Below are 56545 nucleotides of genomic sequence, written 5' to 3'. Positions count from 1 at the left end.
CCGCGCCGCCGTTTCCGGCCTCGCCGACCCGATTGCGCCCGCCGCGGCGACCGCATCCGCCGCGACTCCCGGCTCCGCGGCGTCCCATTCTGCGGAAGCCCCCTAGTGGACTACTGACAACGGCTCTAATGTGCCACTGAACAAGTGGCTCGTTCGCCTATCACCGAATGATCCACTTCAGGCGACGGACGCGGACGCGTGGAGGCGACGGTGGCACTGCCCGAGGCGGACTGGATCTGGATGGACGGCGCGCTCGTGCCGTGGCAGGACGCGAAGGTCCATGTGCTGACGCACGGACTGCACTACGGCACGGGGGTCCTGGAAGGCACGCGGACCTACCCGACCCCGCGCGGGCCCGCGGTGTTCCGGCTCGACGAACACCTGACGCGGCTGGCCGCGAGCGCCCGGATCCTCGGGATGCGGATCCCGTACGACACCGCCGAGCTGCGCACCGCGACGCTGGACCTCGTGCGCGCGAACGGCCTCGACTCCTGCTACCTGCGCCACCTGGCACACCTCGGGTACGGCGACATGGGACCGCTGATCCGCCCCGACTCCCCCGTCACCGTCTCGATCGCGGCGTGGCGGTGGGGTGCGTACCTCGGCGAGGAGGCCGCGGCGCGCGGCATCCGGCTCAAGACGTGCTCGTGGCGCCGCAACGACCCCAACGCCCTGCCGCCCGCGGCGAAGGCGACCGCCGGATACCTGAACGCGACCCTCGCCAAGACCGAGGCCGTCACCGCCGGGTACGACGAGGCCGTGCTGCTCTCGTCCGACGGCTACGTCAGCGAGTGCAGCGCCGCGAACGTCTTCGCGGTGAAGGACGGGGTGCTGTACACGCCGCCCGCGTCCGCCGGGGCCCTGCGTGGACTGACCATGGACACCGTGCTGACCCTCGCGGCGGACCTCGGTCTGGCGACGCGCGTGGAGAACCTGCTGCGCAGCGACCTCTACACCGCCGACGAGCTGTTCCTGTGCGGCACGGCGTCGGAGGTCGTGCCGGTGCGGGAGATGGACGACCGCGAGATCGGCGTCGGACCGGTCGTGGGGAAGATCCAGGCGGCATACCAGGCGGCGGTGACGGGGACGGACGAGCGGTACGCCCACTGGCTCACGCCGGTCGGCGGCTGACGATCCCGGCGCGGGCGGGCGCCCGTTGCCGGCCCCCGCCGCGGACCCCCTACCGGGGTAGGGGGTCCGCCGGCGTACCCGGGTGTGACGCCGGGCCGGGCCGCGGCCCTTAGCGTGGGACGATGCACGTCCGGGAGATCAGAGACAGCGTCAGGAGCCAGGTCGCGCGCGTGTTGCGCCCCCTGGTCGCGGCGCTGTGGCGCGGCACGGCCGATCCCTGGGAGCCGCGCGGCTGGCCGCCCGGGCTGCGCGGCAAGTGGCCGTTCCGCCGGATCTCCTCGCGCACCGCCGCGCTCGGCGTCGACGTGCTGGCCTCGCTGATCATCCTCGCGACCACGTCGACCTACCTGATCGACAACGTGCCGCACTACTCGCCGAACTTCCTGATCCTGACGGCGGCGGCGCTGTCGGTCCCGCTGATACTGCGGCACTGGCACCCGTTGGGTGCGTGGCGCATGTCCATCCTGGCGACGCTGTGGACCGCGGACCGAAACTGGCAGGGGGACCAGTACGTCGCGGGCGGCGTGATCGTGCTGCTGGTGATCCTGTACACGGTCGCGGTCCGCTGCGAGCGGCACATCACCATCGGTGTGGCGGTGCTGACCGTGGCCCCGCCCTGGGTCATCGACCAGCAGTCGGGATTCGTGGCCGCGATCCTCGTGCTGGTTGCGCTGCTCGCCGGCTACAACGTGCGGCTGCGCCGAGTCGGCGCGCGCGAGCTCGAACAGCGCGAGGAGATGCACCGCGAGGAGCGGGCGGTGCTGGCCGAGCGGCAGCGCATCGCGCGGGAGATGCACGACGTCGTCGCGCACCACATGTCGGTGATCGCGATCCAGGCGGAGGCGGCGCCGTACCGGGTGCCGGATCCGGACCCCGTGCTGGCCAAGAGCTTCGCGGACATCCGGACCAACGCGCTCGCCGGCCTGGCCGACCTGCGGAGCATCCTCGGCGTGCTCCGGGAGGAGTCCGCGGCGCCGCTCACCGCCCCGCAGCCGGACCTCGACCGCATCGCCGAACTGGTCGAGAACGCCCGCGGCACCGGAACGCAGGTGACCGCCGAGGTGGCCGCCCCGGCGGACGAACTCCCGCCCGCCGTCGGTCTGGCCGCGTACCGGATCGTGCAGGAGGCGGTGAGCAACGCCCTCAAGCACGCGCCGGGGGCGGCCGTCCACGTGTCGGTCACCGCCGACCGGGACGAGTTGCGGCTCGCGGTACGCAACGAGCGGCCGCGCGCCACGGCACCGGCGTCGGACGCGCCGGGCAGCGGCGGCGGACACGGACTGCCCGGCATGCGCGAGCGCGCCACATCACTGCGCGGCACCTTCACCGCCGCACCCGAACCCGACGGCGGCTTCGCGGTGCACGCGACGCTGCCCCTCACGGAGGACGAATGATCACCGTTCTGCTCGCCGACGACCAGGCCATGGTGCGGGAGGGGTTCGGCGTACTCCTGGGCGCGCAACCCGACATCGAGGTCGTGGGCACCGCGGAGAACGGCGAGGTGGCGGTGCGGCAGGCGGCCGAGTTGGGGCCGGATGTCGTGCTGATGGACGTACGCATGCCCGTCCTCGACGGCCTGGCGGCCACCCGCCGCATCACCGAGGCGTCGGGCGCGACGAAGGTGCTGGTGCTCACGACCTTCGACCTCGACGACTACGTGTACGAGGCACTGCGGGCCGGCGCCAGCGGGTTCCTGCTGAAGGACGCGTCCGCGGGCGAACTGGCCGAGGCGGTCCGGGTCGTCGCGGCCGGCGACGCGCTGATCTCGCCGGGCATCACGCGCCGCCTGATCGCCGAGTTCGCCCGCCTGGGCGGGCCCCGGGCACCGCAGCGCGAACGCGTCGAGGGACTGACCGACCGCGAGACCGAGGTGCTGACGCTCGTCGCGCGCGGCCGGTCCAACTCCGAGATCGCGCGGGACCTGATCGTCGCCGAGCAGACGGTGAAGACGCACGTCAGCCGCATCCTGATGAAGCTGGGCGTACGGGACCGGGCGCAGGCGGTCGTCTACGCCTACGAGACGGGCCTCGTCCGCCCCGGGGAGTGACGCGGAGTCGCGCGTGCCGCTGCCGGCCACGCGACGTCGTCGACGGTCAGGAACGGCTCTTCGACGACGGCCGCCGGGGTCGCCCCGGTGAAGGTCACGACGTCGCGGTGCAGGTGGGACTGGTCGAAGTAGCCGCCGTCCGCGGCGACCCGGGCCGCGGACTCGCCGGCGACCAGGCGGTGCGCGGCGCGGTCGAAGCGGACCAGCTTCGCTGCGCGCTTGGGCGGCATTCCGATCTGCGCGTTGAACCGGGACCACAACCGCTTGCGGCTCCAGCCCAGTTCGCACGCCAGGTCCTCGACCCGGACGAGGCCGGCCTCGGCGTTGATGCGGCGCCAGGACCACGCCACTTCAGGGTCCACCCAGGTCCGCGCCGCGGCCCGCCGGGCGAGCAGCATCTCCGTCAGCGCGAATCGCTCCGCCCACGACGTGCACTCGCTCAGCCGCTCCCGGATACGCGACGCCTCCCGGCCCCAGAGGTCGTCGAGCGGCAGCACGGTGGCGCCGGTCAGCTCGGCCGGGGAGATGCCGAGGAGGGTGCAGGCGACCACCGGCGACAGGCGTACCTGCACGCATGCGACGTCCTCGCCCCAGGCCCGTACGTTGCCGCCGAGACCCAGGCCAGGCCCGGCGACGGCGCTGCCCCGATGGCGGCGTCCGGAACCGTCGTCCAGGACGTACCCGCCCGCCCCGAACTCCACGATCAGCGTCACGGCCGGGTGCGGGATCATCCGAAGGCCGTCCACGGGCGCGTGGGGCACGTGGAAACCGGCCATGTCGACACCGGCGAGCCGACTGGGCCGCGGCGGACGGGCGACCTCCCACGTCGCCGAATCGTCGTGTGCACTGGCGGTGGACCGCATGATCCGATGCTACGCGGGGCCCGCCGAGGGAACATTTGTCCAATCCACGGGCGGCGGCCGGCAGCGACGTTTGGACCATGACTCTTTCTGACAACCCGCACCTCGCGGCCACCGAGTGCTCGGTCCTGCCCCTGGACGCCGGCGACATCCACATCTGCCAGGACGGCCCGCGCGACGCCCCGGCGCTGCTGCTCGTCCACGGTTCCGCGGCCTCGTCCACGTCGTGGGAGCTCCTGGTTCCGCTCCTGGCCGCGTCGCATCACGTGATCCGGATCGACCTGCTGGGGCACGGGCTCTCCGCCAAGCCGCTCGGCGGTCCCGGGTACGACGTCGCCGAGCAGGGGCGTACCGTCGGCCAGGCGCTCGACCGGCTCGGGGTGCGGCAGGCGATCGTCGTCGGGCACTCCAGCGGCGGCTACTCGGCGACGGCGCTCGTCGAGAGCCGTCCCGAACTCGTGAGCGCACTGGCCCTGGTGAACACCGGGCCCGGCATGGACGCGTACACGGCGCCGGACTCCTTCGCGATCGACCCGGCGCACTGGCCGCCGACGGACGAGCAGATCCGGCTGCTCGCGAGCAGCGGGTTCCGCGAGGGCTACGAGATCCCCCAGAACCTGGTCGACGAGGTACGCGAGCTTCCGTTGCACGCATTTGGCGCCACGTTGCAGGCGTCGACCGCGTACCTGACCGAACGAACGCTCCCCGAGCGGCTGAAGGGCCTGGGCAAGCCGCTCCAGGTCATCTTCGGCGACCAGGACCGCCGATGGCGCCCCGCGTCGGCCGCGGACTACGAGGTCGTACCGGGCGCCAGGATCGCCATGCTGCCAGGCGCCGGGCACACCCCGATCCTGGAGGAACCGCGGCGGACGGCCGAACTCCTCCTGGAATTCACCGGGCTGCACACCACCCGCTGACCCGCGACGGGTGACGGGGTACCGGGGAGACGGTGTACCGGGGAGACGGTGTACCGGGGTGACGGACCACAAGGCCCGTCACCCCGTCGACCATGCCGGCGTCCGGGTCCGGCACGCCGCTGTTTGTGAGCCTCAGGTCGGCTGGGGGCCGATGGGGATTCGTCGCCCGTTTTCGGGGGCGAGCCAAGGGCGTTGCCCTTGGGCGTCGACGGTCAGGCCGAACTGGTGGGACGCGGGTCTGCCGTGGGCGAGCCAGCGATGCCAGGCAGCTTCGAGTTCGTCCCACAGCGACCGCGGACCTGACTGGGCGGCTTGGGACACCATGCCGTCGGCGAACCCCGCCGCGGCCATGGAGTTGTCCGTGAGCGAGTACAGCCAGACGGTGACCGCGTCGTCCGTGGCGGCGTAGTGCTGTGTACAGTCCGGGACTTGCAGGCCGATGGCGAGGGCGGCGTCCCCGATGGCGGTCGACCGGGCCTCGGCGCCGGTCAGTTCCGTCTCGCGGCGGCGCGCGCGGTCGAGCCATCCGGGCGGTGCGTACGCGTCGTGGTCGGGGTGCGCGCGGCGTTGGGCGCGCATCTTCATGAAGGACAGGCCCATGCCGAAGCGGCCGGAGGCGCTTCCGTCCGCGGCCACTTCGAGGGTCAGCAGCCAGTCGTGGGGCGTGAAGTCCGTGCCCCACGGGGCGACGATGCGCGCGCCCGGAACGCACTGGGTGACCCACGCCGACGGGATCCGACGTACGCCGCACGTGACGTGCACTCCGTCGTAGGGCGCTCCCTCCGGCCGGCCGTGCCAGGCGTCCGTGTGGATCACCTTCACGTTGCGGACGCCCGCCCGCTCCAGGTTGGCGCGAGCGCCGGCGGCGAGCTTGGCGTCGATCTCGAGTGAGGTGACCGACCCTTCCGGGCCGACCGCGCGGGCGAGCCGGGCGGCGGTCTCGCCCGTGCCCGTTCCGACTTCGAGGTAGTGGCCGCCGGGACGGGGATCCAGGGCCCGCAGCATCGCGCGTACGACCGTGGGCATCGACGCGGACGAGGACGGTACGCGGCCCGGCTCCGCACCGCCGTCATGCCCGCCGTCGTCCCACTGCGTGACGAGTTGTACGTCGGCGCCGACCAGTTCGGTCCACCGCCGCGGGTCGGCCGCCCGGTCGACGACCGACCCGTATGTCTGACTCCCCGGATCGAACGGCCACACCCGATCCGGGACGAACTGCGAGCGTTCCAACGTCACTTGCCGTGTCCCGGGTCGGTCGGTGGCTGCCTGCTGTCCGAGGGCGGTGGCGGCGGCGGTGTCGGCATGGGCTGGATCGGTGCGGGCGGTCCCCGGTGCTTCCCGTCGGCCATGTGGCCTCCTTCCAGCGGTACTCCCCCCATGGTGCCCGACCATCCCGTTGGTGCGGAAGTCCGTTGGTCTCGGTCGCCTGCTTCCGGTCGCCTGCTCGGGTTCCTCGCGCCGACCCTCACCCCTGTCATACCTCGGTACTACGCGCACAGACCGCTCTTCGGCGCGATTCGGGCTACAACGCCGCCTTCATAGCTTCCTGATCAACCGGCAACACCCGGATGACCAGGAGGGATTCGTATGGCTTCGGCACGTCGTCGTATCCGGTCCGCACTGGCCGCGACCCTGGCGGCCGCGGCTGTGGCGTTGACGACGGCCGCGGCTCCGTCGGGCGATCCGTACGCGGCGCCCACGGCGGCCGTCCCCCTCGGCACGAGCGTCGGCACGAACCCCGGTGCGAGCCTCGACGCACGCTACGGCGCCGTACGCCACGACATCGCCCGCGCCTGGGAGACCGCCACCCGCGTCCATGACAGCGCCATGCGGCGGTCTCTGGCGGATCTGCTCGCCCCCGGACGGCAGTTTCTGTCCTTCGACGCGCGGGGGTCGGGCCGGGTGGTCGAGGTATTCGGGGATCTCGCGAGTGCGGAACGCATCGCGGTGGTGGTGCCCGGTGCGGACGGGCGCGTCACGAACTTCGACTCCCGCAAGTTCGCCGGTGGAGGCGCCCGGGCGCTGGCCGGGCAGATCCGCGCCGAGGCACCGGACACCGACGTCGCCGTCGTGGCCTGGCTCGGCTACGCCGCACCCGCCTCGCTGAGCCCGGCAATCCTCACCGACGGCCGCGCCATCGGCGGCTCGCACCGCCTCGAAGGCCTGGTGGCGGAGCTCCGCACGCTGAACCCCGCCGCCTCCGTCGCCCTGTTGTGCCACAGCTACGGCAGCGTCGTCTGCGCGAAAGCCGCGGACGGCCCGTCAGTCGACGACATCGCCTTCTTCGGGAGCCCCGGGACCGGCGTCGACGAAGCCGAGGACCTCCACACCGACGCCCGGGTCTGGGCCGGACGCGGATCCCACGACTGGATCCAACTCGTTCCGCACGCAAGCCTGTTGGGGTTCGGCTTCGGTGCCGATCCGGTCTCCCGGGGCTACCACGCGCGCGTGTTCGACGCCGGATCGGTGGGCCACAGCGACTACTTCAAGCCGGGCACCGCCTCGCTGCGGAACCTCGCCCGCATCGCCCTCGGACGCGAATCGGAGGTTGGCCGTGCCGACTACCGTTGAGAAGCACCGGACGACACGCGGGAGTTGGACCGCCGCCGCGTACCGGATCGACGCCGCAACTCCCCCGCACCGCGACCGTGCCGCGGACGCACTGCGCGCGATCGCCATCGCCGGCGTCGTCCTCGGCCACTGGCTGGTGACCGCATTCGTCGACACCGGGGACGGCCTGGGCGTACGCAGCCCGCTCGCCGGCATGCCCGCCTTCACCCCGGTCAGCTGGGTGCTGCAGACGCTCGCGGTGTTCTTCCTGGTCGGCGGATACTCCGGAGCGCTGAGCCTGCGTGGCGGCGAAGTCCCCTACGGCACCTGGGTACGCGCCCGCATGGGCCGCCTGTTCCGCCCCGCGCTCGTGCTGCTCGGCGCCTGGGCGGCCGCGATCAGCGTCCTGACCTGGGCCGGCCTGGACCTCGGCACCCTGCGCAGCATGGTCAAACTGGTCTTCAGCCCGCTGTGGTTCCTGGTCGTGTACGCCGCACTGACCGCACTCACACCGGCCGTGGCCGCGTTGTGGCGGCGCACCCGCTGGTCCGGCCTCGCGCTGCTCGTCGGCCTCGTCGCGACCGTGGACGCGGGCCGCTTCGCGGGGGACGGCCCGGCGTGGCTGGGCTGGACCAACATCCTGGCCGGCTGGCTGGTCCCGTACTTCCTCGGCGTGGCCTGGGCACACGGCGCGTTCAAGGGTCGGCGGACGGCGTACGCGCTGCTCGTGGGCGGGGTGTCCGCGACCGTCGCGCTGGTCCTGGCCGCGGGCTACCCGGCGAGCATGGTCGGCGTGCCCGGCGCCGCGGTGTCGAACCTGAACCCGCCCACCCTCGCGGCCGTGGCCTTCGGTCTCGCCCAGGTCGGACTGGCCCTGCTGATACGCGAGCCGCTGGGCCGGGTCATGCGGCGCCCCGGCCTGTGGGCGGCGGTCGCGTTCGCGAACCTGTCGGCGATGACGGTGTTCCTGTGGCACCAGACGGCGATGATGACCGTCACGGTGTCGCTCCGCTCGGCCGGTGCCCTGCCCGGGCTGCACACCGCGCCCGACCATCCCCTCTGGGTACTCGAACGGCTCGCGTGGCTACCGGCCTTCGCGCTACTTCTGGCTCTCCTCCATGCCGTGTTCCACCGATTCGAGCACAGGGTCGGCACCGCCGGGCGTACGACTTCAGGGCCGTGACGGCGAAACACAGTGTCCGCCCCGCGAGGAGTAGTGGCCCGGACGCGCGCCGCAATCGGTCATCCGTACCGGCAGCAACTACCGTGCGAGCGCCGGTTCTCGCCGAACAATGGGAGTCATGGATGGCGCACACCGCTGCAGTTCTCGACGGGCTGAAGACCGCCGACCTGATCGACTCTCCTGCCATCCCGACCGGCTCGCCTCTCGGCATTGTGCTGCGGACCCAGATTTAGACCGACAGCCCGAGCGGCTTCTCCAGCTACGTGGAGAACGACACGAAGCGCTGAGCGCGTCAGCTCTGACGCGCACCTGCCGGCCCGCCGTACAGAGGCGTCATTCAACGCCCGTGTACGGCGGGCTTCAGGTGGTTCGGTGAGCGCCTCAACCAGGCGAAATCAGGGTGGCAAGCCCTCTTTCACGTACGAGGACGTGCTCCTGGATCTGGCCGACTTCGACCGCATCGGGGCGGCACTGACGGACCACCTGCCCATCGACGAAGGCTTCGTCGGAGGCGCGCGCGCCAGACTCGTACCGCTGATCCCCGCGGTCGCCTTCGCCGCCGACTGGATGGCACGCCACCGGACGGACGGTATGCCTGCCGTGGCTTAGGTCGCGGTCGACAGTCCCCGGACACGTCACACGACGGGACGAAGCAAGGCTCGGCACCACCTTGAGGCTCGGTTGCCCGGTTGCCCGGTTGCCCGGCTGCCCGGCTGCCCGGCTGCCCGCGCGGCTGTCGGCCGACCGGCACCGATGAACCGACGCATGGCGGCTGCGCATCCGCCGGAACGCGCGGGAAGATCGGGGCGGCCCGAGGCTCCCCCTCTGCCTCGGGCCGCCCGTACCCTCCCGGCAGGCTCCCCTCCCGGCGAGCTTCCCTCCCAGCAGTCGAGGTGACACATGGCTTACGCCCTGGACCCCGAGGTCGCCGCAGCTGTGGCGATGATGCCCGGCACCCCGCTCACCGACCTGGTCGCGATGCGCGGCATGGAGTCGAGGCTCGCGGAGTTCTTCGGCGAGCCCGACACCTCCGGCGTCGACGTCCTGGACACGACGGTTCCCGGGCCGGAGGGCGCGCCCGACGTCCAGGTGCGGCTCTACACCCCGCAGGGCGTCGAGGGAGGGCCGGTCCCGCTGGTGTTCAACGTGCACGGCGGCGGATTCGTCATCGGCTCGATCGAGCTCGACCACCCCGGCTGCCTGGAGATATGCCGCGAGCTGGGCGTGGTGGTCGCGTCGGTCGAGTACCGGCTCGCACCCGAGAACCCCTACCCCGCGGGGCTCGAGGACTGCTATGCCGCGCTGACCGCCGTCGTCGCGGCGAGCGGCAAGCTGGGCATCGACCCGGACCGGGTCGCCCTGCACGGGGCCAGCGCGGGCGGCGGTCTCGCCGCCGCTCTGGCACTGCTGTGCCGCGACCGCGGCGGGCCGCGGCTGTGCTTCCAGTACCTGGGCATCCCGGAGCTGGACGACCGCCTGGGCACCCCGAGCATGGTCGCGTTCACCGACACCCCGGGCTGGAACCGGCCGAACGCGGAGATCAGTTGGGACGCGTACCTCGGCCCGGGCCGACGCGGCGGAGACGACGTCCCGGTGTACGCGGCACCGGCACGCGCCACCGACCTGACCGGCCTGCCGCCCGCGTACATATCGGTGATGCAGTTCGACCCGCTGCGCGACGAGGGCATCGCGTACGCGCAGGCCCTGCTGGCCGCTGGGGTGAACGTCGAACTCCACCTGTTCCCGGGCACGTTCCACGCCTCGCGGCTCGCCCGGCACGCCGAGGTGTCGCGGCGCGAGGGCGCCGAGGAGATCGCCGTGCTGCGCAGGGCGCTGCTCGGCTGACCCGGAATCTGACAGGCACCACCCGGCGCCCGTCCAGGCGGCACCCGTCAGTCGGTGCCCGTCAGTCGGTGCCCGTCAGTCGGTGCCCGTCAGTCGGCACCAGTCAGTCGGCACCAGTCAGTCGGTGCCCGTCAGGAGCGGGCGAGGCGGCGCAGGGTGAGGGCCAAGGTGGCGCGGAAGCGGTCTGCCGGGTCGGCCAGGTCCCATCCCAGCGCCTCCCCCGCACGGGCCACCCGGTCGGCGACCGAACTGTGGTGCAGGTGCAGGCGGGTCGCCGCACCGCGCAGTGAGCCGCAGCGGCAGAAGGCGGCGAGGGCGGTCAGATCGGCCTCGCCGCCGGGGCGTTGCGCGAACGCCTCCACAGCCGCCAGTTCGGGGCGGTTGCGCAGCGTCTCGGCCGGCAGGTCGGCGAGCATGGCCAGGCTGCCCAGAGCGTCGTACTCGACGACCGGAGCCGTGGCCGCGTCCGCGAACCGCAGGGCGACGCGGGCCTGCTCCCAGGAGCGCCGGGCGTGCTCGGCGCCCACCGCGCCGCCGATCCCGACAGTCATGCCCTCCGCCGGTGTGGGGCCGGTGTACGTGTCCCGGTCCGCTGGCGGCTGGATCAAAACCGCCGCCACGCCGTCGACCACGGTGCGCGGTGCCCCGCACCCGTCGGAGGCGGCGCGTTGTCGCGGCGCGGGCGCGGGCGGCGTTCCGCGTACTGCCGCGACCCGCAGCGGCCGCCCCGGCGCCAGCCCGAGCAGGCGCAGCGCCCGAATGCGGACCTCCGGCTCGACCTGGGCGGACAGCACGAGTTCGACCAGCGCGGGGTCGCCCGGTTCGCGGCGCCGGGCCCCGCCGTGTGACACGGCCGCGGCGGCGACGGCCATCCTCTCCAGCACGAGGGCGTCCAGGGGTGCGGGCGTGCCGGGCCGTTCCAGCCAGACCGTTCCGCAGTCGGAGACGGCGCTCGCGGGCAGCGGGGACGGAGCGGCGGCGAGCGGTCCGAGGGCGGTGCCGTCCGGGGCGTACCGCATCGAGGTCCCGTCGTCCCGGGACCATCCGGCCGGGCACTCGGCCAGCGCGGCGGCGGCCCGGACCAGCGCGTGGGCGGAGGCGCCGTGGGTGACCAGCGCGTCGAAGTAGGCGATCACCCGGACTGCGGCTTCCGCATCAGGGTCGAGCGCCGACAGCCTCAGCAACAGCCCTTCCACACCGGCCGACTCTACGCGCCCCGCCCGGCGGGGAGGAGGCCGCAGGGGCCTCTCGTGCCGCATGGTCGCCTCGGACCGATTTGCCCGATCCTTTGGCATTCATCATGAAATGGGACATGAGGCATTTCTGCCTCGCTGACACCGTCGGGGCCAAGCCGTCCGGCCCGACCACGGTCCGGCGTGGGAGACACCGCGCCGAGGGAGGGAGCACGCACGTGGACGAAGGTGAGTCGAACGCCGGCAGACGGCTGTCATGGCCGTTCGGCGAGGAACTGATGTTCCGCGGCGTCGGCGTACAGGTGTTCCGCAGGGGCGGGTTCGGCGAGGGCAAGGTGGACCTGTACTCATCGCTCGTCTTCGGCTTCGCCCATGCGAGCAACGCGATCGGCCACGGCGCGCAGGCGATCCGCCAGGCGGTGATCGTCTCGACGTCCGCCTACTTCTTCTACCTGTGCCTGCGCGTCGGCGGGACGATCCTGCTGCCGGAACGTGCGAACGTACGTTCCGCGACAGGCGGTTGATGCGACGGGCCCGACGACCGCGCGGGCCCGTCGCGCATGTTCACCGGCGGGCGTCAGAGCCGTTCGATGATGGTGACGTTCGCCATGCCGCCGCCCTCGCACATGGCCTGGAGGCCGTAGCGGCCGCCCACGCGCTCCAGTTCGTTCAGGAGCGTCGCGAACAACTTGGTGCCGCTGGCGCCCAGCGGGTGCCCCAGCGCGATCGCGCCGCCGTTGACGTTGACCTTGTCGAGGTCCGCGCCGGTCTCGCGCTGCCAGGCCAGGACCACGGACGCGAACGCCTCGTTGATCTCGATCCGGTCGAAGTCGTCGATCGTGAGACCGGTGCGCTCCAGGGCGCGGGCGGTCGCCGGAATCGGCCCGGTGAGCATGAAGACCGGGTCGTCGCCGAGCACCGTGAGGTGGTGGATGCGGGCGCGCGGCGTCAGTCCGTGGACGCGCAGGGCGCGCTCGGAGACCACCAGGGTCGCCGAGGCGCCGTCCGAGATCTGGCTCGCGAGCGCGGCGGTGATACGGCCGTCGGGGCGCAGCGTTGGGAGCGAGCGGATCTTGTCCCAGTCGGGGGCGCGGGGGCCCTCGTCGCGTACGACGTCGCCGTACGGCACCAGTTCGCGCGCGAACCGGCCTTCCTTCTCGGCGCGGATCGCGCGCTCGTGCGAGGCGACCGCGAACTCCTCCATCTCCTCGCGGCTGACACCCCACTTCTCGGCGATGAGTTCGGCCGCGCGGAACTGGCTGATCTCCTGGTCGCCGTAGTGCTTCTGCCAGCCGAGCGCGCCGGAGTACGGGCTGTCGAACCCGAACTCGCGTCCCGCCCGCAGCGACGCGGAGATCGGGATCATGCTCATGTTCTGCACGCCGCCCGCGACCACGATGTCCGCGGTGCCGCTCATGACGGCCTGTGCCGCGAAGTGCACGGCCTGCTGCGACGAACCGCACTGGCGGTCGATGGTCGTGCCGGGGACGGACGCGGGCAGTCCGGCGGAGAGCCAGGACGTGCGCGCGATGTTCCCGGCCTGCGGGCCGATCACGTCGAGACACCCGAACACCACGTCGTCGACGGCGGCCGGGTCGACACCGGTCCGCTCCACGAGGTTGGTGAGGATGTGCGCGCCGAGATCGGCGGGGTGCGCGGACGCGAGTCCGCCGTTTCGCCTGCCGACGGGGGTGCGGATGGCGTCGACGATGTACGCCTCGGTCATGGTGTGCCGCCTTCCGGACGGTGATGACGCCCCTGATCCACGGCCGGACCTCCATAGTTGGAAAATCCAACTCGCAGTACGACCGAAAGTAGCGCCAGTGAGTTGGAAATGGCAACCTTGTGCGCATGGAGACTTCGCGCATCGCCCGCCCGCGGACGGTCGGCCGGCCCTGCTCGGTGGCGTCCGCGCTCGCCCTGGTCGGCGAGAAGTGGGCGCTTCTCGCGGTACGCGAGATCCTGCTCCGCAACCACCGCTTCGACGCGATCGCCCGCAACACCGGGGCGCCGCGCGACATCCTGACCACCCGCCTGCGCGCGCTGGAAGAGGCCGGGATCCTGGAGCGGCGCCGGTACCAGGACCGACCGCCGCGCTTCGAGTACCACCTGACGCAGCCCGGCCGCGACCTGCAACCGGTGTTGCAGGTGCTCGCCGCGTGGGGCGACCGCTGGGTGGGCGAGCAGCCGCCGGTGGTGTTCCGGCACGGGGACCACGACCTGGCGGCCGTGCTGATCTGCCGGCACTGCGGCGAGGAGGTGCGGGCCGGCAGCGTGCTCCCGCACGAGCACGCCCCGGGCTGGGACAGCTCGGGGCCCGTCGCGGGCTGAGCCCGGCGCGGCGTTTCCCAGGGCGGCCCCGCGGGTGCCGAGCCGTGGATACCGGGCGACGGGTGCCGGGCGACGGGTGCCGGGCGACAGGTGCCGGGTCACGGATACCGGGTCACGGATACCGGGACTCGTGATGCCGAGTCGCAGGTCAGGGCCATACGTCGGCCCACGTGCCTACCCTGGGGCCATGTGCCGGAACATCACCACACTCAGGGGCCTTGAGCCCGCCGCGACGCCCGAGGAGATCGAGGCCGCGGCCCGCCAGTTCGTCCGCAAGATCAGCGGCGTGCAGTCCGTCAGCGCGAGCACCGAGGAGGCGTTCGAGCGAGCCGTGCGCACGGTCACCGAGGCCGCCACCGCGCTCCTGGCGGAGCTTCCGCCGCGCAAGCAGCCACCCAAGACCGAGCCGCCGCTCCGCCGCATCGCCGCCGCGCGCACGTAGCCCGCGGCGCCGCCACGGCCCTTGCTACCAGGGGTTCCCCGCCCCGGGCAGAACCGGCGCGGACCGCCCCGCGGCCACGGCCGCGACGAGCGAGCCGACGGCAGCCCGCAGCCCCTCGCGTACGCCGGGATCCGCGACCGTGCCGGCCTCCGCGTCGATCGCGGCCCGCGACACCGTCAGGCGTACGCACGCCTCCTCGACGATGCGCGCACCGGTGTAGCCGAGCACCGTGCGCAGTGCGGCATGCGCGCCTTCCGCCCGTCCCGGTGCGCCGGAATTCAGCCATGCCGTCGGCTTGTCCACGATCTCGTTGCCGCCGACGGTCCAGTCCAGCAGGTTCTTGAACGAGCCCGGCAGATCGCCCGCGTACTCCGGGGTGCTCAGCAACAGCGCGTCGGCGCCCTCGATCACGGCGCGCAACTCCGCGACCGCCGGGTGCAGTGGCTCGAAGTCGTCGTCCGGATTGAAGTGCGGCAGCGCCGCCATGCCGAAGTACATGCGGGCCGCGACGACCTCGGGCTCGAAGACCTCCGCAACGGTCTGGAGCAGCGCGGTGCTCCCCGAACCCGCCCGCAGACTCCCGCTGATCATGGCGATACGCACTGTTTCCGACATGCCCTGATGGTACGTGCCGAAGATTGCCGATCTTCGAACCACCTTGCGGCCCCAACTGGTTGACTGTGCGCCCCACACCGCATGACCTCGTCGGAGACCTCACCCGAAGGAGCGCAGATTGCCCGCGCCCAGAACCGCCCTCGCCCTGCCCACCGCCGCGGTCGTCCTTGCCCTCGCCCTCGTCTCCGGCTGCTCGTCGGGCGGCGGGGACACGTCACGCGACACGGCTGCCTCGGGCGCGTCATCCGCCGACAGCACCACCGGTACAGCGACCACCGGCATACCGGCGACCGGCGCGGCCATGACCCCGTCCGCTTCCGGAACTCCCGCGGCCCAGGCCTCCGCGTCCAGGACCACGGCCGTACCCTCCGCAAGCCCGAGCCCGAGCCCGTCTCCGACCTGGCCGGACCTCCCGGCCGAGCTTCAGGCGTGGAACACCGAGCCGAAGGGCCGGATGGCGCCGGACGCGGAGAGCATCCACCTGCAATCCCGCGCGCTGATCGGCGACATGGAGGACATGTACGGCTCGGCCCGAGGCGCCAAGTGCTGGCCCGAGCGGCCGACGATGTGGACCGACATGTGCGCGCTGGGCGCCACCAAGGCCAACGAGACCGTGCAGAAGTCGCTGGCCTTGATCAGCCACGAACCGGCGGCCTACTTCACGACGTTGCGGGCCAACGCCGCCAAGATCACCAAGGCGGTGTCGACGTATCGCACCAACGGGTGTGCGAAGGACCCGGCTTCGGCGAAGACGCGGCAGACGTGCCAGAACGCCGCGTACACGATCGCGCAGGCGTACAACAGCTTGCGGGACGGGTTCAACGCGGCTCTGAACGGCCACTGACGCAACGGCCGAGGGCCGGGGGCGGGGTGCGCCTCCGGCCCTGCGATGCTCCTGCGACTTCCTGCGACTTCCTGAGACCTTGCGCTCAGTGCCGGTTCGCGCCGACGGGGGTGCGGGCCTCCTTGCGTACGGGTCCCTCCGTCACCGATGCGGACCCGGCACTCTCGTCCACGGCAACTGCCGGACGCAGCAGGCGGAAGACGGCCACCGCGGCGACGGCCACGAGGACGGCGACGGCCACCAGGATGACCTGCCACGCATCGGTCAGTGCGTCCGCGAGGTGTGCGCCTTCGGGCCCGGCGGGGATGGCGCCGGTGGCCACCCGGGCGGCCGACGGCGCGGAGCCCAGGCTGCCTTCGAGGAGCGTGATCAGCGCGGACCCGAACAGCGCCATCGTCAGCGCCTGGGTGCTGCCGCGCACGGTGTTGAGCAACCCCGCTGCCATGCCCGCGCGTTCCGGCTCCACCGCGCTCATCGCCTGCGCGTCGATCACGCCCGCGACCAGGCCCTGCCCCGAGCCGATCATCACCAGCGGGCCGGCCAGCGCGGCGGCGCCGATGCCCGGGTGCAGCACTGTCAGCCACACGTTCCCGGCGGCCATCAGCAGCAGGGCGAAGGTGATCAGTGCGCGGGGCGGGACGCCCTTGGTGACCAGCCGCCCGCCGATCGCCGGCAGGACCAGGATCGGCAGCGTGGGCATCAGCATGACCAGTCCCGCGTCACCGGACGACAGCCCGTTGGCTCCTTGCAGGTACGTCGGCAGGTTGGCCAGCATGCCGCCGAACGCGACGCCGCCGGCCATCGCGGCGAGCAGCCAGCCGCTGAAGCGACGGTTGCCGAGCAACGACAGGTCGAGCAGCGGCCGTTCGGCACGACGTGCGACACCGCGTTCGACGGCGACGAAGGCGCCGAGCAGGGCAAGTCCCATGACCCCCGGACCCAGCACCCGCACGCTGCCCCAACCGGCCTGCGCGCCCTGCGTGATCGCGAACATGGTCAGTGCCAGGCCCGAGATGAACAGCACGATCCCGGCGCGGTCCAGGCGCGGCTTTGCGGTGGCGCGTGACTCGGTGAGTGCCCAGGCACCGACGAACAGGGCGATGCCGGCGGCCCCGAACAGGCCGAACATCACGCGCCAGCCGATCGATCCGACCAGCCATCCGGCCGCCGTCGGGCCGATCGCGAGGCCGACGCCGGACAAGCTGCCCATCGCCGCGAAGGCTTTCGTCCGTGCGGCGCCGGTGAAAGTGGTGGCGAGGATCGCGCCGCCGCCCGCCATGACGCCGGCGGCGCCGACGCCCGTCAGCGTGCGTGCGGCGTCCAGCAGAAGGATGTTCGGGGCGAACGCGGCGGCGAGGCTGCCGGCCCCGTACACGACCGCGCCCAGCCGGTAGACGCGGCGGCGGCCGAAGAGGTCTCCCAGCGAGCCGGTCACCAGCATGAAGGACGATGCGGCGAGGAAGTAGCCGGTGACGACCCATTGCAGGGACGCGCCCGACGCGTCGAGGTCGTCGCCGATGCGGCGGACCGCGACGGTCGCGCCGGACATGGACATCGGGAGCACGAGGTAGCCGAACAGGACGACGGCGAGCGTCGCGGCGTACGTGGCACGGCTGGTGGTCGAGACAGAAGCGGGGGCGGGGGCGGGCAAAGGTTTCGCGGAGCTGGTGGCGCGGCTCATGGGGGGACTCCTCGGCGGCGGCAGGCAAGCGTGGGGGCGCACGGGGCACGGAGGCAGGTGGGTTCGCGTCGGTCCGGCAGGCTCAGACGTCGTACGGACGCGCCATGCGGGCCTCGGACAGCGTCCGGCTCCACCACTCCAGCTGCGTGAGCATCCCCTTGGCCGCCGATGCGCATCCCTCGGCGTCGACCGGCTGCCCCTCCTCGTCGAACCGCTCCCAGGCCCCGTGGAAGCTGATGCTGTCGCGCATGCTGACGGTGTGGAGCTCGGCGAAGACGAGGCGCAGCTGCTCGACGGCGCGCAGGCCGCCGCCCATACCGCCGTACGACACGAACCCGACCGGCTTGGCGCGCCATTCGTCGCGGAAGAGATCGATCATGTGCTTGAGCGCGGCCGGGAAGCTGTGGTTGTACTCGGGGGTGACCACGACGAACGCGTCGGCAGCCGCGAGCCGTGCGCCCAGTGCCGCGACCTCGGGCGACTCGGACATGCCCGGCACCTCGATGGCGGCCGGGAGGACGGTGGTGGCGACGTCGATCACGTCGACGTCCCATTCGCCGTGTCCGCGGGCCTGGTCCACGGCCCAGTCCGCGACGACCGGCGCGAAGCGTCCGTCGCGGTTGCTGCCGACGATCACGGCGAGGCGCATCGGGGTGCGGGCGAGCGGCGCGGCGGCGGCGGAAGCAGTGGTGACCGACATTTTTGTCTCCTTTGTCAGTTTTGCCAGTGGACGACGAGAAAGATCTGATTTCCGGTCCGGATTCGCTCCCCCGAGCGGCCCGACTCAGGTAAAGTACAACGTGTATTGCAAGAAGTACAACAGCCATTGCACTTTTCTTCGAGGAGCGGACGCATGACCGGGATCGACGAGGCGGCGGTGCGTCCGCGGCGCGGGCTGATGGAGAAGCGCCAGGCGGTCGTACGCGGGGCGCTGACGGTCTTCGCGCGGGACGGCTACACGCGCGGCAGCATCGGCGAGATCGCCAAGGAGGCCGGGGTCTCGACGCGCACCATCTACAACCACTTCACGGACAAGGACGAGCTGTTCCGCACGGTCATCGCGGAGAGTGCCTCCCGCGTCCGCGACGCCCACATCGCGCAGATCGACCGGCACTTCGCCAAGATCACCGACCTCGCGGCGGACCTGCGCACCTTCGCGCGCGAGTACGCGACCTCCGGCGCCGAGTTCCCCGAGCACTTCGCGCTGGTGCGCCAGATCCAGGCGGAAGTGGGCCACCTCCCGCCCGAGGTCCTGGAGGCCTGGCAGGAGGCCGGGCCGCGCCCGGTCAACGCGGCGCTGGCCCGCAGGCTCGCCGAACTCGGCGACCGGGGGCTCCTGGAGATCACCGACCCGCGGCGCGCGGCCATGCACTTCGTGCTGCTGACCGGCACGGAAGTGTCCAGCCGGACGTACCTGGGTGCGCTGCCGATGCCGGACGCCGACATCGACCGGATCGTCGACGCCGGCCTGGAGGTGTTCCTGCGGGCGTACCTGCCACGCACGTGACGGGCGGTCGCCCCGCACTCACAGCGCCGTCGGCTCCCCCGGCCGCACCAGCCCCGATTCATAGGCGGCGACGACCAGTTGCGGCCTGTCGCGAATGCCCATCTTGCCCAGGATCCGACTGACATGCGTCTTCACCGTCAGGGGGCTCAGGCCCAGCACACCGCCGATCTCGGCGTTGTTCATGCCACGCCCCACGAGCGCCAGCACCTCGCGCTCACGCGCCGACAACTCGGCGACCAGTGCGGCACCCGCCGCCACCGGCGCGGCGACGGCCTCCGGCAGCCGGACCACGCGCGCCACCAGGCGCGCCGTGGGCCCCGGTGACAGCAGGGCGTCGCCGGCCGCCACCACCCGGATCGCGTCCAGGAGTTCGGCAGGCCGGGTGTCCTTCACGAGGAACCCCGCGGCACCCGCGCGCAACGCCGCGAGCACGCTCTCGTCGTCGTCGAACGTGGTCAGCACCAGCACCCGGACGTCCCCGAGGTCGGGGTCGTCCGCGATGCGCCGGGTGGCCTCGATGCCGTCGAGGCCCGGCATGCGGATGTCCATGACGACCACGTCGGGCCGCAGTTCGCGGGTGAGTTCGAGGGCCCGGTGGCCGTCCTCGGCCTGGCCCGCGACGGCCATGTCCGGCGCCGAGTCGACGAGCATCGAGAACGCCGCACGGACCAGGTGCTGGTCGTCGGCGAGCAGGACGCGCAGGGTGGTCACGATGCCTCCGATGTCGAGGGTGCGGGCACGATCGGCGCGGGAAGCGGCAGAACCGCGCGTACGGTGAATCCGCCGGTCTTCCCCGGCTCCGCGGTCAGCGTGCCGCCCACACTGCGCGCCCGCTCCGCCATGCCCAGGATGCCGAACCCGCCCGGCCCGTCCGCCGGTTCGGGCGACCCGGCGACCGCGCCGCGGCCGTCGTCGGCGACCGTCAGACGCAGTACGCCGCCCTCGCGCACCGCGTCCACGGTCACGCGCGACGCCTGTGCGTGCCGCACGACGTTGGTCAGTGCTTCCTGCACGATCCGGTACGCCGCCACGCCCACCGCGGGTGCCGCCTCGTCGGCGTCCGCGTCCAGCGCCACGTCCACGAGGACGTCGACCCCGGCACCGCGCACGGACTCGGCGAGGTCCCCCACCCCCGCGAGCCCCGGCACCGCGCCCTGGTCCGGCCCCTCGCCCGGGTCGCGCAGCACCGTGAGCGTCGAGCGCACCTCCGCCCGCGCCGCCCGGCAGCCGTCCGCGATGGTCTCCAGCGCCGCGGCCAGCACCTCGCGGTCCGGTTCCGGCTGCCGTGCCAGGTGGGCCGCGACCCCGGCCTGCACGCCGATGAGGGTGATGCTGTGCGCGAGCAGGTCGTGCAGGTCCCGGGCGATGCGTACGCGCTCCTCGGCGACCCGGCGGCGGGCCTCCTCCTCCCGGGTGCGTTCGGCGCGTTCCGCCCGGTCGATGATGGACGCGACGTAGGCCGCGTGCCAGCGCCACGCCTGGCCCGCGACGGCCGAGAAGAACACCCAGCCGATGGCGCCCAGGTGGTCGCCGCTGATCTCGCCCTCTTTGAGCACGCCCATGATGCTCAGCACGATCACGACCACGAGCAGGCCGATGACCAGCGCCTTGACCCGGGCCACGCTCGCCGAGAAGGTCGCCAGCGCGACCAGGGCGATCGGCGAGGCGGCCTCGTGCCGGTAGTCCAGCATGTGGAACGGGACGGTGAGCACGAGCACGAGCAGCAGGACCGCCCCGGGCCGCTGCCTGCGCCACGGCAGGGTCGCGCTCGCGGCCAGCAGCAGCACGATGGCCAGCGGGTCCGTCGGGCGCGTACCGGGCGCGGCGATCGCGACCGCCGCGCCCAGCACCGCGACGGCCACGGCGAGCAGGGTGTCCGTCCGGCTGGGGACGGACACCCCGCTCGCCGTGCCCACCTTGTGGAGATGCCGGTTCATCAGGCCATCATCGGCGATGGGTCTTCCCGGCCGCCCGGTGCGGTGTGGTCGGGGTCGTCCGGACCGTCCGGACCCTTCGCCCCGGCGTCCGCCTTCGCCAGCGCACCCGGCCACCAGACCCGTCGGCCGAGGACCGAACTCGCCGCGGTCACCAGGAACGTCCGTACCACGAAGGTGTCCAGCAGCACGCCCACCGCGACCACGAAGCCCAGTTCCACCAGCATCACCAGCGGCAGCACGGTGAGCACCGAGAACGTCGCGGCCAGCACGAACCCGGCGGACGCGATCACGCCGCCCGTCGCGGTCAGCGCGGGCACCACGGTCTTGTCCGACGGCGTGCCCGACAGCGCCTCCTCGCGCATGCGGTGCAGCAGGAAGATGCCGTAGTCGACGCCCAGCGCGACCAGGAACACGAAGCTCAGCAGCGGCAGTCCCGGATCCGCGCCCTCGAAGCCGAACACCGGCTCGAAGACCAGCGCACCGATCCCCAGCGACGCGGCCCAGACCAGCGCGACGGCCCCGACCAGCATCAGCGGCGCGACCAGGCCGCGCAGCAGGATGACGAGGATCAGCAGAACCGCCGCGAGCACCAGCGGTACCACCACCTTCTGGTCCCGCGCGGTCGCGCTGTGCTTGTCCATGCCCTCGGCCGTCGAGCCGCCGACCGCCGCCTGCGCACCGCCGACGTCCCCGAGTGCGCCGCGCAGCCTCTTGATCGTCGCCTCCTCGCCGGACGACTCCGGCCGGTCCGTGGCGAAGACCGCGAACTCCGTCCAGCCGTCCGCGGAACGCCCGCGCGCGACGTCGGCCACGCCCTGGGTGTCCTCGGCGACCCGCTGCGCCTCGTCCGCGCGTTCGGTGCGGGCGACCACCGCGATCGGCTGGCTGGCGCGCTCGGGGAACGCCTGGGCGAGCGTCTGCGCGGCGACGACCGAGTCCGGCTTCTCCGTGAAGCTGTCGGCCATGTGCAGGTCGCCGGGCAGCTTGACGGTGCCGATCGCCAGCGCGCCGAGCAACACGGTGCCGAGGGCGAGGATGCCGACCGGACGGCGCACGACGTAGGCGCCGATGCGGGCGTACGCGCTGCGCTTGACGCGAGGCGTGCTGCCGAGCGCCGGGATCAGCGGCCAGAACACCCGGCGTCCGAGCAGCACCAGCAGGGCGGGCAGCAGCGTCGTCATGACCGCCAGCGCGCACACGACCGCCACGGCGCCGACCGGGCCGAGACCCCGCAGGTTGTTCATGTCCGCCGCGAGCAGGCACAGCAGGCCGGCCACCACCGTCCCGGCGGAGGCGAGCAGCGCCGGCCCGCAGCCGCGCAGCGACTTCGCCATTGCGTCGAACGGCCGCTCGGTGCGCCGCAGTTCCTCGCGGTAGCGGGCGATCAGGAGCAGCGCGTAGTCGGTGCCCGCGCCGAAGACCAGCACCGTCATGATGCCGCCGCTCTGCCCGGTCACGGTCAGGTCGCCGACCTCGACCAGCAGATAGACCACCGCGCGCGTGGCGACCTCCGCGACGCCGACGCAGACGAGCGGCACCAGCCACAGGAACGGGCTGCGGTACGTGACGATCAGCAGGATGGTCACGACCAGCAGCGTCGCGAGCATCAGCGTGCCGTCGATCGAGGAGAAGACCTCGTCCATGTCGGCGTCGGTGCCGCCCGGACCGCCCACCAGCACGTCCAGGCCCGGCGCATGACGGTCCGTCACCTCGCGGACGTCCTTGACCACGTCGCCCGGCTCGCCGGCCGACTCGGCGATCTGGAAGTTGAAGACGAGCGTCTGCCCGTCGGCCGACGCCGCGGGCGTGCCGAGGCCGCCCACCGTCTCGAACCGCCCGGCAATCTCGCGCGCCTGCGCCCCCGCCGCCGCCTGGTCGTCGGCGGTCAGACCGCCGTCGCGGTGGTAGACGACGGAGATGTCGGTGGTGTCGCCGCCGGGCATGTCCGCCACCACGCGGGCCACATCCGTGGACTGCGCGCTCGCCGGAAGGTACGAGACGACCTCGTCCTCCTGCACGTCCGCGAGCTTGCCGGCGAGCGGCACGAGCGCGGCCGCGAGCACCACCCACAGCGTGAGCACGCCCCACACCCAGGGCCGTGGCCCCTTGCGCCGCCCGCCCGCGCCCGGGGGCGCGCCCGTCCTCGTGCCGGCGCCGGTTCCGCCGCCCGTACCGGTGCCTGTCCCTGCGTCCATGCCGCCCCGCCTCCCGCGAATGCCGTCGGACTCCTGGTAGTCCAGGCTTCCGGCGGACGGCCCGCGGAACGTCGGGCCGACGACGGAGAAGCGCCTTACTGCCGGGGGCGCCTCCGAGCAGGCGTTACTCCCGCGGGAGTAACGCCCGGACGCGCCCGTTCGTCCGCAGGGAGGCGAGACCCGGGACACGGGGTTACGGTCGATGAAGGCGCAAGTCCGGATCCACGGACGACGGCCGACGGCCTGCCGACAGGCTGCCGCCGGACCACCGGCAAAGGCCGACGGGCGGCCGGGGCACACGTACCCCGGCCCGGAGCCCGGCGCCGAGAGCACCTGGAACCACCATGACGAGCCCGCACCCCGCACCCGCGCATGCGGCATCCGCCCCCGAGGGCGGCGGCCGCAAGGGCATCGCGCTGCTCGTCATCGCGTCGTGCCAGCTGATGGTGGTCCTCGACATCACCATCGTGAACATCGCGCTGCCGCACATCCAGACGTCGCTGGACTTCTCGACCACCGGTCTGGCGTGGGTCATCAACGCCTACACGCTGACGTTCGGCGGCCTGCTGCTGCTCGGCGGGCGCGCGGGCGACATCCTCGGACGCCGCCGGGTCTTCATCTTCGGCGTCCTGCTCTTCGTGCTGGCGTCCCTGCTCGGCGGACTCGCCCAGGAGTCGTGGCAACTGCTCGCCGCCCGGGCCCTGCAAGGCATCGGCGGCGCGATCGCGTCCCCCACGTCGCTGGCGCTGATCACCACGACGTTCACCGAAGGCCCCGAGCGCAACCGCGCGTTCGGGGTCTTCGCCGCGGTGTCCGCGGGCGGCGGCGCGATCGGCCTGCTGGCGGGCGGCATGCTCGTCGAATGGCTCGACTGGCGCTGGATCTTCTTCGTCAACGTGCCGATCGGCCTCGCGATCGCGCTGGCCACCCCGCGGGCGATCCGGGAATCCGCGCGACATCCGGGGCAGTTCGACCTGGCCGGCGCGCTCGCGTCGACCCTGGGCGTCGGGCTGCTCGTGTACGGCTTCATCCGGGCCGCCCAGGACGGCTGGCGGGACACCCTGACCATGGCGTCGTTCGCGGGCGCCGTCGTCATGCTGGCGGTGTTCCTCACGATCGAGCGCAAGACGCGCCAACCCATCACGCCCCTGCGCATGTTCGCCGACCGCAACCGGTCCGGCTCGTACGCGATCATGCTGTGCCTCGCCGCGGCGATCTTCGGCATGTTCTTCTTCCTGACGCTGTGGGTGCAGGACGTCCTGGGCTTCAGCCCCCTCCGCGCCGGACTCGCCTTCCTCCCGGTGAGCGCCGTGATCGCGGTCGGCGCGGGCCTCGCCTCGCAACTGCTGCCCAAGTACGGTCCCAAGCCGTTCATGGTGACCGGCGCCCTGCTCGCCGCGGGCGGCCTCGCCTGGCTGACGCAGATCGACGTCAACAGCACGTACCTCGGCAGCGTGCTCGGGCCGATCGTGGTCTTCGGCCTCGGCATGGGCATGCAGTTCGTGTCGCTGACGCTCATGGCCGTCTCGAACGTCGCGGAGCAGGACACCGGTGCGGCCTCCGGCCTGCTCAACGCGACGCAACAGGTGGGCGGTTCGCTCGGTTTGTCGATACTTGTCACGGTGTACGGCACCGCAAGCCGGAACGCGGCCGACGACCAAGTGGCGGCGTTCATGCGGGAGGCGACCCCCGAACAGCGCGCCGAGTTCGACCGCACCGGGCAGTTGCCGACGTCGTACGCCCACCAGGTGCTCACCGACGGGATCACCGCCGCGTTCATCACCGCCGCCGCCTTCGCGGTGGTCGCCGCCGTGGTCGCGGCCCTGGTCATCCAGGTGCGCGCGGCGGACCTGGAGCGGCTCAAGGGGAACAGCGTGGGAGCGCCGCCGGGCTGACCCGGTCGCCGCGCCCGCCCGGTCACCGAATCCGACCCCACATGACCGAAATTGTGCTCAGTGCTGGATATGGACATTCGGGCCGCACTCCCGGAAACTCTTCCGGCACATGCCGTTTCCCTCGGCCCGCACTCTTCCCTTAGGGAGACGATGAGATCCCCCCGCCGGGCGCTGACCGGGCTCGACCGGCAGCGGCGCCGTTCCTCGATACGCACGCTGCTCGTCGTCCTCGCGATCGTTCCTTCGCTCGCCCTGGTCGGACTGTGGGGCTTCACCACGCAGTACCTCTGGTCGAAGACCTCGGAGCTGAAGGACCAGAACAACATCGCGACGCAGGCGGGCCTCCCCGCCTACACGGTGATGGCCCAGATGCAGCAGGAGCGCAGCCTCAGCGCGGCGTGGCTGGCGGCACCGTCCGATCCGGTCCGCGCCGCGCTGCAGGACGTGCGCGGGCGTACCGACGCGGCCCTGGGCGAGTTCGTCGGGGTGCTGGGCGGGCTCGCGGACTCCGACTCCGACGTCCTGGACCGCGCGCACGCGATCCAGGAGGACCGCGACCGCCTGCCGGGTGTGCGGGCGGCGATCGACCGGCGCCAGGGGACCCGCGCCGACCTGCTGGCGCCGTACACCGCGGCCGTCGAGAAGCAGATGCTGACGTTCGCCGCGCTGTCGCACATCGACGCCGACGGGCACCTGACCGCCCGGGCCGAGACGCTCGTCGACATGTTCCGCGCCACCGAGATGATCACGCGCGAGGACGCGGTCCTGACGTACGCGGCGGCCTCCGGTCGGCTCGGCGCCGCCGAGTTCGTCGAGTTCGCCGAGGCGGCGGGCGCCCGCCGCTCGCTCTACGCCGAGGAGATCCGGCCCAGCCTCGAACCGGAGTTCCAGGGGCCGTTCCAGGCACTCACCGAGAGCCCGCAGTGGCGGCTGCTGGTCGCGGTCGAGGACGCCGTGCTCGGCTCGGCGGTACGCGCCCCCTCGGCCGGCGCCGGGATCCCGCTCCCGCCCGAGGCCGCCGGCTGGCGCGCGAACCTGGACGCCCTGTCCCCGCAGCTGACCGAACTGAACACCACACGCGCCGGCGCGATCGTGCAGGACTCGCGCGAGCGCGTCGACGACCTGGAACTGACCGTCTGGCTCATCACCGCACTCGGCCTGCTGGTGGTGGTCGTGGTCAGCCTGCTGTGCTGGGCCGTCGCCCGGTCGCTGCGCCGCCGGCTGCTCGGCCTGCACGCCGCCACCGTCGACGTGGCCAAGAACCGCCTGCCGGACGCCATCGAGCGCCTCAGCCGCGGCGAGGAGGTCGACACCGCAGCCGAACTCCCGGCAATGCCGCACGGCAAGGACGAAATCGGGCAGGTCGCCGAGGCGTTCACCGCCGCGCAGCGAGCCGCCCTCGACGGCGCCGCCCGCCTGGCGCGCGAACGCGCGGGGCACGCCAAGGTGTTCCACAACGTGGCGCTTCGCACCCAGTCGCTGGTCGGCCGCCAGCTGCGGGCGCTCGACGCGATGGAGAACCGGCACCAGGACCCGGAGGTCCTGGAGGACCTCTTCATGCTCGACCACCTCGCGACGCGCCTGCGCCGCTACGAGGAGAACCTCGTCATCCTCAGCGGGCACCACCCGGGGCGCCGCTGGAGCAAGCCGGTTCGTGTCGTCGACGTCGTGCGCAGCGCGGTCGGCGAGGTCGAGGACTACAGCCGCATCGACGTGCACGTGGCCTCCGACCTCGCACTCTCCGGTGCCGCGGTCGGCCCGGTGATCCACCTGCTCGCTGAACTGCTGGAGAACGCCGCGCAGTTCTCGCCGCCCGAGACACCGGTCGAGGTGCGCGGCATGGCGGTGGCCAAGGGCCTCGTCGTGGAGATCGAGGACCGCGGCCTCGGCATGGGCGAGGACGAATACGCGGCGCTGAACGCCGAACTGGCGGCGCCGAGGCCGTTCGACATGGTGGCGCTGGCCGACGACGTACGCCTCGGGCTGTTCGTCGTCGCGCAGCTGGCGGACCGGCACGGCATCAGCGTCACGCTGCGGCCGTCGCCGTACGGGGGAACCCTCGCGATCGTGTTCCTGCCCAGGGAACTGATCGTCGGCCGGCCCGACGAGCCGGTCCCGGAGAACCCCGAGGAGCAGGAATTGCCTTCCGGCGAAACGACGGACGCGGCGCGGACGGACGGCGCACCGGTCCCCCTTCCGGTGCCGTCCCACGACGCGGCCGAGGACGCCCAGGAGACCGGGCGCCCCCGAGAACCCGTGGCGGCCGACGTCGGGGCGTCCGCGAGCCCCGCGGAACCGGCCGTGCCGGTAGGCCCCTTGGCCCCGGTTGTGCCCGTGGCCGTGGTGCCGCGGCCCGCCCAGGCCGACCGGGAGGCCCACGCCGGAGCCGACGCCCCGGGCGGACGCGCCAAGCCGCTGCCCCGCCGGGTGCGCCAGGCGAGCCTGGCGGCACCGCTGCGTGCGCAGCCCGAGCCGCCCGCGAACGGCGACGGGGACGGCACCGACGCGCCGGCGCGTCCGACCCCGCAGCAGGCCGCCGCCACGATCTCCGCGTTCCAGCGCGCCTCCGAGCGGGCCAGGGCCGCCGAGCACACCAGCGAACCACCGAAGAGGGACCGCCCATGACCACCCAGCCCACCACCGCCACCGACAGCCGGCTCGACTGGCTGCTGACCGACCTGGTCAAGCGGGTGCCCGGCACCCGGCACGCGGTCGTGTTGTCGCAGGACGGGCTGGTCATGAGCCATTCGGAGACCTTCGCCCGGGACCAGGCCGAGCAGTTGGCCGCCGCGGCGTCGGGACTGTCGAGCCTGGCACGCAGCGTGGGCCGCACGTTCCAGGGCGGTCCGGTGCGCCAGACGCTCATCGAGATGGAGGACGCCTTCCTGTTCCTCACCGCGGCGGGGCGCGGCGCGCACATGGCCGTGCTCACCGATCAGCGCGCCGACGTCGGCGTGGTCGCGTTCGAGATGAACACGCTCGTCAAGCAGGTGGGCGAGTACCTGGGCACGACACCGAGGTTCGACACGGACGCGGCATCGCCCGCATGAGCCGAAGAAGCGAGGCTCCCGCATGAACCGGTACGAATGGGACGAGGAAGCGGGCCCGCTCGTCAGGCCCTACACGCTCACCCGCGGACGCACCCGGCCCGCCGACGACCTGACGCTCATCACGCTGGTCACCACGGCCGACCCCGCGCCGGAAGGACGCGACAGCGCCTTGCACCCGGAGCACCGGGAGATCCTTGAGCTGTGCCGCGCGCCGCAGGCCGTCGCGGAGATCGCGGCCCTGGTCCGGCTGCCGGTCAGCGTCGCGAAGATCCTGATCGGCGACCTGGTGGCCGGCGGCCGGGTGACCGTGCGGGCGCCGATCTCCATGGCCCAGAAACCCAATGCCGAGCTGTTGAGAAAGGTGCGGGATGGCCTCGGTCGGCTCTAGCCACCTCCCCTCTGCCCACATCCCCGCGGTACGCGGCGCCGACGCGAGTGCCCGGGCGAGCGCCCTGGCGGTGCCGGTGCCGGCGTCCGCGATGGCCGTGAAGATCCTGGTGGCCGGCGGATTCGGGGTCGGCAAGACCACGTTGGTCGGCTCGGTCAGCGAGGTTCCGCCGCTGCGCACCGAGGAGGTCATGACGGTCGCCGGGGTGGGCGTCGACGACCTCGACGGCCTGGCCGCCAAGGACACCACCACGGTGGCCCTCGACTTCGGGCGCATCACCCTCGACCAGGACCTGGTGCTCTACCTGTTCGGCACACCGGGCCAGGAGCGGTTCTGGTCGATGTGGGACGACCTGGCGACGGGCGCGCTGGGCGCCGTCGTGCTGGTGGACACCCGCCGCCTGGACGCCAGCTTCGGCAGCATCGACTTCTTCGAGCGCCGTGGTGTGCCGTTCGTGGTCGGCGTCAACGTCTTCGACGGGGTCCTGGAGCACACCGAGGAGGAGATCCGCAGTGCCCTCGACCTGGACCCGCACGTACCGACGGTGATGTGCGACGTCCGAGACCGCGCTTCCTGCCGCACGGTGCTGCTCGGCCTCATCGACCTGCTGGCCGGGGCGCCCGCGCACTGAGCGCGGCCGGCAGGCGTCCGCGCGGCGGCGGCTCGCGCCGCTATGACGCGGGGAACAGACCGCGCAGCGCCCGGCTCAGGGAGGTGTCCGGGTCACCCAGGTCCAGGATGACGTCGAAGTGGTTGCGGTCCGGGACCACGAGAGGCGCGTCGTCACCTTTCCACAGGCTGTGGAAAATCCTGGACTGCTCGTGGAAGCCGGTCGGCTCGTGGTCCGCGGCCGCGACCACCGCCGGGCAGCGCCGGTCGGTCGCGGAGGCGAGCAGGAACGGGCTCAACGCCGCGGCCCGCGGTTCGTCCAGGCGCAGCCAGTCGTTGACGTGCGTGTGCAGCAGCGGCCGGATGTCGAACAGGCCGCTGACCGGGAAGCCGCCCACGACCACGTCGTCCGGCAGCCCGAGATCCGCCTGCCAGCCGTCGACCATGGTCATCGCGGCCAGGTGGCCGCCCGCCGAACTGCCGCCGACCACGATGTGCCCGGGGTCGAGGCCGTACGCCGCACCCTCGCGGTACACCCAGGCGACCGCGGCGCGCACCTGGCGCACGATCTCCTCCAGCGTCGCGGTCGGCGCGAGCGTGTAGTCGGGGACGACGGTGGCGATGCCGTACGCGTCCAGCGCCCGCGCCATGAACGCCGAGTCGTGCCGGGACAGCGCCCGCCAGTAGCCGCCGTGCACGAAGACGAACACCGGGCGCGGCCGGTCGCCGGTCCCCCACACGTCCAGCAGTTCGCCGCCCGCCTCGTCGTACGCGACACCGGCTGTCCCGCGCAGTCCCGCGACGGCGGCGGCGGACTCGTCGCGGTAGCGCGCCGTCACGCTCGCGTACTGCTTGGGGGAGATGATCGCGCGGGCCGTGTAGGCGGCGTCGACTTCGGGATCGATGCTCGGCATCCCGTGCACGCTACCGACCGGCCACGTCTTTCGACAGAGGCCGCGCCGCGTGTCGTGGGGTAGCGTCCGAGACATGATCGACCAGTCGGACCGCATATGGCGGCGCAAGCCGCTGCTCGCCGACCTCGCGCTGTGGACGACGGCCACGGCCTTCTGCCTGTCCGTCAACTCCCCGGACCCGTTCCTCTCCACGCGCCTCGCGGTCGCGCTCGGCATCGTCGCCGTGGCGGGCGCCCTGTCGTGGAAGCTGCCGTCGATGTCCCTCGCGATCGGCATCGGGCTCGCGCAGTGGGACGGCCGCTATTACGGCATCGTCGCGCTCGTGGCGTTCCTGGCGGCGCTGCGCAGCGGGCGGCTGCGGCCGCTGGCCTGGGCGCCGGCCCTGGCGGTCCCGGCGTTGTTCGTGGGCGGCGTCGCGTCGGGGATGCGGCCGCTGGGCACGCTCACCGCGGAACTCCTCTTCAGCGTCGCCGTGCCCTGGCTGGTCGGCCGGAACCTGCGGCAGCGCCGCGCGCTCGCCGCGGCGGGCTGGGACCGGGCCAGGCACCTGGAGCGCGAACAGGAGATGCACGCCGACCGGGCCCGCATGCGCGAACGCGCCCGCATCGCCCAGGACATGCACGATTCGCTCGGGCACGAGCTGAGCCTGCTGGCGCTGCGCGCGGCGGTCCTCGAGGTCGACCCCGCTCTCCCGGATGCCCAGCGGGCGGCGGCCGCCGACCTGCGCGCGGGTGCGGCGGCGGCGACCGACCGCCTGCACGAGATCATCGGCGTGCTGCAGACCGACAACCGCGCGGCCCCCACGGAACCGGTGCACGAGTCGATCGACGAACTGGTGGCCCGCTCGCGCGAATCAGGCATGTCGGTGGTGCTGGAACGCACCGGCCAGGCCCCTGATTCGCCGCAACTCACGCTCGCCGTCCACCGCGTGGTGCGCGAGTCCCTGACCAATGCGGCCAAGCACGCACCCGGAGCGAAGGTCCGGGTCGCGCTGGCCTACCGCCCCGACGCCGCCGAGGTACGTGTGAGCAACGGCAGGCCCGGCGTCGCCGGTTCGGTGCTCGCCGAACGCGGTCCCGCGCCCGGCAGCCGCAGCGGACTGATCGGGCTGCGGGAGCGCGTACGGCTCGCAGGCGGCACCTTCACCGCCGCACCGCGCGCGGGCGGCTTCGAGGTGGCCGCGCACTTCCCGGCGTCCCGTCCGGCCGCCGAGGCCCAGGACGCGGCGCCGTCGGCGCCGACCAAGTCGGACACGCCGCCCGGGTCCGCCGCGCCCGCGCGGCCGGTACGGCGGGAAGTCGCCAGGTGAGTACCCCCGTACGCGTCCTCCTCGCCGAGGACGAGCCGCTGATCCGCGCCGGAGTACGCGCAATCCTCGCGAGCGACCCGGGGATCGAGGTCGTGGCAGAGGCCGAGGACGGCGCCGAGGCGGTCGAACTCGCCCGGCGGCACCGGCCGGACGTGGCCGTGCTCGACATCCGCATGCCGCGCATGGACGGCCTCGCCGCGGCCGCCGAGCTGCGCCGCCTGCTGCCGGAGGTCGCGGTGGTGATCCTGACGACGTTCGGCGAGGACGCGTACATCGCCGAGGCCATCGACGCGGGTGCCACCGGCTTCCTGCTCAAGTCGGGCGACCCGCGCGAACTCACCACCGGGATCCGGGCGGCGGCCGACGGGGCCGCCTACCTGTCGCCGCGCGTCGCCAAGCGTGTCATCGACACGATGGGCCGGTCGGTGCGCACCGCGCAGGCGGCCGACCGGGTCGCCGTGCTCACCCCGCGCGAGCGCGAGGTGCTGGCCCTGATCGGCGAGGGCATCTCCAACGCGGAGATCGCCCGCCGGCTCAACCTCGTCGAGGGCACCGTCAAGACGCACGTGAGCGCGATCCTGACCCGGCTCCAGGTACGGAACCGGGTGCAGGCCGCGATCCTCGCGTACGAGGCCGGGATGGTGGAATGAGCGGTCAGACGTCGCGGCGGCGCAGCGACGCGTAGCCCGCGAGTTGCGCGGCCACCGTCCACAGCGCGAACAGCACGGCGGCGGTCAGCCGCGAGTACGGAGGGTCCTCGCCGCCCAGCAGGTTGAGGCCGGCGCCGCCGGGCAGATAGGCGGAACGGTCCGCACCCAGGGTGATGGGCAGCGCGAGCAGCAGCACGATGACCGCGCTCAGCGTGCCGACCGAGTTGCGCAGCAGCGCCCCGACGCCGACGGTGAACACCGCGGCCAGCACGAGGTAGACGGTGGTCGCGGCGACGTCCTCGACGGTGGTGCCGCCGGTGCCGTACTCGCCGAGTGTGACGTCCCCGGCGACGAGGCCGAGCAGTGCCAGCACGAAGGCGAGGGGCACCACGACGGCGCTCACCGCAAGGGTCTTGGCCAGCAGCACCCGGCCGCGCCGCGGGTCGGCGCACAGCGTGCCGCGGATCGCCCCGGTGCCGAACTCGCCGGTGACCGCGAGCATCGCGAAGGCGATGAGGCCGAACTGCGCGAGCATCGCGGCGTCCGCGGCGGGTTCCGCGATACCCATCGAAGTGCCGTCCGTGACCTCGCCCTTCTCGACGTCACCGGCGAAGTCGCCGCCCATGATCGCGGCGACCCCGGTCATCAGGACGACGGCGGCGCTCAGCGCCCACCAGGTGGAGCGGACGGTCCACAGCTTGATCCACTCGGACCCGAAGGACCGTCGCAGGGCGGCAAATTGCCGCGCGGGCGTTTGGGGTGCTGACGGTTGCGACGTGGGCGGCTGCGTAGCGGGCGAGTGCGTGGCCGGGTACGTGGACGATTGCGCGGTCGGGTGCGGCGTGGTCATCGGGTGCCTCCATACTCCACGGCCTCGGCCGTCAGTTCCATGTACGCCTGTTCGAGCGAGACCTGCCTCGGGCTCAGTTCGTAGAGCAGTACGCCGAGGCGATGGGCGGTCCGGCCCACGTCCTCGACGGACGCACCGCCCACCGAGAGCCGGTCCCCCTCGTCCCGCACGACCGCCCCGGCGGCGGCCAGTTCACGGGAGAGCGCGGTGAGTTCCGGGCCGCGCACGGTCACGCCCGCGGTCGGCGCGCCGGCCAGCACCTCGGAAAGGGGCGCGTCCGCCAGCAGCCGCCCGCGCCCGATCACCACCAACTGGTCCGCGGTGAGCTGCATTTCGCTCATCAGATGGCTGGAGACGAAGATGGTCCGTCCCTCGGCGGCGAGCGACCGGATCAGGCGGCGGATCCACATCACGCCGTCCGGGTCGAGCCCGTTGACCGGCTCGTCGAACATCAGCGTCGCAGGGTCGCCGAGGAGCGCCGCGGCGATGCCCAGGCGCTGGCCCATACCGAGCGAGAAGGTGCCCGCGCGGCGTCCGGCGACGTCGGACAGGCCCACCATGCCGAGGACTTCGTCGACACGGCCGCGCGGGATGTCGTGGGTACGGGCGAGCGCGCGGAGGTGGTCGCGGGCGGAACGCCCCGGATGCAGCGCCTTCGCGTCGAGCAGCGCTCCCACCTCGCGGAGCGGGTGGGCCAGTTCCGCGTACGCCCGGCCGCCGACGAGCGCGCGTCCCGACGTGGGCCGGTCGAGGCCGAGGATCATGCGCATGGTGGTGGACTTCCCCGCGCCGTTGGGGCCGAGGAACCCGGTGACGCCGCCGGGCCGGACGACGAGGCTGAGGTCGTCGACCGCGGTGGTGTCTCCGTACCGCTTGGTGAGGCGTTCCAGAGTGATCATGGGAAGACGCTATGAAGCGGGCGGGGGCCCCGACATCGGCCGAAGGGAAGGGCGCGTCTCTGTCTTTCGATAGAGACGCGCCCTGGTGTCAGTGCTGATTGCCGCGGTATTTGCCGCTTTGACCGCTGCTCTGACCAGTAAGTTGGTCGCCGAGTTGATCGCCGCTCCGACCGTCGCGCCGGTCGCCTCGCGGGCGGCCGGTGCGCGGTGCGCGCCGGACGTCACTCGCCGGCGTACGCCTTGCGCAGGGTGTCGAGGTCGATCTTCGACATCTTCATCATGGCCTCGGTGGTACGGCGGGCCTTCTCCGGGTCGGGGTCGGTCATCAGGTCGATGATCTCCGCCGGGAAGACCTGCCAGGACAGGCCGAACTTGTCCTTGAGCCAGCCGCACGGGCCCTTCTCGCCGCCCTCGGACAGCTTGTCCCAGTAGTAGTCGACCTCGGCCTGGTCGGCGCACGGGATCTGGAAGGAGACGGCCTCGTTGAACGTGAACTGCGGGCCGCCGTTGAGACCGACGAACTTCTGTCCGTTGACCTCGAACTCGACCTCCATGACGTCGCCCGGCTTGCCCATCGTGCCCTCGGGGTAGTCGCCCTCGGGGTACCGGGCGATGCGGCCGATGGAGCCGTTCTTGAAGATCGACAGGTAGTGCGCCGCGGCCTCCTCGGCCTGGCCGTCGAACCAGAGACATGCGGTGAATCCGCCGCCGGTCATGAGAGCCTCCTGCTTGGTTTCGTGCGCGAATGTGCCGTCTCTCTATGGACTCACCCGCGCACGGGAACTCATCGGTGCCGCGCGGACTTTTTCCCCGGATGCCGGGCGGCGTGCCTCGGCCGGCTCAGCGGCCTTCGCCGCGCGGGCCCCGGCAGAGCCCGAGGGTCGTCTCCACCAGCACGTCGAGGGCACGCCGCGCGTCCTCGGCGGTCCCGTCGGCCGTCTCGTCGGTGCCCGTCCCGGTCTTGTTCTCGACGCTGCGCTCCGTGCCGTCCCGGGAGCCGGCCTCGGCGTCGGGTGCCGGCTGGAACAGCAGGTACCGCTGGATGAGGCCGTCCAGTGCGGTCAGGAAGTGGATCGCGATGTCGAGCGCGGGGGTGGCCAGCTCCTGGTCCGTCTCGGCCGCGAGCCCGGTCAGGATGTCCGCGGCGGTCCGCTCGATGGTCCGCTCGTGGGCCCGCATGATGTCGCGGAGCTCGGGGTCGCGCAGCGCCAGCACCGTGAACTCGGTGAGCAGCGTGCTGCGGCCCGGCTCGGCACGGACCCGCGCCCAGAGGGCGTGCGCGAGCGTACGCACCTGCTCGTCGAAGCCACCGCCTTCGGGCAGCGCGGACACCGCCACCTGGTCGATGTATTCGGAGGTCAGCGTCTCGACGACGGCCCGGTACAGGTCCCGCTTCGAACCGAACGTGTAGTGCACGGTCGCCTGGGCCACGCCCAGTTCCGCCGCGATGGCCCGGGTGCTGCCGGCCGCGATGCCCTCCCGCGCCATGAGCCTGACGGCGGCCTCGATCAGCTGCGGGCGCCTCTCGGAGGCGGGGACGTGGGCCATCGGGCCAGGGTATCCGGCTGATCGGGGAAACCGGTCGGGCGCCCGGGCCGACCCCTCCCGACGAATGACTTCCAGTTCGCATGCCCAGGTCAAGTGACTATGTTGCCTGACTTTGTTATCCGACTTGATTGCTCGACTTTGTCACTTGAACATGTTGCGCGTACGGTGGTCACAAACGCTCCGGTCCCCTGCCTGGACCCGACGAAGGGCTGACGCATGGCCACGTACCTGTACCGCCTCGGCCGCTACTGCCATGACCGGCGTCGCGCCGTGCTCGCCGTCTGGATCGCCGTGCTCCTCGCCGCGGTCGCCGCCGCGGGCGCGTTCGCGGGCTCGACCAGCGACGAGTTCAAGGTCCCCGGCACCGAGGCACAGCGCACCCTCAACCGTGTGAAGGAGGCCTTCCCGGCCCAGGACCACGGCTCGGCCCAGGTCGTCTTCGCCGCCGACGCCGCGGGCGGCGCCGACACGCCGGAGGCCCGCGCGGCCGTCTCGGCGGCCGTCACCCGCATCGCCGCCGCCCCCGGTGTCGCCGCGGTGCCCGACCCGTACACGACCGGCGCGGTGTCACCGGACGGACGCATGGCCATCGCGCTGGTCGAATTCGACCGCAGCCTGGCCGATGTGACGGCCCGTCAGCGCGACGCGGTGCGCGACGCGGCCGAACCGGCGGGCGACGCCGGGCTCGAAGTCGCGTACGGCGGCGACGTCTACACCGAGATGGCCGTCGTCGACGGCGGCGAGGCGATCGGGCTCGCGGTCGCCGCGGTCGTCCTGCTCGTCACCCTGGGGACCCTGGTGTCCGCGGGGCTCCCACTGCTCACCGCCTTCGTCGGGGTCGGCGTCGCGATGGCCGGAATCCTGGCACTCTCCGGGACGTTCGAGATCATCACGACGGCCCCGGTGCTCGCCCTGATGGTCGGTCTCGCGGTCGGCATCGACTACGCGCTCTTCATCGTGTCGCGGCACCGCCGCCACCTCGCCGAAGGGCTGCCGCCCGGCGAGGCGGCCGCGCGCGCCAACGCGACCGCGGGCAGCGCCGTCGTCTTCGCGGGCCTGACCGTCGTCGTCGCGCTCGCCGGACTCGCAGTCGCGGGCGTGCCGTTCCTGACCGTGATGGGCCTGGCCGCCTCGGGCGCGGTCGTGGTCGCGGTGCTCGTCGCGATCACGCTGCTGCCCGCCCTGCTCGGATTCGCCGGCCACCGGCTCAACCGCCTCCCGGTGCGCCGTACGCCCGCCCGGGAGGGCGCGGTCGGCGAGCGGTGGGCACGATTCGTCGTACGCCGCCCGGTCGCCGTGCTGTTGATCGGCCTCGCGGCCCTCGTCACGCTCGCGCTCCCGGCCGCCGACCTGCGACTCGGGCTGCCGGGCGGCGGCTCGCAGGCCACCGGGACGGATGCGCGCGAGGCCTACGACCTGGTCGCCGAGGGCTTCGGCGAGGGCTTCAACGCCCCGCTCGTGGTGGCGGTCGACGCACGGGGTGCCGCCGATCCGGGCGCGGCGTTCGGCGCGGTCTCCGACCGGCTCGCCGAACTGCCGGGCGTCGCCACACTGTTTCCACCGACCGTCGACGCCGAGGGCGGCACCGCGCTGGTCACCGTGATCCCGCACACCGGACCGGACGACCCGGCCACCAAGGACCTCGTCGAAGCGATCCGCGAGCAGCGCGGCGACCTTCAGGACACCACCGGCGCGCGCATCGACGTGACCGGGACGACGGCCGCCAACATCGACGTCTCGGCAAAGCTCGGCCAGGCGTTGCCGCCGTTCCTCGCGGTCATCGTCGGCATCGCCTTCGTGCTGCTCGCGCTCGCGTTCCGGTCGGTGCTCGTACCGCTGAAGGCGGTGGTCGGCTTCCTGCTCAGCGTCATGGCGTCACTGGGTGCGGTGGTCGCCGTGTACCAGTGGGGCTGGCTCGACGCCGTGATCGACGTCCCGAAGGTCGGCCCGGTGGTGAGCTTCGTACCCATCCTGCTGATCGGCGTGCTGTTCGGACTCGCCATGGACTATGAGCTGTTCGTCGTGTCGGGCATGAAGGAGCAGTACGCGCACGGCACTTCCGCGCGCGAGGCGGTCGTGGGCGGGGTACGCAACGGCGGACGCGTGGTGACCGCCGCCGCGCTGATCATGGTCTCCGTGTTCGGCAGCTTCGTCTTCGGCCACGACCCGATCGTGCAGCCGATCGGATTCGCGCTGGCGGTCGGTGTCCTGGTGGACGCATTCGTCGTCCGCATGGCGCTGGTCCCCGCCGCGATGGCGCTGTTCGGCAAGGCCGCCTGGTGGTTCCCGCGCCGACTCGACAAGGTCGTGCCGCACGTCGACATGGAGGGCGAGCGGCTGATGGCCCGCCTTGCGCGGGACTCCGCACAGCCGGTGCCGCCCGTCACCAACGCGCTTGATGAGGAAGCGCGTTCGGGTGAATCGTCGGACGAGCGTCAGCCCACCCGCACGCGCGCGTAGCGGTCGGCCAGTCCGTGCAGCAGCGCCTCCAGGCCCGCCTCGAACGCGTTCTCATTGATCTCGCGCTGCGCGTCCGCGAGCAGATGGGCCTGGCCCAGGTGCGGGTACTCCCCCGCGTACAAGGCGGCGTCGTCCGGGAACCCGCCGGCGAACGAGCCGAGCGCGGACCCGGTGACGAAGTAGCGCATCAGGACCCCGACCCGGGTGGCTTGGGCGCGCGGCCAGCCGGAGCGTACGAGCGAGCCGAAGACGGCGTCGGCCATGCGCAGCGCGTTCGGGCGGCGCGCGGGACCCGGGGCGAGCGCCGGCACGAGGTTGGGGTGTGCACCCAGCACGGCACGGTAGGAACGCGCCCATACGCGCAACGCCTCGTCCCAGGACGTCGCTTCGGCGGCGTCCTGGGACCGGTCGTCGGCCGCGTCCCGCGCCGCGTCCGCGGACACCCTCGCGAACACGGCGATGTCCACTTCGCCGAGGACCGTGTCGACGACCGCGTCGACGATCTCGTCCTTCGTCGCGAAGTGGTTGTACAGCGCGGGACCGCTGACCCCCAGCTCGGAGGCGAGGCGCCGGGTCGAGAGGACGTCCAGCCCCTCCGCGTCGACGAGGGCCAGGGCGGCGTCGACGATGCGGTCGCGGCTGAGCAGTGGTTGGCGGGGCCGACCCACGATGCGTGCCTCCCTGATGTGCGCCGCTTGTCCCAGTCGGCGTCTCGGATGTGCCTCGGCGGTGCTTTCGGTGCGAGTCGGGGCCGGTGCGCGGCGGCGGCTCTTCCCTGGTGGGGCGAGCAAGTCTATAGTCCAAAATTAGCACTGCTAACTATGTGGACGTACCTTGTCGATCACGGGGAACGGAGCACCACAGATGGCCATGTTGTCCCTCGCCGCCGTGCTTGCCGAGCCGGCCTGGCGCCGACCGGAGCACACCGCCCTCGTCGAGGGAGCACTGCGGATCAGCTTCGCCGAGTTGTGGCGGCAGGCGCGTGCGCAGGCCGCGGCGCTCGAGCGGCTGGGGGTGCGGCCCGGCGACCGGGTGGCCCTCATGGTTCCCAACACCGCCGAGTTCCCCCGCGCCTACTACGCGGTACTCGCCGCGGGCGGCGTCGTCGTCCCGGTCCACCTCCTCCTGACCGTCGACGAGGCCGAGCACGTGCTGCGCGACAGCGGCTCGACGCTGCTGCTGTGCCACGCCGCCCAGGCCGAGACGGGTGCCGCGGCGGCGGCCCGGGTCGGGATCCGGATGGTCACGCTTGGCCCCGACGTACCGGTACCCGGTGCGGACGGGCGCCTGGAGGACCTGGCCGCGACCGTCGAGCCCCTGGCGACGTACGTGACCCGCGACTCCGAGGACCCGGCCGTGGTCTTCTACACCAGCGGCACCACGGGCGTACCCAAGGGCGCGGTGCTGAGCCACCTCAACATGGTGATGAACGCGACCGTCAACGCCTTCGACACCAACGACGTCCGTGCCGACGACGTCGCACTCGGCGCGCTGCCGCTGTTCCACTCGTTCGGCCAGACCGTGAGCATGAACTCCACGTGGCGCGCGGGCGCGACCCTCGTACTGCTGCCGAGGTTCACCGCGGCCGCCGCGGTGGACCTGATGGCCGAGGAGGGCGTGACGTCGTTCCACGGCGTACCGACGATGTACGTCGCCCTCATCGAGGCGGCCCGGCACGCCGCCCGCCTGCCGAAACTGAGGTTCTGCATCTCCGGCGGGGCGGCCCTGCCGACTTCCGTCCTCGAGGACTTCGAAAAGGTCTACGGCGCGCAGGTGTTCGAGGGATACGGGCTGTCCGAGACGTCGCCCGGCACCACCGTCAACCAGCCCGCGTTCGGCGCCAGGGCGGGCACGGTCGGCCACCCGCTGTGGGGCGTCGAGGTCGAGATCGCCCGCGCGGACCTCGACGAGCGCATCGAACTGCTGCCGCGGGACACGCTCGGCGAGGTCGTCATCCGCGGCCACAACGTCTTCAGCGGCTACCTCGGCCGCCCCGAGGCCACCGAAGAGGCCCTGGTGGACGGCTGGTTCCGGACCGGCGACCTGGGCATCAAGGATGCCGACGGCTACCTGCGGATCGTGGACCGCAAGAAGGACATCGTGATCCGCGGCGGTTTCAACGTCTACCCGCTGGAGGTCGAGGACGTGCTGATGCGGCACCCCTCGATCGCCCAGGTCGCGGTCATCGGCCTGCCCGACCCGGTGCACGGCGAGGAGGTCTGCGCCGTCGTCGTCGTCGACACCTCGGCCGACCGGCGGGCCGACGCCTCGACCGGTGCGTCGGGCGGTGCGACGGGCGCTGCCTCGACCGGTGCCGCGTCCGATGCGTCCGCGGACCCGAAGCCGACCGAGGACGAGATCGTGGCGTGGGCACGCGAGCGCCTCGGGCGCCACAAGTACCCGCGCCGCGTCGAGTTCGTCGACGAGATGCCGCTCGGGCCCTCGCTCAAGATCCTCAAGCGCGAACTGCGCCGCCGCTACTCGGAGGACTGAGCCCGCGCCGCCGCGTCCAGCAGGACCTTCAGGAGCTCGTCGGGGGCGTCGCGCATCACGTTGTGCGCGGAGTCGACCGCGTGGGTGTGCCACGCGGGGTCGGCCGACAGCCGCTCGTACACCTCGGTGAACGGCGACCCGTCGGGCCAACCCGTCGCATAGACGTAGTCCTTGCCGCGGAAGCGGTCCAGGCCCCCGTCGAGGCGGATCGCCTGCATCAGCGACGCGAGCGGGTGCGGGGTGGCGCGCGGGTCAAGGAACGACATCGGGGCACTGGTGTAGCCGTTCTCGCCCACCCCGTCCAGGTACCACGCACGCTCGTTGTCGGTGACCAACTGCCACACGGACTGGCCGTCTTCGGGCAGCACGGCGTCGACGTACACGAGCCCCGCGACCCGCTCGGGCACGCGGTCGGCGGCGCCGGTGACGACCATGCCGCCGTAGCTGTGCCCCACCAGGACCGCGTCGGTGATCTGCTCGTCCTCCATGTGGTGGACGACGTCGAGGATGTGGGTGTCGAGGTTGACCGACGCGTTGAGCAGGTGTTTTCGGCTGCCGAGTCCGGTCAGTGTGAGCGGATACGCCTCGTGGCCCTCCCGGCGCAGGTCGCGGGCGAGCGGTTCGAAGGTCCATGCGCCGTGCCAGGCACCCGGAACGAGAACGAACGTGGTCATCATGGCCTCCAACAGGTCGAAGCAACTTCCGGAACGGTCCGGGCGACAAAGGCGGCAGCGACGTCGAGGCGTGCCTAATCCACCACGGAGAGCACGATCTTGCCGGTGGTCCGCCCGCTCTCCGCGATCTCATGGGCCTTCGCGGCGTGTTCGAGCGGCAGCACGGTGTCGACGCGCGGCCGCAGCCGACCGCTCTCCGCCAGCGCCGCGACCTCTCGCATACCCGCGTTGTCGGCTTCCACCGCCATGAATGCGGCACGCAGGCCCAGCGGCTCGGCCTGCTCGGCAAGGCGAGCCTCGGCGGGTGAGGCGAGGGAGACGACGATCCCGCCGGGGCGGAGCGTACGCAGCGAGCGCGGACCGTACTCGCCGCCGATCGCGTCGACGACGACATCCACGTCCCGCACCTCCTCGGCGAAGTCGACCTGCGTGTAGTCGACGGCTTCGTCGGCACCGACCTCGCGCAGGAACCCGTGCTTTGCCCCGCGAGCGGTCCCGATCACGTACGCCCCGCGCGCCTTCGCGATCTGCACCGCAAGGTGCCCGACACCGCCCGCCGCGGCGTGCACGAGAACCCGCTGCCCCTCGCGGACACCCGCCACATCGACCAGTGCCTGCCACGCGGTCAGCGCCGCGAGCGGCAGGGCCGCGGCCTCCACGTGCGAGAGCGCGGCCGGCTTGCGGACCAGGTGGCGGGCGGGCGAAGTGACGTACTCCGCGTACGTCCCGGCCGGAACCGGATGGCGCGGCATGCCGAACACCTCGTCCCCCGGCCGGAAGAGCGTGACGCCGATACCGACGGCCTCGACCACCCCCGACACGTCCCACCCGAGCCGGATCGGCGCCGCGTCGCCGGCGAGTCCGCCGGTGGCGCGGTGCCACACGTCCGTCGGATTCACCCCCGCCGCGTGCACCCGCACCAACACCTCCGCGGGCCCCGGCACCGGCCGCTCAACCTCGACGACCCGCAGGACCTCCGGCCCACCGAACGTGTCCTGACCAATCGCGCGCATCGTCATCGCCGTCTCCTTCTTTCCCCGCCAAGTTGGCCCCGCCCGACCGCAGCTCGATCCGGCAGCACCAACCCTGCCCCCCACCACCCCACCCAACGAGTGGCCCAACAGCCACCCCCCAAAAGAATCCGGCCACCACCCAGTCACCCGTGACCACGGAGTACGGCCGTCGAATACGAAACGGCCCCGGGGTTGGTGTCCCGGGGCCGTTCTTTGGGGGGTCGGTTGTGCGGGGGCGGGGGCTTGGGTCACCGCTCGATCCGGTCGAGGCGCTTGGCGACCACCGGGATGACCGCGACCGCGACGACCACGTGCGAGAGGACGAGCACGAAGCGCGTGTCACCGTCCATGTACGGCGGCAGGAAGGGCAGGGCCAGCGAAGCGGCCACGACGGCCCAGGTGGTCACCGCGTACGTGCGTCCCGGGCGCTTCGCCCACCGCGCCACCGCGACCGCGAACAGGATGCCGGCCACCGCGACCATCGCGGTGAACCCGACGAAGCCGCCCGCCGGGACCGGCTTGGAGTCCGCGGCCGAAGCCCCCATCTCGAACGAGACGCCGGCGGCGCGCACGATCGCCTCGTAGATTCCCGCGACCGCGAGCCCGCCCAGCGAGGCCAGGCTCGCCACCTTCCAGACCGGTCCAGCCGTGCTCGTCGCGCGGCGCGAAGTGCCAACTGCTGCCTGGGTGTTGATCGTGGTGGCCATCTCATCCTCCGAGGGATTCGCATGTTGTCCGTGCTGTCGAAGGGTTAGACCGGCGGCACTGTCGGGACTCATCGCTCCGCGGAGGACTTCTTTTTTCGCGGCTGCTCGGGACGGGAGGCATGCGGTGTCCGACTCCCCGTTCGCGTCCGCCGCTTCCTCGAAGAGCCGCCGAACCGCGAGACCTTCACCGGTCACCCGCCTCGGCGTCGGGGAGCAGTACGAGCGCCTCGACCTCGATGACCAGTTCCGGGTCGAAGAGGCGTACGACCTGCACCGCGGAACTCGCGGGCGGCCGCCCGGTGTCGACGTGCTCGTCGCGGACCGTGCGCACGATGCCGATGTGGTCGAAGTCCGTCACGAAGTAGGTGAGCTTCACGACGTCGTCGAAGGTCGCGCCGACGGCGGCAAGGCAGCGGCGCAGGTTCTCGAACACCTGTCGCGTCTGCGCTTCCGGGTCGCCTCGGCCGACGAGCTTGCCGTTCTCGTCATAGGCGACCTGGCCGGAGATCGCGGCGAACCGTCCCGCACCGACCACGACGTGGGTGTATCCGGTGCCGGGCGCGACGCCCTCGGGCGCGCTGATGTGGGTGAGCAGTGCGGATGTCATACGGCCATGCTCGCCCGCTCGCCGCCCATCTCACCAGCGCATATCTCGCAGGTCAGCCATGCATTCTGTGCATATGTGTGTCTACACTGACGGCCATGGACATCCCCGGGCTCCGAGCTTTCTGCGCGGTCTGCCGCGAAGGCTCGATCAGTGCGGCCGCGCTCAACCTGGGCTACAGCCAGTCCGCGCTGTCACGCCAGATCGCCGGTCTGGAAGCGGAGCTCAAGACCGCGCTCTTGGAGCGGCATGCGCGCGGCGCACGCCCCACCCCGGCCGGCGAGGCGCTCCTCGACCACGCCGTCCTCATCCTGCGCCGCCTCGAACGCGCCGAACGCGACGTCGCCGCTTCGCACACGTACGCGGTCACCCGCCTCCATGTCGGCGCCGTCCCCTCGGTCGCGGCCGGTCTCCTGCCGAACGCGCTGAGCGCTTTCACGGCCGAACACCCGCATGTACGCGTCGCCTTCACCGAGAACGTCACCCCGACCCTGCTACCGCGCCTGCTGGACGGCGACCTCGACGTCGCCGTCGTCACCGACTACCCGCCCGGCGTACCCGCACACGACGGCCTCACGATGACGCACCTGTTCGACGACGCCCTCGTGTGCCTGCTGCCCGCCGACCACCCGCTCGCCACCGGCGACCGCAACTCCGACAACAACCGCAATGCCGACACCGTCGACCTCGCCGAACTCGCGCACGACACCTGGGTCGAGGACTACGCGGGCGCGGCCTCCGTCCTCACCGCCGCCTGCGCGCGAGCGGGCTTTGCGCCGCGCATCGACATCGAGTGCGGCAGTTGGCTGGGCAAGCAGGCCTTCGTCGCCGCCGGCCACGGCGTGGCCCTCGCGCCGAGCCTCCTGATCCCCTCGCTGCGCCCGGACCTGGCCGTCCGCTCGCTCACCGACCCGCCGACCCGCAACGTGTACGCCGCCGTGCGTACCCTCCCCGACCCTGCCCGAGAGCAAGCCGCAGCATTCGTCGACGCCCTCCTCGCCTGCGGATATCACCCCAGAGGCACCCGCTCACGATGACGGACCTCTGCGGCCCGCGGATCCCACCGAGACGCTGTCCTTCGACTCGACCGGGCGGGCGCATAGGTAGGGCCGTGCCAGGTAGAGGGCTATGGCGGACAGCAGCATGCCGATGTAGACCGGGGCCAGGTGCAGGAAGTCGGTGTAGCCGATGTGCGAGTGCACGAGTACCGGAGGGAGGAATCCGACGATCGCCGACAGGGCGAGCGACCACCAGACCCAGGTCGCCCCGCGGCGCCAACTCCAGGCGCTCACCATGACGATGGCGACCGCGGCCGCCATCAGCGCTCCGCCGAAGCCCGCGCGGTCGTGCGCGATGAAGGAGAGCAGGCGTGGGTTCGCGGTCTCCAACTCGTCGGAGGTCGTGTCCAGGAAGACCAGGTCGCTGGGCACGAACACCTCGGTCAGGCCGACCACGGAGACGACCGCGCCGCCGATGAACAGACCCACCCCCGTGGTGATCATGAGGAGTTGGCCGGTGAGTGCCCGGCGCCGCTCGTGTTCCGGCCCGTCCGGCAGGATCGTCCACCGCGGGCGGGCGGGCGCACGCCACACCGCGGCCAGGAACATCGGGAACAGGACGACCGCGACCGCGGTGTGCAGCGGCTCCACGAAGCCGGTGCCGAGGAAATAGAGCAGTGTCGGGAAGCCGATCAACCCGGAGGCCAGCAAGGCGTTCCGGGCCCAGGGCCAGCCGTGCCGGATCCCGCCGTAGGCAAGGCCGGTGTAGAGGATGCCGATCGCCACCATCGTGGCCGCCATGGTGATCCGGTCGTGCTGCAGGAACGACACGAGGTGGTGGTTGACGCCGTGCAGATGGCCGCGGTCGATGCCCAGGTAGTCGCGGTCGTACCAGAGCAGTACGGGGCCCAGGGTGATGGCGGCGGCGCCCAGCCCCGCGCCGATCATGCCGAGCCCCACGCACACTCCCCACCACCACGCCGGCCAGCGCTGCGGGTCGGGTCCGACGTCGGCGAGGCGCGGCGTCGGCCAGGTGGGTGTGGCCGCTTCGGCGACCCGCTGGAACCAGCCGGGTCCGGCGTCCAGAAGCACCGCCGGGGCCGCGAGCACCGCCTTGGTCTCGTCCTCCAGCGCGTCCAGCGCGTCCGCGACCACCGGAGAGGTCAGGCGGACGAACTCCGCGTCGTCGCACAGCACGCCGTCGACGTAGGGCCCGAGCGCGGCCGACACCTCTGGGGCGTCCGTCAGCACCAGCACCGGAACGCGTCGGCCTACAGCGGCCGCCCGTACCGCGTCGACATCGGACAGACCCACCGGCGCGACCACGATCAGCCCGGCGCCCTGGGTGGGCAGCGCGCGCACGGCGTCGTACGCCACCTCGGGCGGCACCATCGCCCCCAGTCGGTTCGCCACCGCGATGCCGGCCACCGAGCCGGCGAGTTCGGCAGGAGGCGGACGGTGGCCGAACGCCCTGGTGACGAACCACCGTCCGACCGGCCGCGACGACAACCTGCCCAGCATCCGCAGCGCCGTACGCTGCGAGCGGCGGACTCCGAGCACGGACCCGGCTATGCCGCGCAGCGGCTGGTACGTCCAGTCCGGCATCAGGGCCGCCAGCCCAGGATCGGCGTCATCGAGCGGAGAGTCAGCGCCGCGGGGGTGAGTCGGGCGGCGAGGTCGCGGCCCAATACCGCGGGGGGCCAGGCCAGTTGGCCGATCGTGCCCATGCGCGCGGAGCGACGTACGACCATCTGGGTCCGCGACCTGCGCGCCTGGTCGTAGCGGGCCAGCGCGGCGTCGATGTCGGGGGCGGCGTCCAGGGAGGCGGCCAGCACCACGGCGTCCTCCAGCGCCTGGCACGCCCCCTGCCCCAGGTTGGGCGTCATCGCGTGGGCGGCATCACCCAGCAGCGCCACCCGGCCGCGCACGTAGTCGGGCAAGGGCGGCAAATCGTAGATGTCGTGCCGGAGCACCGCGCTCTCCGGCACCGCGGCCAGCAGGTCCGGAATCGGCTTCGGCCAGCCCCCGAACCGCCGGAGCACCTCGGCCCGCTCACTGCCGGGTGCCTTGCCGCCGGCCGGCACCGTCGCGGTGCCGAAGCAGTAGAAACGCCCGCCCGGGAGCGCGGTGAACCCGAACCGCTCACCCCGCCCCCACGTCGCGGCACCGTCGCCGACCGGCGTGGGCATCGGCTCGGTGATCATGCGCCAAGCCGTGTAGCCCGCATAGCGCGGCGCCGCCGCCTCGGGCCACTGCAACCGGCGAACCGTGCTGTGCAACCCGTCGGCGCCGACCACCAGGTCCACCCGCCGGATGCCGCCACCTTCGACCACGACGCCGTCGCCGTCGTCCCGGATCCCGGTGACCTCGGACGACGCCCGCAGTGTCCCCGGCGGAAGCGCCTCGGCCAGGGCCCGGACCAGGTCGGCGCGGTGCAGGACCACCAGCGGCATGCCGAACCGGCGTTCCAGCTCGGAGTTGTCGGTACGGCTCAGCCACCGCCCCGCCCGGTCGCGTACGCCGCCGCCCGCCTCCACCGCGGCCAGATCCCGGACCTGCCCGTCGAGACCCAGCGCCGCCAGCGCATGCAGCGCGTTCGGCCACAGCGACAACCCGGCCCCGATCTCGGTGAACTCGGCCGCGCGTTCCCACACCTCGACCCGCCACCCGCGGCGCGTCAGGGCCAGAGCTGCCGCCAGCCCACCAATCCCACCACCGACGACTGTCGCAGTACGCCCCGTCATTTCGGCAGCGTACCGACCATCCCCGCGCTGCCCGATCAAGCCCCCACCCACGGCCAAAGTAGACGCTACGGGTCAAGCAACCCGCCCTCGGCCGCGACCTCCTGACCTCCCGTCGGCCAAGGCGCACGACCCGGCCTCATCCGAACTGGCACCCGCGTGTCGGCAGGTCAGGCCCGTGGTCACGACCTGGGCGGTCAGGGAGCCAGGCGTACGAGCATCTTGCCGACGTTGGCTCCCCGCATCAGCCCGAGGAAAGCCGCCGGTGCCTGGTCGAGGCCGTCGTAGACGGTCTGCTCGGTGCGCAAGGTGCCGTCCGCGAGCCAGCCGGAAGCCTTCGTGATCCATTCGGGCGCGAGCGGGAAAAACGAGGTGATCAGCAGTCCGCGCAGGGTGAGTTCCTTGGCGTACGCCTGGAAGAGGTTCGTGGGCGCGGGGATCGGGCCGGCGGCGTTGTAGGTGCTGATGGCGCCGATGAGGCCGATCCGGCCGCCGGGGCGCGCGGCGGCGATGGCCGCTTCCAGGTGGTCGCCGCCGACCAGTTCCAGCGTCAGGTCGATGCCGTCGGGGGCCGCGGCGGCGAGGCGTCCGCGCAGGACGTGTACGGGCGCACCTGGTCGAAGGGGACAAGCGAACCGCGGCGGTGTCCCTCGGGGCTGTCCTCATGACGCCCATGAAATCGGGCCCTCGGCGGCACAACGTCACAGGGCGCGGACGTAGCTCGGCTCCCAAAAACCAGGGTCCCGAAGAGGCTCGGGAGCCCAACTCCCGAGGTTGGCTCCCAAGTTGGCTCCCACGCAAAGCAAGAGGCCCACTCGACTGATCGAGTGGGCCTCTGAGCTGCTGTGCGCTCGGCAGGATTCGAACCTGCAACCTTTTGATCCGTAGTCAAATGCTCTATCCGTTGAGCTACGAGCGCTGGTCGGTGAACCGAGAAGAACAATACAGGATCCGGCGCCGGGGCTGAAATCGATTGTGTGACTGGGGGCGGGAGGGGGAATTTGGGGTGGTTTGGGGGGAGGGAGGTCGACGGGGGTCGGAGTCTGCGGGAGGCGGGTCTGCGGGGGTGGTGTCGGGGGGCGGGTTGGGGGAGGGGGGTGTAGCGAGAGTGGGCGAGGGGGTGGGCAAGGGAAAGGGGTGAGGGCGGGGGTGGGTGGAGTTGGGGTGGGGGTCGGGTGTGGGTGTTCGCTGAGAGCGAAAAGGGGGGTTTGGTCTGGGTGGGCCGAAGGTGGGGGTTGTGCGGCATAGATCACATGGCGGGAGGGGCGAAGGGGCGAAGCGGATGGAGGGGGATGGTCGGGGCAAAAGGGGGTTGCCCGGGTGCTGGGGGTGGCTGGGTGGTTACGGAGGGGTCCGGGCAGGGACGCAGAACGGCCCGTCCGGTTGGACCGGACGGGCCGTTGAAGTGCGGAGGCTCCGGGATTTGAACCCGGGATGGGGTTGGTTACCCAAACCGCATTAGCAGTGCGGCGCCATAGACCAGACTAGGCGAAGCCTCCATCGGTGTATCCCGACGGCGGATAGATTACCCGCCCGGTCAACGCTGGGGCAAAAAGAATGCGATAGTCGGTCGTGACATGCCTCCGGGGGGACGGGCAGGATGGGCCGTCGGCACAGTCCAGGGGACGTTGAGGAGGTACGCGCTTCGTGAGCAGCAGGCCATCCCGAGGCGCTGCTCGCCTCGCCGCCATACTCGACGCCCTGCCTGACGCGCTCCTGCTGGTGAACCGCAACGGCACGGTGGTCAACGCGAATGCGATGGCGCTGGAGGCGTTGGAGGCCCCGGGCACGCCGATCGTGGGGCGGGGACTGCTGGACCTGCTGCCGACGTTCGACCGCAGCCGCATTCCGGGGTCCGTGCGTGCCATGGACACGTCGGAGACGCGGACGAAGCCCACCCGGATGACCGCGCGGCGTACCGACGGCTCGCTGATGCCGGTCGAGGTGACGAGCGCGAACCTGCCCGGGGCGTACGACGACGAACTGCTCATGATCGTAGTGCGTGATCTGAGTGGTTCGGTGGACGTCGAGTCGGAGTTGCAGCGGCAGCAGCGGCAGACCGAGATGATTCTGCGGGCCGCGTCCGAGGGCATCGTCGGGATCGACGCCGAGGGTTCGATCGTGCTGGTCAACCCCGCGGCGGCGCGCATACTGCGGCACCGGGCGAGCGATCTGGGCGGCAAGTCGCTGCACGAGCTCCTGCAGCCGAAGAAGGCCGACGGCACGCCGATGCCCGCGGACGAGTGCCCCGCGCTGGTGACCCTGAAGACCGGCCGCAAGCAGCGGCTGCGGGACCAGGTCCTGTGGCGCGGCGACGGCGAGGCCGTCCCGGTCGAGATGACGACGGCACCGATTCTGCTGGGCGAGGCCGTGGTCGGTGCGGTGATGACGTTCACCGACACGTCGCGCGAACGGACGCTGGCCGAGCACCGCGAGCAGTTGGCGGAGCTGCTGGACGCCGAGTTGCTGGTACGGATCGAGGCGTCCCGCGCGCGCCTGAAGGCCCTGGCCGACGGCAGCATCGGCGAGCTGGGACCGAGCGCGCGCCGCGTGGTACGCCAAGTCGCGGGCGAACTCGAGGAGATGGTCGGCCTCACCGGCGAGGTGCTGGAGCACCAGCGCGGGGAGAAGAAGGACGGTGTCGAGCGCACCGCCGCGACCGTCGACGACCTGCTCGACCGCGCGCTGGAGACGGTGACCTATCCGGCACGCGCCGCAGGCGTCGAGTTCACGGTGACGGCCGCGGCCGTCGGCGTGCAGGTCGATGTCGACGCGATGACGCGGGCGTTGGGCCATCTGATCGCGGACACCGTCGGCGCCGGCCCCAAGGGCTCGACGGTCGTCGTCGCGGCGGCGGAGCGCGACGGCATGGCGCGCATCGAGGTACGCGGCCCCGCAAGCCGCGGCAGCTCGGTCCATGTGCCGCTGGCCCGTTCGGTGATCGAGGCGCACGGCGGCACGGTCGAGTCACATGCGGTGGAGGGGCGTGGCAGCACGTACGTGGTCGAACTCCCGGCCGACGACGAGGCCGCCGCAAAGGCACGTCCGCAGGATGCCGCGGAGGAGGGCAAGGACGTACGCGCCCGCGCCCGCAAACGCGCCCGGACCTCACCTGCCGTACGCCCCGGCACCGCCGCGGCCAAGCCCGGCGCCAAGCCGGAGCAGGACGCGGCGCGGAAGCCGGGGGCCGGCGACGGCGCCGACGGGCGGCCCAGGACCGGCGAGAGCGCCGAGGCGGCGGACAAGAACACCCCCGCGAGTGGCGAGGGTTCGGCACCTCGGCTGCCAGCCGCTCGCGGCGACAACGCTGGCGACAACTCCGGCGGAGAAGGCCACGGCGCCGGAGACGGCGGCGGGAACGGCAACGGGAACACGGGCGGCAACGCAGCAGGCCGCGGGAACGGCAACGGCCACGGACTCGAGCCTGCCAACCCGGCAGGTCCGCCCACGCCGGCCACCCCGTCCCTCCCCCCCGCCCCCTCGAAGCCGATCGCGCTCCCGGCCGGTGAGTCGACGCCGCCTCCCGGGACGGCGCCGAGCGTTCCGCTGGTGCCCGCGTCCGGCGGACGCCGCGCGACCCATCGTGCGCTGCCGTCCGCCGACAGCGCCGCCGAGGCCCCCGAGGGCCCGGGCGCCACGAGCGCCGGGCCGAGCGGCGGAACGGGTACGCAGCCCACAAGTCCCAGGCACGGCACGACAAGTCACCGCGCGGAAGCCGGCAGCGCGGAACCCGGTGTCGCGGAGGCGGGGACGGAATCCGAGGACGCCGGAACCGGCGTACCGGCGAAGGTCAACGGGCGTCACACGCCGCACATGGCACGCGCGCGGCACCAGATGTCGACGCCTCCCGCGGCGATACCGTCGCAGTCGCGCACGGGCGCCCCCGGCGCCGGAAGCCACTCCACGAGCGTGCAGGACCGGCCCGACCGGGGCGAGCAGCCCGACCTCGCCCCGACCGAACTCCTGGACATGCCCGGCCTCCCACAGGCCCCCGGCGCGGAGGCGGACGCCCCCACGGCCTTGATGCCGCACATACCGTTCGCTCCCGCCGACCCCTCGGCGACGCCGAACGTGCCGGCTCCCCCGGTGATCCCCCCGATGCCGCCGACTCCTCCGCCCGCGCCGGGCGCCGCAGATGCCGGTACGAGCAGCACCGCTGCCCCCGAAGCCCCCGCCCCCGACGCGGCACCGCGGGCACCTTTCACGGGTCGCCGCCGCCGTGCCCTGGCCCCCGCACAGCAGCCGGAGGGCCTGCCCGGCCACGAACAGCCCCCGGGGGCCGAGCCCGAGGACCGCGGAGACGGCCGGACGAGCGGACCGTACGCGCTGCCGCACGCCTACGCGCCCCCGCACGACGGCCAAGGCGTGCCCATGCCGTTCCCCGGCACGGGCGCAGGCACGGGCACGGGCACAGGCACATCCAACGGCGGCGACGCCCTGCCCGCCGTGGAACTTCCGCAACGCACCCCGGGGGCCGCGCCCCACCCGGGCACCGTCCGCGAACCGGCGCACCCGGGCCAGCCCGGGCAGCCGACCCAGCCGGGCCAGCACGACCAACCCGGTCAGCCCGGTCAACATGCGCAATCCGCACAGGCCGCGCACCAAGCCCTGCAAGCCGCAGCGGCCCAACTCGCCCCCGCGCCCCCCGCTCCACCGAACCAGCAACCGCAGCAACCGCAGCAGCTGCAACCACAGCACCAGCCCCCGTACCTCCCCGCGGGCTACGACGTCGACACTCCCCCGCCCGGCGAACTCGCCGCCGTGGACCCGAACTACCCGCCGATGGTCGCCCCGACCGCCGACGGCCGCCCCCGCAGGCTCCTGGTCTGGCCCTCCCCCGACGGCCCCACGTCGAGCGCGCTCACGGCCCGCGGCTGGGACCCGGTCCTGGTGCGGTCCCGCGAAGAGGTCGACGCAAACGCCACGGCGCACCCGGCGGCGCTGTTCGTGGACCCGCTGACCGGTCCGATCACGCGTACCGCCCTGCAGTCCCTGCGCACCGCCGCGACCGCCGCGCACATCCCGGTGCTCGTGACCGCCGGGCTCATGCAGGCCACGCGCGACGCCGCGTTCGGCGCCGATCCGGCCGTGCTGCTGCGCTCGCTCGCCCCGGCCGACAGTGCGGCCCACGCCTCGCGCGTCCTGCTCGTCGAGGCCAACCACGACATCGCCACCGCGTTCACCGGTTCGCTGGTACGTCGCGGCATGGACGTCGTGCACGTCACCTCGGAGAGCGAGGCGGTGTCGAAGGCCTCCAGCGTCGAGCCGAACCTCGTGGTTCTCGACCTCATGCTGGTACGTCGGCGCCGCCTCGGCATCGTCGACTGGCTGCGCAACAACCAGCGCCTGCACTCGACTCCGATCGTCGTCTACACGACGGTCGACATCGCGCCGGAGGACCTGCCGCGCCTGCAGACCGGCGAGACGGTGCTGTTCCTGGCCGAGCGCTCGACGCGCGACGACGTCCAGCAGCGCGTGGTCGACCTGCTCGGCAAGATCGCCTCGCTCGTCTGACCGGCCGGATTTCGCCGGAACTCGCTGCAACTCGCCGCAACTCGTCCAAGCAGCGCAAGCGCGGAAGCAGCAGAAGCCGCGAAAGCAGCGAAAGCCAGCGAAAGAACCGATCCAGCCGCACAAACCCGTGGTCCCGACGCCAACTCGGCGCCGGGACCACGGTTTTCGTCTCACCACCCCCGACCGGGGGCTAAGCCTTCCGAGCGGGCTACGCCAGCTTCACGACGTCGAGTTCGTCGTCCCCGTACTGGCGCCGGATGACCTTCTTGTCGAACTTGCCGACGCTCGTCTTGGGAACGGACTCGACAAGGCTCCAGCGTTCCGGGACCTGCCAGCGGGCGACGCGGCCGGCCATGAACTCCTTGAGCTCCTCCAGCCCGGTCTCGGCTCCGGCGCGCAACACGACGGTGGCCAGCGGGCGTTCGCCCCACTTGTCGTCGGGTACGCCGACCACCGCCGCCTCGGCCACGTCGGGGTGCGCCATCAGGTGGTTCTCCAGGTCGACCGACGAGATCCACTCGCCGCCGGACTTGATGACGTCCTTGGAGCGGTCGGTCAGCGTGAGGTAGCCGTCGGCCGAGAGCGTGCCGACGTCGCCGGTACGCAGCCAGCCGTCGTGGAAGCGGTCGCCCTCGACGGAGTCCGAGCCGGTCTCGCCGCTGATGTAGCCGCCGGCGATCCAGGGGCCGCGTACCTCCAACTCGCCCACGGACTTGCCGTCGTGCGGCATCAGCGAGCCGTCGGGGCCGACCAGCCGGCCCTGCACCGAGGCGGGGAGCCGGCCCTGCGTGACGCGGTACGGCATCTCCGCCTCGCCCGTCACCCCGGCCGGCGCCCGGGCCACGGTGCCGAGCGGCGAGGTCTCCGTCATGCCCCAGGCGTGGATGATGCGCAGCCCGTGCCGCTCCTCGAAGGCCTCCATCAGCGCGGGCGGGCAGGCCGAGCCGCCGACGATGACCTCGCGCAGCGAGGAGACGTCCTGGTGCGTCTCGTCGAGGTGGTTGAGCAGCGCGGTCCAGATGGTCGGGACGGCCGCGGCCATGGTCGGCTTCTCGGCGACGATCATCTCGGCGAGCGGTTCGGCCTGGAGAAAACGATCCGGCATGAGGATCGACGCGCCGGAGAGCATCGCGGCGTACGGCAGCCCCCACGCGTTGACGTGGAACATCGGCACGACCGGCAGCACCAGGTCGCCGGAGCCGAGTCCGAAGCCCTCGACCATGCAGATCTGCATGCTGTGCAGGTACGTCGAACGGTGGCTGTAGGCAACGCCCTTCGGGTTCCCCGTCGTTCCGCTCGTGTAGCACATCGCCGCGGCGGTCCGCTCGTCGATCTCCTCGTCCCAGTCGAACTCCGTGGGCTGACCGGCGAGGAGGTCCTCGTAGCGGTGGATCGTCTTGCCGTGGTCGCCGTCCAGCGGCGAGAGGTCCACGTCGCCGGTGACGACCACGTGCTCGATCGTCTTGAGCGCGGGCAGCGCGGGCGCGAAGAGCGGTACGAGGCTGCCGTCGACGACGAGCACCTTGTCGTCGGCGTGATTGGCGATGTAGATCAGCTGGTCGCCGGGCAGGCGCAGGTTGAGGGTGTGGAGCACGGCGCCCATGGACGGCACCGCGAGGTAGCACTCCAGGTGCTCCTGGTTGTTCCACAGGAAGGTCGCGACCCGCTGGTCGCCGGTGATGCCGAGGCCGCGCAGTGCGTGGGCGAGCTGTGCGGCGCGGCGGCCGACCTCGGCGTACGACGCGCGCCGCGGCTCCGCCCCGGTCCAGGTCACCACCTGGGAGGCGCCATGCACTGTTGTGCCGTGCCGCATGATCCTCGCGATCGTGAGCGGCACGTCCTGCATCGTGCTCAGCATTTACGAGACCTCCTGGTGGTCTGCGGCCGTGGGGGGCCAGGCAGCGCCGCGCTGCCTACCGACGGGTACGCCGATTACCAGGATTGTGCTGCCCGGAACCGCTTGTTGTCAGCCCCGAGCGCCGGCCCGTTCCGAGACAGGTCCCGCGAGATCGGCCGCGGCCGGATCTGACGATCCGTCAGGCTCCGCATCCGCGGCGTCACCTCCGCGCTCACCGCCACGCTCACCCCCGCGGTCGCCTCCGCCGCGCGGGCCGTCGTCCGCCCCGACCTCCTCCTTGGCGTTCCGTCCGCCGCGCAGCGCGACCTCGCGGATCGCCAGGACGGCGAGGAAGCCGAGCAGCGTGACCGGCGCCGCGGTGAGGAAGACGGTGTGCAAGCCGTCGGTGAAGCCGTCCAGCACCACGCCGCGCAGCGGCGCGTCCAGGTCGTGGATGGCGGACGGGCTGCCCAGCAGGTGGCCCATGTCCGTGCCGGGCGGGGGTGTGACGTGGCGTTCCGCCATCAGTTCGGGGATCCCGGAGCTGAGCCGCGAGCTCAGGATGGCCCCGAGCACGCCGACGCCGACCGCGCCGCCCATCGAGCGGAAGAAGGACGCCGACGACGTCGCGGTGCCGATGTCGTCCGGGTCCACGTCGTTCTGGATCGCCAGCACGAGCACCTGCGACGACAGTCCCAGGCCCACGCCGAGGACGAGCATGTAGACGCCGGCGAGGGCGAGCGGCGTACCGACCTTGAGGTTGGCCAGCAGGAAGAGGCCCAGCGAGATCATCGGCAGGCCGATCAGCGGGAACGCCTTCCAGCGCCCGTACCGGGTGATGAGCCGTCCGGACAGGATGGACGCGCCGAGCATGCCGATCACCATGGGCAGCGTCATCAGGCCCGACCGCGTGGGGCTCATGCCGCGCACGATCTGGAGGTACTGCGGCAGGTAGATCATCGCGCCGAACATCGCGAAGCCGACGAAGAACGACCCGGTGCCGGCGAGCCGGAAGGTCCGGCTGCGGAACAGGTGCGGCGGCAGGATCGGCTGCTTCGCCCGGCGCTCCTGCCACGCCGCGCCGAGGCCGAGCACGACGGTCAAGGCAGCCAGCGTGTAAGTCGTACCGGAGTTCCACGCCCACTTCTGCCCGCCGAGCGACAGCGCCAGCAGGACCGAGGTGATCGCGCCGGTGATCAGCGCGGCGCCGAGGTAGTCGACGTGCGCCTCGCGGCGGACGTGCGGCAGCTTGAGGACCCGCTCGACCATCACCAGCGCGGCGACCGCGAACGGGATGCCGACGTAGAAGGTCCAGCGCCAGCCGAGGGCCTCGGAGCCGACCAGGAAGCCGCCGATGAGCGGGCCGGCGACGGTCGCGACGCCGAAGGCCGAGCCGATCCAGCCGGAGTAGCGGCCGCGGGTACGCGGGGTCGTGACGTCCGCCATGATCGCCTGGGTGAGCGCCGTGATGCCGCCGACGCCGATGCCCTGGGCGGCGCGCGCCGCGATCAACTGGCCCATGCTCTGCGACAGCCCGGCGAGCGCCGAGGACACCGCGAAGAGGATGAGGGCGATGCGGAACAGGCGCTTGCGGCCGTACAGGTCGGACAGCTTGCCCCAGAGCGGGGTCGACGCGGTGGTGGTGAGCAGGCCCGCGCTCGCGACCCAGGCGAGTTGGTCCTGTCCCCCGAGGTCGCCGACGATCGTGGGCAGCGCGGTGCTGATGACCGTGCCGGATATGCAGGCCACGAAGAGGGAGACGAGCAGAACGCTCATCACCTTCATGATCTGACGGTGCGTGAACTCCCCGTCGGCGCCCGGCTCCGATCTGCCTGACGCCGTGTCACTCGCAATCGTCGACATCGCACTCCACCATCCACCATTGTTTCGTGCAACTAAAGATAGCGGCGTTAGTTGCGGCAAGCAACAGAGCTGGCGGTCACCCGCGCCGGTGTGACGCGAGTCGCGCGATGCAAGTCCCCAAAAGCCCTACGTACGGGTGAAATCAGGAGCTTGTTCCACCATTCGGCCTAATCCCTGATGACAATCAGGCCATGTACGCGCCCTTCACCCCCAGGCCGTTCGACGTGATCCTCCCGGACGCCCTCGGCCAC

At 72.3% G+C, this 56545-nt stretch carries 50 protein-coding genes and 2 tRNA genes (1 of these 52 cut by a window edge); 25 read left to right on the top strand and 27 right to left on the bottom strand.

The genetic code is table 11. From position 1 onward, the window contains the following. The 4 genes from AB0C36_RS08600 to AB0C36_RS08585 all read left to right on the top strand — a co-directional run. Positions 1–106: the 3' portion of a sensor histidine kinase gene (locus AB0C36_RS08600; RefSeq protein ID WP_358351214.1), read on the top strand. The gene continues 1493 nt to the left of window position 1, outside the view; only the last 106 of its 1599 coding nucleotides appear in the window; the start codon falls outside the window, past its left edge; the stop codon is at positions 104–106. A 104-nt stretch (positions 107–210) separates the two neighbouring features. Then, a complete protein-coding gene (locus AB0C36_RS08595) occupies positions 211–1131 on the top strand; it encodes a branched-chain amino acid transaminase (RefSeq protein ID WP_358351211.1) in 921 nt (306 codons plus the stop codon). Between the two features lie 122 nt (positions 1132–1253). After that, on the top strand, positions 1254–2525 hold the full coding sequence (locus AB0C36_RS08590) for a sensor histidine kinase (protein WP_358351208.1): 1272 nt from the start codon (positions 1254–1256) through the stop codon (positions 2523–2525). Beyond that, entirely contained in the window at positions 2522–3178 is a 657-nt protein-coding gene (locus AB0C36_RS08585; RefSeq protein ID WP_358351206.1) for a response regulator, read from the top strand. Before AB0C36_RS08590 ends, AB0C36_RS08585 begins: the two co-directional genes overlap by 4 nt. Here the strand turns inward: AB0C36_RS08585 and AB0C36_RS08580 are convergent. Beyond that, a complete protein-coding gene (locus AB0C36_RS08580) occupies positions 3145–4041 on the bottom strand; it encodes a helix-turn-helix domain-containing protein (RefSeq protein ID WP_358351203.1) in 897 nt (298 codons plus the stop codon). The genes AB0C36_RS08585 and AB0C36_RS08580 overlap by 34 nt on opposite strands. Positions 4042–4118: 77 nt before the next feature. Here AB0C36_RS08580 and AB0C36_RS08575 point away from each other — a divergent pair, with 77 nt between their 5' ends. Further along, the gene (locus AB0C36_RS08575) at positions 4119–4955 is read left to right on the top strand and encodes an alpha/beta fold hydrolase (RefSeq protein WP_358351200.1); all 837 of its coding nucleotides are present in this window, start codon (positions 4119–4121) and stop codon (positions 4953–4955) included. A gap of 132 nt (positions 4956–5087) precedes the next feature. Here the strand turns inward: AB0C36_RS08575 and AB0C36_RS08570 are convergent, their stop codons facing one another. Then, positions 5088–6191 carry a protein-L-isoaspartate O-methyltransferase family protein gene (locus AB0C36_RS08570; RefSeq protein WP_358351197.1) on the bottom strand — a complete coding sequence of 368 codons (1104 nt, stop codon included), beginning with the start codon at positions 6189–6191 and terminating at the stop codon, positions 5088–5090. Between the two features lie 351 nt (positions 6192–6542). Here AB0C36_RS08570 and AB0C36_RS08565 point away from each other — a divergent pair, with 351 nt between their 5' ends. The 4 genes from AB0C36_RS08565 to AB0C36_RS08550 all read left to right on the top strand — a co-directional run bounded on the left by AB0C36_RS08565 (position 6543) and on the right by AB0C36_RS08550 (position 10533). Next, positions 6543–7526 carry an alpha/beta hydrolase gene (locus AB0C36_RS08565; protein ID WP_358351194.1) on the top strand — a complete coding sequence of 328 codons (984 nt, stop codon included), beginning with the start codon at positions 6543–6545 and terminating at the stop codon, positions 7524–7526. Then, positions 7510–8688 (top strand): acyltransferase family protein, encoded by a 1179-nt coding sequence (locus AB0C36_RS08560; RefSeq protein WP_358351192.1) that lies wholly within the window; start codon positions 7510–7512, stop codon positions 8686–8688. The genes AB0C36_RS08565 and AB0C36_RS08560 overlap by 17 nt, the downstream gene beginning before the upstream one ends. Positions 8689–9060: 372 nt before the next feature. After that, on the top strand, positions 9061–9297 hold the full coding sequence (locus tag AB0C36_RS08555; protein WP_358351189.1) for an AAC(3) family N-acetyltransferase: 237 nt from the start codon (positions 9061–9063) through the stop codon (positions 9295–9297). 291 nt (positions 9298–9588) lie between these two features. Beyond that, complete coding sequence (locus AB0C36_RS08550) at positions 9589–10533, top strand: alpha/beta hydrolase (protein WP_358351186.1); 945 nt, start codon at positions 9589–9591, stop codon at positions 10531–10533. A 131-nt stretch (positions 10534–10664) separates the two neighbouring features. Here AB0C36_RS08550 and AB0C36_RS08545 read toward each other — a convergent pair whose 3' ends face one another. Continuing rightward, positions 10665–11729, bottom strand: a complete 1065-nt coding sequence (locus AB0C36_RS08545) for a PucR family transcriptional regulator (RefSeq protein WP_358351183.1) — start codon at positions 11727–11729, stop codon at positions 10665–10667. A gap of 215 nt (positions 11730–11944) precedes the next feature. Between AB0C36_RS08545 and AB0C36_RS08540 the strand changes: the two genes are divergently transcribed. Then, entirely contained in the window at positions 11945–12250 is a 306-nt protein-coding gene (locus AB0C36_RS08540) for a CPBP family glutamic-type intramembrane protease (RefSeq protein ID WP_358351180.1), read from the top strand. A 53-nt stretch (positions 12251–12303) separates the two neighbouring features. Here the strand turns inward: AB0C36_RS08540 and AB0C36_RS08535 are convergent, their stop codons facing one another. Continuing rightward, positions 12304–13452: an acetyl-CoA C-acetyltransferase gene (locus AB0C36_RS08535; protein ID WP_358351177.1), complete on the bottom strand. Its 1149-nt coding sequence runs from the start codon at positions 13450–13452 to the stop codon at positions 12304–12306. A gap of 125 nt (positions 13453–13577) precedes the next feature. Between AB0C36_RS08535 and AB0C36_RS08530 the strand changes: the two genes are divergently transcribed. Then, positions 13578–14057 (top strand): winged helix-turn-helix transcriptional regulator, encoded by a 480-nt coding sequence (locus AB0C36_RS08530; RefSeq protein ID WP_358351174.1) that lies wholly within the window; start codon positions 13578–13580, stop codon positions 14055–14057. 187 nt (positions 14058–14244) lie between these two features. Further along, positions 14245–14499, top strand: coding sequence for a DUF2277 domain-containing protein (locus AB0C36_RS08525; protein WP_358351171.1), 255 nt, complete (start codon positions 14245–14247; stop codon positions 14497–14499). 24 nt (positions 14500–14523) lie between these two features. Here AB0C36_RS08525 and AB0C36_RS08520 read toward each other — a convergent pair whose 3' ends face one another. Beyond that, on the bottom strand, positions 14524–15114 hold the full coding sequence (locus AB0C36_RS08520) for an NADPH-dependent FMN reductase (protein WP_358351170.1): 591 nt from the start codon (positions 15112–15114) through the stop codon (positions 14524–14526). Between the two features lie 118 nt (positions 15115–15232). Here AB0C36_RS08520 and AB0C36_RS08515 point away from each other — a divergent pair, with 118 nt between their 5' ends. Beyond that, a complete protein-coding gene (locus AB0C36_RS08515) occupies positions 15233–15958 on the top strand; it encodes a hypothetical protein (protein ID WP_358351168.1) in 726 nt (241 codons plus the stop codon). Between the two features lie 85 nt (positions 15959–16043). Here AB0C36_RS08515 and AB0C36_RS08510 read toward each other — a convergent pair whose 3' ends face one another. Then, positions 16044–17639 carry an MFS transporter gene (locus AB0C36_RS08510; RefSeq protein WP_358351166.1) on the bottom strand — a complete coding sequence of 532 codons (1596 nt, stop codon included), beginning with the start codon at positions 17637–17639 and terminating at the stop codon, positions 16044–16046. Positions 17640–17721: 82 nt separating this feature from the next. Further along, positions 17722–18339, bottom strand: a complete 618-nt coding sequence (locus AB0C36_RS08505; RefSeq protein WP_358351163.1) for an NADPH-dependent FMN reductase — start codon at positions 18337–18339, stop codon at positions 17722–17724. A 153-nt stretch (positions 18340–18492) separates the two neighbouring features. Here AB0C36_RS08505 and AB0C36_RS08500 point away from each other — a divergent pair, with 153 nt between their 5' ends. Further along, positions 18493–19146: a TetR/AcrR family transcriptional regulator gene (locus AB0C36_RS08500; protein ID WP_358351160.1), complete on the top strand. Its 654-nt coding sequence runs from the start codon at positions 18493–18495 to the stop codon at positions 19144–19146. 18 nt (positions 19147–19164) lie between these two features. Here the strand turns inward: AB0C36_RS08500 and AB0C36_RS08495 are convergent, their stop codons facing one another. The 3 genes from AB0C36_RS08495 to AB0C36_RS08485 are packed head-to-tail and all read right to left on the bottom strand — an operon-like array spanning position 19165 to position 23278. Next, positions 19165–19857, bottom strand: coding sequence for a response regulator transcription factor (locus AB0C36_RS08495; protein WP_358351157.1), 693 nt, complete (start codon positions 19855–19857; stop codon positions 19165–19167). Continuing rightward, positions 19854–21083, bottom strand: coding sequence for a sensor histidine kinase (locus tag AB0C36_RS08490; protein ID WP_358351154.1), 1230 nt, complete (start codon positions 21081–21083; stop codon positions 19854–19856). Before AB0C36_RS08490 ends, AB0C36_RS08495 begins: the two co-directional genes overlap by 4 nt. Continuing rightward, positions 21083–23278: an MMPL family transporter gene (locus tag AB0C36_RS08485; protein WP_358351151.1), complete on the bottom strand. Its 2196-nt coding sequence runs from the start codon at positions 23276–23278 to the stop codon at positions 21083–21085. The genes AB0C36_RS08490 and AB0C36_RS08485 overlap by 1 nt, the downstream gene beginning before the upstream one ends. 344 nt (positions 23279–23622) lie before the next feature. Between AB0C36_RS08485 and AB0C36_RS08480 the strand changes: the two genes are divergently transcribed. The 5 genes from AB0C36_RS08480 to AB0C36_RS08460 all read left to right on the top strand — a co-directional run bounded on the left by AB0C36_RS08480 (position 23623) and on the right by AB0C36_RS08460 (position 29242). Then, positions 23623–25173 carry an MFS transporter gene (locus tag AB0C36_RS08480; protein ID WP_358351148.1) on the top strand — a complete coding sequence of 517 codons (1551 nt, stop codon included), beginning with the start codon at positions 23623–23625 and terminating at the stop codon, positions 25171–25173. A 150-nt stretch (positions 25174–25323) separates the two neighbouring features. Beyond that, a complete protein-coding gene (locus AB0C36_RS08475) occupies positions 25324–27798 on the top strand; it encodes a sensor histidine kinase (protein ID WP_358351145.1) in 2475 nt (824 codons plus the stop codon). Then, positions 27795–28223: a roadblock/LC7 domain-containing protein gene (locus tag AB0C36_RS08470; RefSeq protein ID WP_358351142.1), complete on the top strand. Its 429-nt coding sequence runs from the start codon at positions 27795–27797 to the stop codon at positions 28221–28223. Before AB0C36_RS08475 ends, AB0C36_RS08470 begins: the two co-directional genes overlap by 4 nt. A 22-nt stretch (positions 28224–28245) precedes the next feature. Further along, complete coding sequence (locus AB0C36_RS08465; RefSeq protein WP_358351139.1) at positions 28246–28611, top strand: DUF742 domain-containing protein; 366 nt, start codon at positions 28246–28248, stop codon at positions 28609–28611. Between the two features lie 91 nt (positions 28612–28702). Beyond that, positions 28703–29242: a GTP-binding protein gene (locus AB0C36_RS08460; protein ID WP_358351326.1), complete on the top strand. Its 540-nt coding sequence runs from the start codon at positions 28703–28705 to the stop codon at positions 29240–29242. Positions 29243–29282: 40 nt separating this feature from the next. Here the strand turns inward: AB0C36_RS08460 and AB0C36_RS08455 are convergent, their stop codons facing one another. Next, positions 29283–30134, bottom strand: coding sequence for an alpha/beta hydrolase (locus tag AB0C36_RS08455; protein WP_358351137.1), 852 nt, complete (start codon positions 30132–30134; stop codon positions 29283–29285). A gap of 73 nt (positions 30135–30207) precedes the next feature. Between AB0C36_RS08455 and AB0C36_RS08450 the strand changes: the two genes are divergently transcribed. Next, positions 30208–31443, top strand: coding sequence for a sensor histidine kinase (locus AB0C36_RS08450; protein ID WP_358351134.1), 1236 nt, complete (start codon positions 30208–30210; stop codon positions 31441–31443). Beyond that, positions 31440–32093: a response regulator gene (locus tag AB0C36_RS08445; protein WP_358351131.1), complete on the top strand. Its 654-nt coding sequence runs from the start codon at positions 31440–31442 to the stop codon at positions 32091–32093. Before AB0C36_RS08450 ends, AB0C36_RS08445 begins: the two co-directional genes overlap by 4 nt. A gap of 4 nt (positions 32094–32097) precedes the next feature. Here AB0C36_RS08445 and AB0C36_RS08440 read toward each other — a convergent pair whose 3' ends face one another. The 4 genes from AB0C36_RS08440 to AB0C36_RS08425 all read right to left on the bottom strand — a co-directional run bounded on the left by AB0C36_RS08440 (position 32098) and on the right by AB0C36_RS08425 (position 35390). Next, on the bottom strand, positions 32098–32943 hold the full coding sequence (locus AB0C36_RS08440) for an ABC transporter permease (RefSeq protein ID WP_358351129.1): 846 nt from the start codon (positions 32941–32943) through the stop codon (positions 32098–32100). Beyond that, a complete protein-coding gene (locus AB0C36_RS08435; RefSeq protein ID WP_358351126.1) occupies positions 32940–33842 on the bottom strand; it encodes an ABC transporter ATP-binding protein in 903 nt (300 codons plus the stop codon). Before AB0C36_RS08435 ends, AB0C36_RS08440 begins: the two co-directional genes overlap by 4 nt. Positions 33843–34063: 221 nt before the next feature. Beyond that, entirely contained in the window at positions 34064–34558 is a 495-nt protein-coding gene (locus AB0C36_RS08430; RefSeq protein ID WP_358351123.1) for a VOC family protein, read from the bottom strand. 124 nt (positions 34559–34682) lie between these two features. Beyond that, positions 34683–35390 carry a TetR/AcrR family transcriptional regulator gene (locus AB0C36_RS08425; protein ID WP_358351120.1) on the bottom strand — a complete coding sequence of 236 codons (708 nt, stop codon included), beginning with the start codon at positions 35388–35390 and terminating at the stop codon, positions 34683–34685. Between the two features lie 216 nt (positions 35391–35606). Between AB0C36_RS08425 and AB0C36_RS08420 the strand changes: the two genes are divergently transcribed. Next, on the top strand, positions 35607–37850 hold the full coding sequence (locus AB0C36_RS08420) for an MMPL family transporter (RefSeq protein WP_358351117.1): 2244 nt from the start codon (positions 35607–35609) through the stop codon (positions 37848–37850). Here the strand turns inward: AB0C36_RS08420 and AB0C36_RS08415 are convergent. After that, entirely contained in the window at positions 37826–38518 is a 693-nt protein-coding gene (locus AB0C36_RS08415) for a TetR/AcrR family transcriptional regulator (protein WP_358351115.1), read from the bottom strand. The genes AB0C36_RS08420 and AB0C36_RS08415 overlap by 25 nt on opposite strands. A gap of 196 nt (positions 38519–38714) precedes the next feature. On the opposite strand from AB0C36_RS08415, the gene AB0C36_RS08410 reads away from it, so the two are divergent. Next, entirely contained in the window at positions 38715–40343 is a 1629-nt protein-coding gene (locus tag AB0C36_RS08410; protein WP_358351112.1) for a long-chain-fatty-acid--CoA ligase, read from the top strand. Here the strand turns inward: AB0C36_RS08410 and AB0C36_RS08405 are convergent. From AB0C36_RS08405 to AB0C36_RS08390, 4 genes are all read right to left on the bottom strand, one after another. Continuing rightward, positions 40328–41017, bottom strand: coding sequence for an alpha/beta fold hydrolase (locus AB0C36_RS08405; protein ID WP_358351109.1), 690 nt, complete (start codon positions 41015–41017; stop codon positions 40328–40330). The two genes, AB0C36_RS08410 and AB0C36_RS08405, sit on opposite strands and share 16 nt — an antisense overlap. 74 nt (positions 41018–41091) lie before the next feature. Continuing rightward, positions 41092–42030 carry an NADP-dependent oxidoreductase gene (locus AB0C36_RS08400; RefSeq protein WP_358351323.1) on the bottom strand — a complete coding sequence of 313 codons (939 nt, stop codon included), beginning with the start codon at positions 42028–42030 and terminating at the stop codon, positions 41092–41094. Positions 42031–42278: 248 nt separating this feature from the next. Then, the gene (locus AB0C36_RS08395; RefSeq protein WP_358351106.1) at positions 42279–42737 is read right to left on the bottom strand and encodes a DUF6069 family protein; all 459 of its coding nucleotides are present in this window, start codon (positions 42735–42737) and stop codon (positions 42279–42281) included. Positions 42738–42921: 184 nt separating this feature from the next. After that, on the bottom strand, positions 42922–43344 hold the full coding sequence (locus AB0C36_RS08390; protein WP_358351103.1) for a RidA family protein: 423 nt from the start codon (positions 43342–43344) through the stop codon (positions 42922–42924). Between the two features lie 95 nt (positions 43345–43439). Between AB0C36_RS08390 and AB0C36_RS08385 the strand changes: the two genes are divergently transcribed. Continuing rightward, positions 43440–44378 (top strand): LysR family transcriptional regulator, encoded by a 939-nt coding sequence (locus AB0C36_RS08385; RefSeq protein ID WP_358351101.1) that lies wholly within the window; start codon positions 43440–43442, stop codon positions 44376–44378. Here the strand turns inward: AB0C36_RS08385 and AB0C36_RS08380 are convergent. The 5 genes from AB0C36_RS08380 to AB0C36_RS08360 form a co-directional block, all read right to left on the bottom strand. Continuing rightward, positions 44370–45944 carry a hypothetical protein gene (locus tag AB0C36_RS08380; protein WP_358351098.1) on the bottom strand — a complete coding sequence of 525 codons (1575 nt, stop codon included), beginning with the start codon at positions 45942–45944 and terminating at the stop codon, positions 44370–44372. The two genes, AB0C36_RS08385 and AB0C36_RS08380, sit on opposite strands and share 9 nt — an antisense overlap. Further along, positions 45944–47083, bottom strand: a complete 1140-nt coding sequence (locus tag AB0C36_RS08375; protein WP_358351095.1) for an FAD-dependent monooxygenase — start codon at positions 47081–47083, stop codon at positions 45944–45946. The genes AB0C36_RS08380 and AB0C36_RS08375 overlap by 1 nt, the downstream gene beginning before the upstream one ends. A gap of 194 nt (positions 47084–47277) precedes the next feature. Then, positions 47278–47676 (bottom strand): zinc-binding dehydrogenase, encoded by a 399-nt coding sequence (locus tag AB0C36_RS08370; RefSeq protein ID WP_358351320.1) that lies wholly within the window; start codon positions 47674–47676, stop codon positions 47278–47280. A gap of 250 nt (positions 47677–47926) precedes the next feature. Next, a tRNA-Arg gene (locus AB0C36_RS08365) sits at positions 47927–47999 on the bottom strand. A gap of 489 nt (positions 48000–48488) precedes the next feature. Beyond that, positions 48489–48579 (bottom strand) — tRNA-Ser (locus tag AB0C36_RS08360). Positions 48580–48727: 148 nt separating this feature from the next. Here AB0C36_RS08360 and AB0C36_RS08355 point away from each other — a divergent pair. After that, positions 48728–52594: a PAS domain-containing protein gene (locus AB0C36_RS08355; protein ID WP_358351093.1), complete on the top strand. Its 3867-nt coding sequence runs from the start codon at positions 48728–48730 to the stop codon at positions 52592–52594. A gap of 208 nt (positions 52595–52802) precedes the next feature. On the opposite strand, the gene AB0C36_RS08350 is transcribed toward AB0C36_RS08355, so the two are convergent. Together AB0C36_RS08350 and AB0C36_RS08345 are read right to left on the bottom strand one after the other, a co-directional pair. Further along, positions 52803–54452, bottom strand: a complete 1650-nt coding sequence (locus AB0C36_RS08350; protein ID WP_358351091.1) for a long-chain fatty acid--CoA ligase — start codon at positions 54450–54452, stop codon at positions 52803–52805. Positions 54453–54560: 108 nt separating this feature from the next. Next, positions 54561–56294 (bottom strand): MDR family MFS transporter, encoded by a 1734-nt coding sequence (locus AB0C36_RS08345; RefSeq protein ID WP_358351089.1) that lies wholly within the window; start codon positions 56292–56294, stop codon positions 54561–54563. Positions 56295–56545: the final 251 nt, after the last annotated feature.

Source organism: Streptodolium elevatio, assembly GCF_040649515.1.
Taxonomy (GTDB): domain Bacteria; phylum Actinomycetota; class Actinomycetes; order Streptomycetales; family Streptomycetaceae; genus Yinghuangia; species Yinghuangia elevatio.
The sequence above is the reverse complement of the archived record's forward strand: the minus strand, read 5'-3'. Positions and strand labels throughout refer to the sequence as shown.

Bases quoted from the DNA above. Each gene is read 5' to 3' on its own strand.
- AB0C36_RS08590 (WP_358351208.1), top strand. From the start codon at position 1,254: ATGCACGTCCGGGAGATCAGAGACAGCGTCAGGAGCCAGGTCGCGCGC.
- AB0C36_RS08585 (WP_358351206.1), top strand. From the start codon at position 2,522: ATGATCACCGTTCTGCTCGCCGACGACCAGGCCATGGTGCGGGAGGGG.
- AB0C36_RS08580 (WP_358351203.1), bottom strand. From the start codon at position 4,041: ATGCGGTCCACCGCCAGTGCACACGACGATTCGGCGACGTGGGAGGTC.
- AB0C36_RS08575 (WP_358351200.1), top strand. From the start codon at position 4,119: ATGACTCTTTCTGACAACCCGCACCTCGCGGCCACCGAGTGCTCGGTC.
- AB0C36_RS08565 (WP_358351194.1), top strand. From the start codon at position 6,543: ATGGCTTCGGCACGTCGTCGTATCCGGTCCGCACTGGCCGCGACCCTG.
- AB0C36_RS08550 (WP_358351186.1), top strand. From the start codon at position 9,589: ATGGCTTACGCCCTGGACCCCGAGGTCGCCGCAGCTGTGGCGATGATG.
- AB0C36_RS08535 (WP_358351177.1), bottom strand. From the start codon at position 13,452: ATGACCGAGGCGTACATCGTCGACGCCATCCGCACCCCCGTCGGCAGG.
- AB0C36_RS08530 (WP_358351174.1), top strand. From the start codon at position 13,578: ATGGAGACTTCGCGCATCGCCCGCCCGCGGACGGTCGGCCGGCCCTGC.
- AB0C36_RS08525 (WP_358351171.1), top strand. From the start codon at position 14,245: ATGTGCCGGAACATCACCACACTCAGGGGCCTTGAGCCCGCCGCGACG.
- AB0C36_RS08520 (WP_358351170.1), bottom strand. From the start codon at position 15,114: ATGTCGGAAACAGTGCGTATCGCCATGATCAGCGGGAGTCTGCGGGCG.
- AB0C36_RS08510 (WP_358351166.1), bottom strand. From the start codon at position 17,639: ATGAGCCGCGCCACCAGCTCCGCGAAACCTTTGCCCGCCCCCGCCCCC.
- AB0C36_RS08505 (WP_358351163.1), bottom strand. From the start codon at position 18,339: ATGTCGGTCACCACTGCTTCCGCCGCCGCCGCGCCGCTCGCCCGCACC.
- AB0C36_RS08500 (WP_358351160.1), top strand. From the start codon at position 18,493: ATGACCGGGATCGACGAGGCGGCGGTGCGTCCGCGGCGCGGGCTGATG.
- AB0C36_RS08490 (WP_358351154.1), bottom strand. From the start codon at position 21,083: ATGAACCGGCATCTCCACAAGGTGGGCACGGCGAGCGGGGTGTCCGTC.
- AB0C36_RS08485 (WP_358351151.1), bottom strand. From the start codon at position 23,278: ATGGACGCAGGGACAGGCACCGGTACGGGCGGCGGAACCGGCGCCGGC.
- AB0C36_RS08480 (WP_358351148.1), top strand. From the start codon at position 23,623: ATGACGAGCCCGCACCCCGCACCCGCGCATGCGGCATCCGCCCCCGAG.
- AB0C36_RS08475 (WP_358351145.1), top strand. From the start codon at position 25,324: ATGAGATCCCCCCGCCGGGCGCTGACCGGGCTCGACCGGCAGCGGCGC.
- AB0C36_RS08470 (WP_358351142.1), top strand. From the start codon at position 27,795: ATGACCACCCAGCCCACCACCGCCACCGACAGCCGGCTCGACTGGCTG.
- AB0C36_RS08465 (WP_358351139.1), top strand. From the start codon at position 28,246: ATGAACCGGTACGAATGGGACGAGGAAGCGGGCCCGCTCGTCAGGCCC.
- AB0C36_RS08460 (WP_358351326.1), top strand. From the start codon at position 28,703: ATGGCCGTGAAGATCCTGGTGGCCGGCGGATTCGGGGTCGGCAAGACC.
- AB0C36_RS08455 (WP_358351137.1), bottom strand. From the start codon at position 30,134: ATGCCGAGCATCGATCCCGAAGTCGACGCCGCCTACACGGCCCGCGCG.
- AB0C36_RS08450 (WP_358351134.1), top strand. From the start codon at position 30,208: ATGATCGACCAGTCGGACCGCATATGGCGGCGCAAGCCGCTGCTCGCC.
- AB0C36_RS08440 (WP_358351129.1), bottom strand. From the start codon at position 32,943: ATGACCACGCCGCACCCGACCGCGCAATCGTCCACGTACCCGGCCACG.
- AB0C36_RS08435 (WP_358351126.1), bottom strand. From the start codon at position 33,842: ATGATCACTCTGGAACGCCTCACCAAGCGGTACGGAGACACCACCGCG.
- AB0C36_RS08430 (WP_358351123.1), bottom strand. From the start codon at position 34,558: ATGACCGGCGGCGGATTCACCGCATGTCTCTGGTTCGACGGCCAGGCC.
- AB0C36_RS08425 (WP_358351120.1), bottom strand. From the start codon at position 35,390: ATGGCCCACGTCCCCGCCTCCGAGAGGCGCCCGCAGCTGATCGAGGCC.
- AB0C36_RS08420 (WP_358351117.1), top strand. From the start codon at position 35,607: ATGGCCACGTACCTGTACCGCCTCGGCCGCTACTGCCATGACCGGCGT.
- AB0C36_RS08410 (WP_358351112.1), top strand. From the start codon at position 38,715: ATGGCCATGTTGTCCCTCGCCGCCGTGCTTGCCGAGCCGGCCTGGCGC.
- AB0C36_RS08405 (WP_358351109.1), bottom strand. From the start codon at position 41,017: ATGACCACGTTCGTTCTCGTTCCGGGTGCCTGGCACGGCGCATGGACC.
- AB0C36_RS08400 (WP_358351323.1), bottom strand. From the start codon at position 42,030: ATGCGCGCGATTGGTCAGGACACGTTCGGTGGGCCGGAGGTCCTGCGG.
- AB0C36_RS08395 (WP_358351106.1), bottom strand. From the start codon at position 42,737: ATGGCCACCACGATCAACACCCAGGCAGCAGTTGGCACTTCGCGCCGC.
- AB0C36_RS08390 (WP_358351103.1), bottom strand. From the start codon at position 43,344: ATGACATCCGCACTGCTCACCCACATCAGCGCGCCCGAGGGCGTCGCG.
- AB0C36_RS08385 (WP_358351101.1), top strand. From the start codon at position 43,440: ATGGACATCCCCGGGCTCCGAGCTTTCTGCGCGGTCTGCCGCGAAGGC.
- AB0C36_RS08380 (WP_358351098.1), bottom strand. From the start codon at position 45,944: ATGCCGGACTGGACGTACCAGCCGCTGCGCGGCATAGCCGGGTCCGTG.
- AB0C36_RS08375 (WP_358351095.1), bottom strand. From the start codon at position 47,083: ATGACGGGGCGTACTGCGACAGTCGTCGGTGGTGGGATTGGTGGGCTG.
- AB0C36_RS08350 (WP_358351091.1), bottom strand. From the start codon at position 54,452: ATGCTGAGCACGATGCAGGACGTGCCGCTCACGATCGCGAGGATCATG.
- AB0C36_RS08345 (WP_358351089.1), bottom strand. From the start codon at position 56,294: ATGTCGACGATTGCGAGTGACACGGCGTCAGGCAGATCGGAGCCGGGC.